The following is a 57155-nucleotide window of genomic DNA, read 5'->3' as shown; positions in this document are numbered from 1 at the left end:
TTCCTCGATAAATCCGGCATCACCCGTTGCCACCCAGCCTTCGGCATCTTTGGTCGATGCCGTGGAATCCGGGTTGTTGTAATATTCGACAAACACGCCGGGCGAGCGGTAGTGGATCTCGCCCTTGTCGTCGATCCTGATCTCGACATCCGGCGCGGGCACGCCAACCGTATCGGCCCGAACCTCGCCATCCGGCTGTACGGTGATGAAAACGGTTGCTTCGGTCTGACCATAAAGCTGTTTCAGGTTGATGCCCAAAGATCGATAGAAATCAAAGATTTCCGGTCCGATCGCTTCACCCGCTGTATAGCCAACCCGGAACCGGCCATAACCCAGCGTATCCTTGAGCGGCCCATAGACCAGCAGGTTACCCAGCGCGTATTTCATCCGGTCGCCAAAGCCGACGGGTTTGCCATCCAGCAACTTGCCACCCACCTTTTTGGCATGCGCCATGAAGTGATGGAACATGCGCTGCTTCAGCTTGCTCGCATCCTCCATCCGGATCATTACATTGGTCAGCTGGCTTTCAAACACGCGCGGCGGGGCGAAGAAATAGGTCGGCCCGATTTCGCGTAGATCGGTCATCATCGTGTCGGCGCTTTCCGGGCAGTTTACGCAGAACCCGCACCAATAGGCCTGACCGATGGAAAAGATGAAATCCCCAACCCATGCCATTGGTAGGTAGGAGAGGATATCTTCATCGCGGGTCAGATGGTCGAAGATCGCTGAATTCTTGGCGCTTTCGATCACGTTGCGGTTCGACAGAACCACCCCCTTGGGCTTGCCCGTTGTGCCCGAGGTATAAAGCATGACGCAGGTGTCGTTATAGGTGATCTCAGAGATGCGCTTGTCCAGCTCTGCATCAAACCGCTGATGTCCTGCCTGACCTTCGGCCATGAGGTCTTCCAGCGCGTTCATCTGGCTGTGGTCGTATTTCCGCATCCCTCGCTTGTCGGTATAGAGGATGTGCTTGATCTGGTGCACTTTTTCCTGAATTTCGATGACCTTGTCGACCTGTTCCTGATCACCGCAGACGACGTATTTCGCGCCGCAATGCTCCATCACATAGGTCATCTCTTCGGCGACTGCGTCCTGATACAGAGGCACCGGAATTGCACCGACCATCTGTGCCGCGACCATGGTCCAGTAATGTGCTGGCCGGTTGCGTCCGACCACGGCAATGTGGTCACCGCGCTCAACGCCAATTTCAAGAAATCCAAGAGCGAGCGCGCGAATTTCCTTGGCCGCTTCAGCCCAGGTCCAGCATTGCCAGATCCCAAATTCTTTTTCCCGATAGGCCGGGGCATCCCCGAACTGGGTCGCGTTGCGGTGTAGAAGCGCCGGAAGGGAATGCAACCCTTCGGCGCCCGACTGCGTCTGAGCCAATCTTTTTCTCCTCCCCATCCGGCCTCCTCAAAGCCGGAAATGGCGGATCCGGGAAAGCCCCCGGATGCCAGTGCCCCGATTTGGGACACCCGCACGATCAGCGTCAACTTTTTCCTGATGTTTTCTCAATTCTTACGAATTGTAACAGGTGCAGAGGGGTGATGTTACGTTTTGTACAAGATGTACAAATGCAGACTGTCACGAGGAACCCGATAGTCCCAAGCTATTGCCATACCAAACAGGTCCCGTGTTCAACAGGGATGGCGTACCGGCAAACAGAATACGACCTTCGGCAGGTTGGCGCGGTTACTGATACTTAGCTTTTAGTGCTGCTTTTTAGAACGACCAACAGATGTTGAGCGCAACGTGTACAGCAACCCTAAAAGTTTCGTGTTCAAGGGCATTGTCTTATCGCGGTAAACTAGACTTGCCTCATAGGGCTTGTTGGCGTCGCAAAGTTCAATGATTTCACCTGCGGCCAAAAGCATCTCTTCCATCAGGGCTTCGGCGGCTTCCGCCTTGCTTGCCTCATCCTCTGAAATTGATTTGTCTCTTTGGGACTTTCGGCGGAAATCCACAATGGCAGCGGGCACGTATTCAGTGACCCAATTTCTGAAGCGCGTCATGTCAGAGCCATTGGCCTGAGTGCCATCCGATTTGGTGTAGGATTTGTAATCACCGTATAGGGCCAGGATCGTACTTGTCTGGTGAAACAAAAGATCCTGCCGCGCAAAATCGAGTTCGACGTAGCGGTCAATTCGGGCCTATTCTTCGATCATGACCGTTATCGAAGCCTTCGCATCATCTGCTTTGGCACTATGAACCGCTGAAATAAGAAAAGCCAAAATCAAAACAATCCTGGGCACCCAAAGCTTTCCAACTCGACTTGCAATCATAACGAGGTACTCCTTCACCGTTGAGAAAGCACTCGAACACTACCACAAATCGGCAAATAAATCCGCCAAGCTGAAATTCGGGCCGTTTGCGCCCGACGCCCCTTGAGCCCTTACAACCAATCCCGAAGAATCGGGATCAATGGCACATCCGCTGCGGGCATGGGGTAATTGCGCAGGTCATTTGCGCGGACCCATTTCAGCGCCTGCCCCTCTTTCGACTGCGGGATACCCTGCCATTTGCGGCAGGCGAACAGCGGCATGAGCAGGTGGAAATCATCATAGCTGTGGCTGGCAAAGGTCAGGGGGGCGAGGCACGAGGCCCAGGTGTCGATGCCCAGCTCCTCGTGCAATTCGCGGATCAGGGCGGCCTCGGGGGTTTCGCCGGGTTCGATCTTGCCGCCGGGAAACTCCCACAGCCCGGCCATGGATTTGCCCTCAGGGCGTTGGGCCAACAGCACCCGGCCCTCGATGTCGATCAGGGCGACAGCTGAAACCAACACGGTTTTCACGAGCGGTAATCCGCGTTGATCTCGATATATCCGTGCGTCAGATCGCAGGTCCAGACGGTGGATTTGCCCGCGCCCAGACCCAGATCTACGGCGATGACCAGATCCTGACCTTTCATATAGGCGGCGGCGGCGTCTTCGCTGTAATCGGGGCTGACCCAGCCCTTTTCGGCCACAAGTATGTCGCCGAAGGAAATGCTCAGCAGGTCGCGATCCGCCGCGGCACCGGATTTGCCGATGGCCATGACGATACGACCCCAGTTCGGGTCTTCGCCCGCGATGGCGGTTTTGACCAGCGGAGAGTTGGCGATGGCAAGGCCATGGGTCTTGGCGTCAGCGTCTGTTGCGGCCCCTGTCACGCGGATTTCGACGAATTTCGTGGCACCTTCGCCATCGCGCACCACTTGCTGGGCCAGATCCAGCATCACAGCCTCCAGCGCCTCGGCGAAGGCCGCATTGCCGGTGGCGTCCACACCCGAAGCGCCGGTGGCGCACAGCAGCAGGCTGTCCGAGGTGGATGTATCGCTGTCCACGGTGATGCAGTTGAACGTCCGGTCTGTCTGCGCCCCCAGCATCGCCTGCAACGCCGATTGTTCGACCTGCGCGTCGGTGAAGATATAGACCAGCATGGTCGCCATATCTGGCGCAATCATGCCGGACCCCTTGGCAATCCCCGCAATAGAGACTGTTTTGCCATCAATTTCGACCTGCGCCACGGCCCCTTTCGGGAAGGTGTCGGTGGTCATGATCGCGCGTGCGGCGTCTTCGATCGCGTGACGGCTGAGATCCGCCTTCAGCGTTTCAAGCTTGGCAATGATGCGGTCATGCGCCAGCGGCTCACCGATGACGCCGGTTGAGGAGGTAAAGACCCGCTCGACCGGAACACCTGTCGCCTTCGAGATGGCCTGCGTCACCTCGGCCACCGAGGTCTGACCATAATGCCCGGTAAAGGCATTGGCATTACCCGAATTCACCAGGATCGCCGCCGGGCCATCGCTGGGCCCGCCGATCTTGTCCTGACAATCCAGAACCGGCGCGGCACGCGTGGCTGAACGGGTAAAGACCCCGGCCACAGATGTGCCCGGGTCCAGCACGGCCAGCATGACATCGGTGCGGCCCTGATATCGCACGCCCGCCGCGACGGTGGCGAACCGCACACCGTCAATTGCAGGCAAATCAGGGAAGGACGCTGGCGCCAGCGGCGACACCTTGGTGATCTTGGCCACGGGGATTACTCCTGAATCAGGTCCAGCTGGCGCAGGACTTCGGGTCCGGCACCTTCCAAAGCGGGGCGGTCGATCTGTGCCTGCTGTGTCAGTTCATCGATGCGCGCCTGAATGGCGTCCTGCTGAACGGTCTGTGCAAGCTCTTCGCGCACGGCATCCAGCGCGGGCGCTTCGGTTTTGCGCTTGTCGTTCAACTTGACCACATGCCAGCCAAACTGCGTCTGAACAGGGTCGGACACCTGCCCTTTTTCAAGCGCGACCACGGCTGTTTCGAATTCCGGTACCATCTGGCCCTTGCCGAACCAGCCCAGCGCGCCGCCATTGGGGCCGGACGGACCGGTGGAATGCGCGCGCGCGAGCTCGGCGAAATCGGCGCCGTCATCAAGCTGCGCCTTGAGGTCGTTGGCCTGTTCTTCGGTCTCGACCAGAATGTGGCTGGCATCGAATTCGTCTTCACCCGCGAAATCGTTGTACTGCGCGTCGTAGGCTGCCTGAATGGCCTCGTCCGTGACAACGGTATCGGTCAGGGCTGTGACGGTCTGAACCGCCAGAAGAGAGCGTTCTTCATTTTTCAGCCGCAGCGTGTTCAGTTTGTTCAGCCCGTCCTGCTGTTGCCCCAGCAATTGCTGCTGGATCAGCTGTTCCAGCACGAAGTCGTACAATACATCATCTTCGGCCTGCTGGTACTGCGGCGGCAGGGCGGCAACGGTAGCGATCACGTGACCCAAAGTGATCTCATCCCCGTTCACACGCGCCACCACAGTGGATGCATCCGGCTGGGTTTCAGCGGCCAGCGGCAAGGCCATCATGGCGGTCAGAGCCAGCGATGGCAGAAAAGTGAGGCCTTTGGGCATTGAATCATCCTATTTCCTTGCCGCGGCAGGGCGCAGCGTTGACACTCTGGAACCTGCCGCTTACATCGCTTTGAAGCCTTGGACAGGGCCGCCTTTCACCCCCCGTATCTATGGGTTGCGCGCAAGGTGGGCAAGCCTGTCAAAAACCAAGACAAGAACAGATCCGCTGGAGTGAACATGCTGGGACTCGGAACGCTCGCCAAAAAGGTGTTCGGAACACCGAACGACCGCAAGATCAAGGCGACCCGCCCCCTGATCGAAAAGATCAACGCGCTGGAACCCGAGTTCGAGAAACTGTCCGATCAGGGCCTGATCGACAAGACAGAAGACCTGCGCAAACGCGCGCTGGATGGCGAAAGCCTTGACGATCTGCTGCCCGAAGCCTTTGCCAACGTGCGCGAAGGCGCCCGCCGCGCGCTGGGGCTGCGCGCCTTTGACGTGCAGCTGATGGGCGGTGTTTTCCTGCATCAGGGTAACATCTCGGAAATGAAGACGGGTGAGGGCAAGACACTGGTCGCGACCCTCCCTGCCTATCTGAACGCGCTGACCGGCAAGGGCGTGCATGTGGTCACGGTGAACGAATACCTGGCCAAGCGCGACGCGGAATGGATGGGCAAGGTGTTTGCTGCCGTAGGCATGACCACAGGCGTGATCTGGTCGGGCCAGCCTGACGCGGAAAAACTGGCCGCCTATTCCTGCGACATCACCTATGCCACCAACAACGAGCTGGGTTTTGACTATCTGCGCGACAACATGAAGGCCGATCTGGAGCAGGTTTACCAGAAGCACCACAATTTCGCGATTGTGGACGAGGTCGATTCGATCCTGATCGACGAGGCGCGGACGCCGCTGATCATCTCGGGTCCGGCACAGGACCGCTCGGACCTGTATACCGCCATCGATGCGCTGATCCCGAGTCTGACCGACGAACACTACACGCTGGACGAAAAGGCCCGCAACGTGACCTTCACGGATGAGGGCAACGAGTTTCTGGAGCAGCAGCTGTTGGCTGCCGGCCTGATTCCCGAAGGCCATTCGCTGTATGACCCGGAAAGCACGACCGTTGTGCATCACGTGAATCAGGGTCTGCGCGCGCACAAGCTGTTCCAGCGCGACAAGGATTACATCGTGCGCGACGGCAATGTTGTTCTGATCGACGAATTCACGGGCCGCATGATGCCGGGCCGCCGCTTGTCCGAGGGCCTGCATCAGGCCATCGAAGCCAAGGAAAACGTGCAGATTCAGCCTGAGAACGTGACGCTGGCCAGTGTGACCTTCCAGAACTATTTCCGCCTTTACGACAAGCTGGGCGGCATGACCGGGACCGCCCTGACCGAAGCAGAGGAATTTGCCGAGATTTACGGCCTGGGCGTGGTCGAGGTTCCGACCAACAAACCGATTGCCCGTGTGGACGAGGATGATCAGGTCTATCGCACCGCCATGGAAAAATATGGCGCGATGATCGAAGAGACCAAGAAAGCCCAGGAAAAGGGCCAGCCGGTTCTGCTGGGGACCACGTCGATCGAGAAATCGGAACTGCTGAGCCAGATGCTGACCAAGGAAGGCATCGCCCATAACGTTCTGAACGCCCGCCAGCACGAGCAGGAGGCGCAGATCGTCGCCGATGCCGGCCGTCTGGGCGCGGTGACCATCGCCACCAACATGGCCGGTCGCGGCACCGACATTCAGCTGGGTGGCAATGTCGAGATGAAGGTGCTGCAAGCGATGGCGGACAAGCCCGAGGCCGATCCGTCGGAGCTGCGCGCAGCTGAAGAGGCGCGCCACGCGGAAGAAAAAGAAAAGGTTCTGGCCGCAGGTGGCCTTTACGTGATGGCGTCCGAACGCCACGAAAGCCGCCGCATCGACAACCAGCTGCGCGGCCGTTCGGGCCGTCAGGGCGATCCGGGTCGTACCGTGTTCTACCTGAGCCTTGAAGACGACCTGATGCGCATCTTTGGCTCGGAAAGGTTGGACAAGGTGCTGACCACGCTGGGCATGAAAGAAGGCGAGGCGATCATTCACCCGTGGGTGAACAAGTCGCTGGAACGCGCGCAGTCCAAGGTCGAGGGCCGCAACTTTGACATGCGCAAGAACGTTCTGAAATTCGACGACGTTATGAACGATCAGCGCAAGGTGATCTTTAGCCAGCGTCGCGAGATCATGTCGGCCAATGACCTGTCCGAGATCGTCTCGGATATGCGCGAGCAGGTGATCGACGATCTGATTGACGAATACATGCCGCCGAAATCCTATGCGGAACAGTGGGATACCGACGGTCTGCATGCGGCGATCAAGGACAAGCTGACCATCGATGCACCGGTTCAGGACTGGGCTGCCGAAGAAGGTGTGGATGACGAGCAGGTGCGCGAGCGCCTGGTCAAGGCCGCAGATGAGATGATGGCCCAGAAGGCGGTTGCCTTTGGTCCCGAAAACATGCGCAACATCGAAAAGCAGGTTCTGTTGCAGACCATCGACAGCAAATGGCGCGAGCATCTGCTGACGTTGGAGCACCTGCGCTCGGTCGTGGGTTTCCGCGGCTATGCCCAGCGCGATCCGCTGAACGAATACAAAAACGAAAGCTTCCAGCTGTTCGAATCCATGCTGGACGGTTTGCGGGAAACCGTGACACAGCAATTGTCGCGCGTGCGTCCACTGACCGAAGAAGAGCAAAAGGAAATGCTGGCGCAGATGGCGGCGCAACAAGCGCAGGCACAGCAGGCCGTGGACAAGGCCGCGAGTCAGGCCGAGGCCAAGGCCGAAGCTGCGGCGTCAGGCGATGCGCTGCCGGGGTTTGACGAGAGTGATCCGTCAACCTGGGGTAACCCGTCGCGAAACGACCCGTGCCCCTGCGGATCCGGCAAGAAGTTCAAACACTGCCACGGCAGATTGACCTAACGTTAACACCCTCTGATCACAATGAGTCCGTCTCGCGGCCACAAATTGGCCGCGATTCGTGGCAAGAGTGCAAGCTGCTCCTTCAACTGGGGAGGGTGTCTTGTTTGTAGTTCGCAACTACGTAACCATGTGCGGAACGGTCGCTTGTGCCTTGGGCATAGGCTATCTGATGCAGAACGGACCAGCTGCGCAGCAGAACCGCGCGCAGGACGGTATTGATGTGGCCTCTGCTGCCGATCAGTCTTCGATTCTGTCGGGGCTAGACAGTATTGTGCTGACATCAGCCACCGCGTCAGATGCCGATCCGGTCAATGTGACACCGGCACCCCGCGCTGTACCCACTGCCCCCAAGACATCGAACTGCCGGATCAGCGCGCACGCAAAAGCAGCGCCCGGTGCCTTGGCGCACCTGTCGCTGAAAGCGCCGTGCCACAAGAATGAGCGGATAGAAATTCACCATAGCGGCCTGACTGTTAGCCAGATGACGGATGCCAGCGGCGCGCTGGACATGGCGATCCCGGCCCTTTCGGAATACGCGATCTTCCTGTTTTCTTTCGAAGATGAAACAGGCACCGTCGCCACCACTCACGTCCCTGAAATCGCCGGTTTTGATCGTGTTGTCTTGCAATGGCAGGGTGATACCGAGTTGCAGATTCATGCGCTGGAATTTGGTGCCAGCTATGGCGCGGATGGCCATGTCTGGGATGACGCATCTGCCGAAGGCGCCGGTAAGGTTATGCGTCTGGGTCAGTCCGGTTCCGGTATGACGCAGAATATCGAAGTGTATTCTTTCCCGGCCAGTACGTCGGATCAATCCGGCACGATTGACCTGACAGTCGAGGCCGAAGTGACCGATGCAAATTGCGGCCACACGCTGAACGTGCAGTCGCTGGAGTTGTTGTCGGACCGCCGCCTGCGGTCGCGCGACATGTCCGTGACTCTGCCGGATTGTTCGCGCGCAGGCGAGTTTCTGGTGTTGAATAATCTGCTCTCAGACCTGACAATCGCGGCAAAGTAATCCGCAGGCAGGCTTGAACCTCTTATGACATTTTTCCGTGTGGCGGTGGCTGCGCTGTTTTCCGTGACGGTGGCGACCGGTGCTTTTGGGCAGGACATCACACTGACCTCGCATGATGGCAAGGTCGAAGTGACCGGCAATCTGCTGAGCTTTGACGGTGAGTTCTATCGCGTCGATACGCAATTCGGGACGTTGACCGTGGATGGCTCGGGCGTCACTTGTGAGGGGCCCGCCTGCCCCAACCTGATCGATTTCGTCGCCGAAGTGCAGTTTTCCGGATCATCGGTTATGGCGGAAACGGTGCTGCCCGCCCTGATCATCGGCTTTGCCCGTCAGGAAGACCTGACCGCGACTCCCGCCCGCGTGGATGAGGACACCTTTGTTTACGAGCTGCATCAGGCAGGTCGGGCGGCGGCGCTGGCACGGTTTTTCTTTGACGTGGGCACCACGGATCGCGGGTTCAGTGATCTGATCGCAGACCGGGCGGATATCGTGATGGCCCTGCGCGAGATGCGCGAGGCTGAGCGGGAGGCTGCCGAGGCTGCGGGGTTGGGCGATCTGAAGCGCGCCCGTCGGTCGCGGGTCATTGCACTGGATGCCATGGTCCCGGTCGTGGCCCCCGACAGCGTGATGCGGCAGGTTTCTCTGGCAGATATGGCTCGTATTCTGTCCGGAGAGATCAGCAACTGGGCACAGCTGGGTGGGCCGGATGCCCCTATTGCACTGCATGTGCCAGAGGCCGGGTCGGGTCTGGCGCAGGCGGTCGAGGATCAGGTTCTGAAAACCGCCGGTGTGGACCTGACCGATACGGCGATCCGCCACAATCGCATACATGACCTGACCGCGGCCGTGGCAAAGGATCCGTTTTCCATCGGGGTCGCCAGCAAGGCATCGGCCCGTGGCACCCGCGCTTTGCCGTTGACCGGCGGGTGCGGGCATCCGCTGGCCGCGACCCGCCAGTCGATCAAGACCGAAGATTACCCGCTGAATATGCCTATGTTCCTGTATCTGCCGGAACGTCGCCTGCCCCGGATTGCGCGGCAGTTTCTGGCCTATAGCCAAAGCCCCGAGGCGCAGATGGCCATACGTGACGCAGGATATGTGGATCAATCGGCTGAAACCCTGCCGGTTGGCGTGCAGGGGGACCGGCTTGCCAATGCGGTCGTCACTGGTGGAACTGAGGTTGGGCTTGAGGAATTGCAACGCATGATCGAGACCTTGCGCCCGCTGTCGCGCCTGTCCCTGTCGGTCCGGTTCGAACCCGGATCGTCCCGCCCGGACGCGCAGTCGCGCGCCAATATTCAGCAACTGGCGCAAATGCTGGACGCGGGTACGTTGCAGGCGCGCAAGGTGGTGTTTGCAGGCTTCAGCGATGGGGACGGGGGTGCCGTTTCAAATGCCCGCATCGCCCTACGGCGCGCGCAAACCGTGCGAAACGCGGTTATCGCCGCGCTTGAAGCCCCGATCCCTGATAGTATCACGGTCACCGCCGAAGGATTTGGTGAAGCGATGCCCATGGCCTGCGATGACACCGAATGGGGCCGCAAGGTCAACCGGCGGGTCGAGATTTGGGTGCAGTAGCCGCTAGAGATACCCTTCGGAACGAAAGCTGAGCTCGGTCGATTTGCCGATGATCAGGTGGTCATGCAGGGTCAGCCCCAGGGCGGAGCAGGCATCCTGAATGCGGTTGGTCATGTCGATATCTGACTGTGACGGCGTTGGGTCGCCCGAAGGATGGTTGTGCACCAATATCAGGGCCGAGGCATTCAGTTCCAACGCCCGTTTCGCCACTTCGCGCGGATAGACCGGCACGTGATCCACGGTGCCTTTGGCCTGTTCCTCATCCGCGATCAGGACATTCTTGCGATCCAGATAGAAAACGCGAAATTGCTCGGTCTCGCGATGCGCCATTGTTGTATGGCAGTAATCCAGCAGCGCGTCCCAGCTGGATATCACGTGCCGTTGCATCACCCGCGCCCGTGCCATCCGATGCGCGCAGGCTTCGAGGATTTTCAGATCGGTGATGACCGTATCACCAACGCCCTTGATCTGGCGCAGCCGTTCTTCGGGCGCTGTCAACACGCGGTTGAAATCGCCAAAGGCATTCATCAATGCGCGTGCCAATGGTTTCACATCCTGCCGCGGGATGGACCGGAACAAAACCAGCTCCAGCAACTCATAATCCGGGATCGCTGCTGACCCGCCCGCCATGAACCGTTCGCGCAGCCGCTTGCGATGGTCTTTGATGTAGGAGGGTAACCGACCATTCGGCAGCGGCTGCGCTGGCGCTTCGTCCGTATCAAACAGCATGGGGGCTTCGGCAAAGGCGTCCTGTGTCATGCGTTTACCCTGTCGCAGAATCACTTTCCGAAAGGTTAACGCGCCTCTCCTGCCATACGCGCGGTGGCGCGGCGGACAATCATGTGCAGAAGGATCGAAAACACGCCCAGCGTCAGCATCGCCGCAAACATCAGGTCCGTCTTGGCGCGGCCATTGGCCAGCAGCATCAGATATCCCAGACCTTGCGATGAACCGACCCATTCGCCGATCACGGCACCGATCGGCGCATACACCGCCGCAAGCCGCATCCCCGAGGCCAAAGACGGCAACGCCGCAGGGATACGGATGTGCCACAACACAGCGCGCTTGCCCGCCTGCATCGTGCGCGCAAGGTCCAGATACCCCTGCGGTGTCCGCATCAAACCGTCAAAAAAGGACGACGTGATCGGGAAATAGATGATCAGCACCGCCATCGCGACCTTGGACAACAGGCCATAGCCCAGCCACAGGGTCAGCAACGGGGCCAGCGCAAACACCGGCAGGGCCTGAGTGAACACCAGCATTGGCTGCACCAGAACCCGTGCGACACGGGAATTGGCCAGCTGCAATGCGGTGACAACGCCAAGCAGCGTGCCGCAGGCAAGACCGATAATGACCTCGATGGCTGTGATCCAGGTGTGTTCTGCAATCAGCCAGCGGTTCTGCCACCAGGTCTCGGCAACCACTGCGGGACCGGGCAGGATGAATTTTGGCAATCCGGTCAGGGTCACGATCCCCTGCCAGATGGCAAGGGCAAACAGGGTTGCTGCCAGAACAGAGAGGGACTTCATACCCCGCCCTCCCGCAACAGCCGCAAAAGCGCGCCTTGTGTTTCCAGCGTCTGCAGATCATCCACGCTGCGCGGGGCTGGAGCAACCGGCGGGTCGCAGGGCGTCAGCCCGTGCTGTGTCATGACGACGATGGATTGCCCCAGACGCGCGGCCTCGCCCGGATCGTGGGTCACCAGAAGGACAGTGCGGCCTCTTAGCGCCTCGGCGGCCAGATCCTGCATATCGGCACGGGTTCGGGCATCAAGGGCGGAAAAGGGTTCATCCAGCAACACAATCGGCCGGTCTTCCATCAGGGTGCGGGCCAGCGCCACGCGCTGACGCTGCCCGCCCGAAAGCTCGGGCGGTTTCTTGGTCATATGGTCCTGCAACCGCATCCGTTCGATCAGGCGGTCACGCCGGTCAACGTCAACTTTCTCGCCCCGCAGCCGCGCGCCCAACGAGACGTTTTGCGCAACACTCGCCCAAGGCAGCAAAAGGTCGTCCTGCGCCATATAGGCAACCCGGTCCGAAACCGGCTGGCCATCGCTGGCGGTGATCCGGCCCGAGAATTCAGCCCCGGTTTCCAGCCCCGCAATCAGCCGCAAGACCGTGGTTTTTCCAACACCCGATCCACCCAGCAGACAGGTCCACGCCCCGGCGTCAAGCGTCAGGGTCAGCGGCGCGAACAAAGTCGCGCCGTCGATCGTGGCTGTACCGCTGATGGTCAGATCGGGCGCCGGGGTCATGGGGTCAGACCCATCTGCCAGAAGTTGACCTCCAATTCCGTCGCCGTACGGAACGTCCGGCACAGACGATCCCAGCGAGGTGACGATTGAAAATCCGCCCCAATCCTTCGTGTTAGAGCCGAATCCAGCAATTCGCCTACGGCGGTGCAGGCGTTCTGATAGCCCTCGTCCGCGTAGGTATCGATCCAGCCACGATAGGATGTGGATGTTGCCTCTGCAGACAGGCGGGTGCCAATCTCACCATATCCCATGACGCAGGGTGCAAGTGCAGCCAGAAGATCCGGCAGATCACCGCTATAGCCCGCCTCGAGAACAAAGCGGGTATAGGCCAGATTCTCGGGCCGTTCAGGCGTTGCAAACAGATCGGACTGCGAAATGCCTTCTGCTTCGCAAATACCGATATGCAGCTTCATCTCTTCGCTGATCAGGCCGTTCACGGTACGCGACGCCGCCAGCATTTCAGCATGTGTTTCCGATTTCACCACGGCCAGCGCCCAGGCGCGCGAGAAGTGGATCAGGAACACGTAATCCTGACGCAGATAGTGCAGGAACGCCGGGCGTGGCAGGGTGCCGTCTTTCAGGGCTTCGACAAAAGCGTGGCGGGTGTAATCCCGCCACGGCCCCTGCGCCGCATCGCGCATCAGCGCAAAGGCTTTGCCATAATCGCTCATTGCGCGGTGACGTCGATGGCTATGTCGCTGACGGGCAGGACAGTGTCGATCATGCCGCTGTCGTTCAGGAACGCCTCGAACCGGGCATAACGGCCAGCGTCAAACCCGGCGGGACGCAGGGCAAAGCGCGGCAGAGTGTCGACCCATGCGCGCGCGTTCAGTTCGTCCCGCAACTCGGGCGAGGTGGCCGAGAAGACCTCCCAGCTTTTTTCCGGGTTGTTGACGATGTACTGAGTCGCTTTTTCGGTCGCGGCCAGGAAACGGGCGATCTTGTCTTTGTCCATCGTATCGGGGTTGGCGACATAGATCAGTTCGTCATAAGACGGCACGCCCTCTTCCTCGATATAGAAACAGGTGCCGGGGCGGCCTTCGATATCCATCTGGTTCAGTTCGAAGTTGCGATAGGCGCCAATCACCGCGTCCACCTGACCGGTCATCAGCGAGGGCGAGAGTGAGAAATTCACGTTGATCATCTCAACATCATCCAGCGCGACGTCGTATTTGCCAAGCACGGTGCTGAGGATGGCCTCTTCCACACCGGCGACGGAAAAGCCGATTTTCTTTCCCTTGAGGTCAGCGGGCGATTTGATCGGGCCGTCCTTCAGAACCAGCAGGCAGTTCAGGGGCGTTGCGACCAGCGTGCCGACCCGTTTCAGCGGCAGCCCTTCGTGAATCTGCAAATGCAGTTGCGGCTGATAGGATACTGCCAAATCCGCTTGACCAGCGGCCACCAGACGTGGCGGTGCGGATGGGTCAGCGGGGGCAACGACTTCGACCTGCAATCCCTGCTCGGCGAAATAGCCGTTTTCCTGTGCCACGATGATGGGCCCGTGGTCGGGGTTGATAAACCAGTCCAGCAGGACGGTCATCTTGTCTTCGGCCCAGGCTGGCGCGGCGGCCAGAAGGGCAAAGGCTGTCATCAGCTTTTTCATATCTCACGTTTCCTTTTCTCAGGAGGTTGAAGCCGCGACGAGGACAATCTCGCCCGGCCAAATCGGTTGGATTTTCTCGGCAGCGCGCCATGCGCGCAGCCCGGTGGCACAGCAAAGGGCGAGGCGTTTCCCCTTGTTTGGGTCTATATCTTGTACTTCTTCGGGTGAAATGCGCGTCGCATCCGGGTGGGCCGGAACCGGAGCTTCGTTCGGGTCACGCAGTTCGACAATCTGGTCCGTGTCTCGCAACTGGCTGGCAGAGAGAAAGCGGAAACAGCTGCTCGGTTCCGGCGCGTCATCAAAACGAAACCCGGCGCTGCGCAGGGTTCGCGCATCATATTGCACCATCTGCCCCAGGGGTGATGGGTCAAGCCGCAAGATCAGGTTCAGCGCCATCTGCGCCTGCATGGACCCGATCACACCGACAACGGGGCCCAGAACACCCGCCGTGGCGCAGCTTGCGCCGCTATCCGGTGCATCGGGGAAAACGGCACGCAGAGAAGGCGCGCCACCGCATAAGCCGCCCACATAACCTGAAAGCCCCAGTACCGAGGCGCTGATCAGCGGCTTGCCTTGTGCCAGACAGGTATCCGACAGCATATAACTGATCGCATAGCTGTCGGCACAATCCAGGATAATATCCGCCTGCGACACCAGATTGGGCGCATTTTCCCCTGTTAGAGCCTGTTTCCTGGCGATCACATCGATTTCGGCATTCAACGCACGGCATCGGTCAGCGGCGCGTTCGGCTTTTGACAGCCCGCAATCTTCTTCTGAAAACAATGTCTGGCGATGCAGGTTCGACAGATCGACGATGTCACCATCGACAATCGTGATATGCCCCACCCCGGCCCCGGCCAATAGCGGCAGCAGCGGCGCGGCCAGACCACCTGCGCCGACCACCAGAACACGGGCCGCAGTCAGGCGGGCCTGTCCTTCAGCCCCAACCTCGGGCAGCAGCGTTTGGCGGGCATAGCGGCTCATCTCGTGACCTCGATCCAAGCACGCACCCGCGCTTCGGGGTCGGCGTTCAGCGTGACGTCCGTGACGGCCGAGACGATGTCGGCCCCGGCTGCCAGCACCCCTGCTGCGCGCTCGACGCTCATGCCGCCAATGCCGACCAGAGGAATGTCGCCAACCCGCGCCTTCCATTCGGTCACGCGGGGCAGGCCCTGCTGATGCCACTTCATCTTTTTCAGGATGGTCGGATAGACCGGACCCAGCGCCACGTAATCGGGATCCATGGCCAGAACCCGTTCAAGCTCATCATCGTCATGAGTAGAAACGCCCAGCTTTAGACCCGCTTTTCGGATGGCTTTCAGGTCAGCATCATCCAGATCCTCTTGCCCCAGATGAACCCAGTCACAACCCAGATCGATGGCCCGCTGCCAGTAATCGTTGATCACCAGAACCGCCCCGTAGTCGCGGCACAGATCACGCGAGGCGGCAATCTGATCGCGCACCACTTCAACCGGCTGATCCTTGATACGCAGCTGCACCAGTTTGACACCCAGGGGCAGCATCTGCCGCAGCCAGTCCGCGTGATCGAAGATCGGATAGAAACGGTCCAGCGTCATGACAGGAAGGCCTTTCCAACAACAGGGGTCGAAGGTTCGGCCATATCGCGTGCCTCGATCGGGTCTGCCTGATGGGCCAGTTGTCCGGCATGGATTGCCTGCGCCATCGCCTTGGCCATCAGAACGGGGTCACCGGCACGGGCCACAGCGGTGTTCAGCAGAACGGCATCATAACCCAGTTCCATCGCATGGGCCGCGTGGCTGGGCAGGCCGATCCCGGCATCCACCACCAGCGGCGTGTCAGGGAACTCGGCCCGCATCGACCGCAGGGCGTATTCGTTGTTCAGCCCGCGCCCGGACCCGATAGGCGCCCCCCACGGCATCAGCACTTCGCACCCCGCTTCGAGCAGGCGTTCGCCCACGATCAGATCATCGGTGGTGTAGGGAAACACCTCAAACCCGTCTTCGGTCAGGATGCGCGCGGCCTCGACCAGCTGGAACACATCCGGCTGCAAACTGTCGGTGTGGCCAATCAGTTCCAGCTTGATCCATTTGGTATCAAACACTTCGCGCGCCATATGGGCTGTGGTCACCGCCTCTTTCACCGTATGACAGCCAGCCGTATTTGGCAGGATCAGTACACCCAGTTCACGGATCATCTGCCAGAATGTCTGCCCCGCGCCGGATTCCCGCCGCAGCGATACCGTTGCAACCGCCGCACCGCTTTCGCGAAAGGCCTGTTCCAGAATGGCGGGGCTGGGATATTGGGCGGTGCCCAGCATCAAGGGGTTCGGCAGTTCGATGCCGTAGAACGTTCGCATCCTCAGCCCCCCTGCATCGGCGCGACAACTTCGATCCGGTCGCCATCGGTCAGTTTGTGCCCAACGCGCAGGCTTGACGGCACGAAATCTTCGTTCACGGCGGTGGCCACACGGCCTGAGAAGCCGCATTCCAGCAACAGATCCGACAGGGTTTCCGCGCGCACATCGCGCGTCTCGCCGTTAAGCACGATCTTCATCGACCATCTCCGAATGTGTGTTGTCCAATGCCAGATCAGCGACACCCCGCGCCAGTGCAGGGGCCAGCAGATAGCCATGGCGATAAAGCCCGTTGGCATAAATTGTCCGGCCCAATCGCCGGATACGCGGCAGGTTGTCCGGGAAAGCGGGGCGCAGGTCGACGCCGATCTCCAGCACCTCAGCCTCGCCAAAGGCCGGGTTCACGGCATAAGCCGCGCTGAGCAGTTCCAGCATCGAACGCGCGGTGATGCGGCTGCTGTCCTCGGATTCGATCATAGTTGCGCCCAGCATGTAGACGCCATCCCCGCGCGGAACGATGTAAAGCGGCATCCGCGGGTGCAACAGCCGCACCGGACGCGAAAGGTTCACATCGGGGCAACGAAGAACCAGCATCTCACCCTTCACGCCGCGCAGGTCGTGCAGATATTCGCGCGCGTGCAAGCCCCGGCAGTCTATGGCGTTGTCCAGTTGCACCGGAGCCAGCTTTCGGTGGAATTCCACGCCTGCGCCTTGCAGGTGACGATGCAGATCGCGCAACGCCTGACGAGGATCAAGGTGAGCTTCGTTTTCAAAATACAGAGCTTTACCGAACTTGCTCAGATCAGGCTCTAATTCGCATATTTTCGCCCGATCAACCTCGCTGTACCCTTCGGTTCGGCGCGCAAACCGGCGCAGGTCGGGCAGGTCACGCGCGTTGGCAACAACAAGGGTTCCACGTCTGTTTACCTGCGTTCTCTGCGCCCACCATTCGATGGCTTCCTGCCCCAGCCTCAGCACCGGTTCTTCGGCATTTTCGTATTCACACCAGGGGGCCAGCATCCCCCCGGCCCACCAGGAACACCCATGCGGGCCGGGCGGGCCGCCCGGATCGAAAACCTGCACCTTTGCCCCGCGTGACACAAGCTCGCTGGCCACGGCCAGACCCGTTACGCCCGCACCTATAACCGACCAGAGTGTCATGCGGGCCAGATCCGGTGGAAATGGTGCACAGGTCCGTGCCCGGCACCAATCTTCAGCTCATCCGCCTGCGCGATGGCCCCTTGAAGGTAGTCATGCGCCTGCGCAACCGCATCTCTCAGCGGCAGGCCCCTGGCCAGACCGGCAGCGATCGACGACGACAGGGTGCAGCCGGTTCCGTGGGTGTTTTTTGTGTTCTGACGCGGGGCCTGAAATGCGGCCACGACGCCTGAGGGGTCGACCAACAGATCGTGGCAGACATCGCCCGACCCATGCCCGCCCTTCATCAAAACCGCGCCCGCGCCCAGATCGCAAAGGGCCTGGCCTTGTGCGGCCATCTCGTCCGGTGATTGCGCCGGTGTCGCATCCAACAAACATGCCGCTTCCGGCAGATTGGGCGTCAGCACAGTCGCTGCTGGCACCATCACTTCGCGCAGCGTCCGAACCGCTTCCTGCGCCAACAGCGCATCCCCGGATTTTGCGATCATGACGGGATCAAGAACAACGGGCCCTTTGAACGTTTCCAGGCCTTGGGCCACTGTGTGAATGATCTCTGGCGTGGCAAGCATACCGATCTTAATGGCCTTCACGTCCAGATCGCTCAGCACAGCATGGATTTGAGCGGCAATGACATCCAGCGGAACCCCATGCACCGCAGTGACGGCTTGCGTGTTCTGCGCCGTAATGGCGGTAATGACGCTTGCGCCGAATACACCCAACGCCGACATCGCTTTCAGATCGGCCTGAATCCCGGCGCCTCCGCCGCTGTCAGACCCCGCAATGGTCAGGGCAATTGCCGCCATGTCGTTGCTCCATCTTCTTTGGGCAACGAGGTAGGGAAAACGTCTGTGTTCATAAGACCGTTCCCTACGCCGGAATTGCCCGGATCAGGTTCGATGGGTTAGCGCGGTTGCGCCTCTCAGCCCTGATACGGGCACCCCAACGGTTGTCGCGGACAATTTCAGGGTCGACGGTCGGAATCAAGACCCAATTTGGCAAATGCGTTGCCACTTTTGCTCATCTGATAAGGCCAATTGAATGTCTTTAGGGAGTGTTTTGCGAGGCTCTGCCTCGCGCTCCGGGATATTTGGAGCCAGATGAATAAAGGATCCCTGCTTCATCTGGCCGGAAATATCCCGGGGGAGGCGCCCGAAGCGGGCGGCGGGGGCAGAGCCCCCGGGTAACCCTGGTTGTCAGCTTTTCATGCCGTCCCAGAAGGATTTGACGGATGAGAAAAAGCTTTTTGATTCCGGGTGGTTGTCTTCGCCCAGATCATCAAACTCGCGCAGCAGTTCTTTTTGGCGGCTGGTCAGGTTGACCGGGGTTTCAACCGCCAGTTCGATGAACATGTCGCCAACACCGCCGCCGCGCAGTGCGGGCATGCCTTTGCCGCGCAGGCGCATTTGCCGGCCCGACTGGCTGCCTGCCGGGATCTGCACCCGCCCACGCCCGCCATCGATTGTCGGAACCTCGATCGATCCGCCCAGCGCAGCCTTGGCCATGCTGACCGGTACACGGCAATAGAGGTTCACGCTGTCGCGTTCGAACAATTTGTGATCAGACACTTCCACAAAGATGTAGAGGTCTCCCGGAGGGCCACCGCGCATTCCGGCCTCGCCTTCACCTGCCAGACGAATACGGGTACCGGTTTCGACACCAGCGGGGATGTTGACCGACAAGGCGCGATCTTTTTCGACGCGGCCTGCACCTTTACAGGATTTGCAGGGGTTCTTGATGATCTGACCCAGACCCGAGCAGGTGGGGCAGGTTCGTTCGACCGTAAAGAAACCCTGTTGCGCCCGTACCTTGCCCATGCCGGAACAGGTGGGGCAGGTTGTCGGCTCGACCCCGCCTTCTGCACCGGTTCCTTCGCAGGAAGAACAGGCCACGGCTGTCGGTACATTGATGGTTTTCTGCTGGCCCGAGAACGCCTCTTCCAGCGATACGCGCAGGTTATAGCGCAGGTCCGAGCCGCGCGCGGCGCGTCGACCGCCACCGCCACGTTGCCCACCCATGAAATCGCCGAACAGGTCATCGAACACATCCGAGAACGCGCTGGAGAAATCGCCCTGTCCAAAGCCGCCGCCAGGTCGGCCACCACCGCCCATGCCGTTTTCGAAGGCGGCGTGGCCAAAGCGGTCATAGGCCGCCTTTTTGTCGGCATCGCGCAGCACGTCATAAGCCTCGTTGGCTTCCTTGAACTGCGCCTCGGCATCCGGGTTGTCCTTGTTGCGGTCCGGATGCAGCTCTTTGGCTTTCGTGCGAAAGCCTTTCTTGATCTCATCCGCCGAAGCGCCCTTGGACACGCCGAGCACTTCGTAATAGTCGCGTTTTGACATCAGTATTTCCTTCTGCCTCAACGTAAATAGGCCGGCCCGGCATCCGGACCGGCCTACATTGGCCCGGTTACCCGTTAGTTACGCTTGTCGTCGTCCAGATCTTCGAACTCGGCATCGACGATATCGTCATCACCATGTGCGGCATCTGCCGCGGCAGGCTCGTCCTCGGCCTCTTCGGACTGCGCCTTGTAGATGGCCTCACCCAGCTTCATCGCTGCTTCGGTGACGTTCTGGATGCCAGACTTGATCTTGTCGGCATTGTTGGTTTCCAGCTCGTCCTTGAGTGCCGCGATCGCCAGTTCGATAGCTTCGATCGTGGTCGGGTCGACCTTGTCGGCATGCTCTTCCATCGACTTTTCGGTCGAGTGGATGAGGCTTTCCGCCTGGTTCTTGGCGTCGACCAGCTCGCGGCGTTCCTTGTCGGCTTCCGCGTTCTCTTCGGCGTCCTTGACCATCTTTTCGATGTCTTCGTCGGACAGACCGCCCGATGCCTGGATTGTGATCTTCTGTTCCTTGCCGGTGCCTTTGTCCTTGGCCGAAACCGAGACAATGCCGTTGGCGTCGATGTCAAAAGTCACCTCGATCTGGGGCATGCCACGCGGTGCGGGCGGGATGTCTTCGAGGTTGAACTGACCGAGGATCTTGTTGTCCGCAGCCATTTCACGCTCGCCCTGGAACACGCGGATGGTCACGGCGTTCTGGTTGTCCTCGGCGGTCGAGAAGACCTGAGACTTTTTCGTCGGGATCGTGGTGTTGCGGTCGATCAGGCGGGTGAACACGCCACCCAGCGTCTCGATGCCCAGCGACAGCGGGGTCACGTCCAGCAGAACCACGTCCTTGACGTCGCCCTGAAGAACACCGGCCTGAATGGCGGCACCCATGGCAACCACTTCGTCCGGGTTCACACCCTTGTGCGGCTCTTTGCCAAAGAACTTCGTGACCTCTTCGATCACTTTCGGCATCCGGGTCATACCACCGACCAGAACAACCTCGTCCACGTCAGCAGCCGACAGACCGGCGTCTTTCAGAGCAGCCTGGCACGGCTTCATCGACTTCTTGATCAGATCACCGACCAGGGATTCCAGCTTGGCACGGGTCAGTTTCATGACCATGTGCAGCGGCTGACCGTTCGAACCCATCGAGATGAACGGCTGGTTGATCTCGGTCTGCGAGGTCGAGCTGAGTTCGATCTTGGCTTTTTCGGCGGCTTCTTTCAGACGCTGCAAGGCCATCTTGTCAGCAGACAGATCGACACCGTGTTCCTTTTTGAACTCATCCGCCAGGTAGTTGACGATGCGCATGTCAAAGTCTTCACCACCCAGGAAGGTGTCGCCGTTGGTCGATTTGACCTCGAACAGGCCGTCGTCAATTTCCAGAATGGTCACGTCGAAGGTACCGCCACCAAGGTCATAGACTGCGATGGTTTGGGTTTCCTGCTTGTCCAGACCATAGGCCAGAGCGGCAGCTGTCGGTTCATTGATGATCCGCAGCACTTCCAGACCGGCGATTTTACCGGCGTCTTTGGTGGCCTGACGCTGTGCGTCGTTGAAGTATGCGGGAACGGTGATGACCGCCTGCGTGACTTCCTCACCCAGATAGCTTTCCGCGGTTTCCTTCATCTTACCCAGAGTGAAGGCCGAAATCTGGCTTGGGGAGTATTTTTCACCGCGGGCCTGAACCCATGCGTCGCCATTGCCACCATCAACGATGGTATAGGGCACCATTTTCTTGTCTTTTTCGACTTCGGCATCATCCACACGACGACCGATCAGGCGCTTGACGCCAAAGATCGTGTTGTCGGGGTTGGTGACCGCCTGACGCTTTGCAGGCTGACCGACCAGTCGCTCATCTTCAGTGAAGGCGACGATCGAGGGCGTGGTCCGCGCCCCTTCGGCGTTTTCGATAACCTTCGGCTGCGAACCGTCCATGATGGCCACGCACGAGTTTGTGGTCCCGAGGTCAATCCCGATTACTTTTCCCATTTTTGCAATCCCTTTCTCTTCAAGGCGATGTCTCGACGACAGGACCCGTTTCGGCATCCCGCCCCCGATCTGATGTGCGCGACAGCACTACCATCGCGCGTCCCGGCGTATATAAGGGCGAGACCTGAGGCCTGCAAGCACCGTAGAACGCAGGTTTTAGGGATTCTGATGCCTTTTTTGGCAAGGAATTGGAAAGGATTGGGGTTTCCGGAATGGCGCGATTGGTTTTGCGGGGGTTCGATATCAGGAAAGGTTATCTTGATCCTGCGGCCCAGTCGCGGGTGATCGCGGATTTGCGCCCGATTCTGAAAGCCGCGCCCCTGTTCCGGCCTGTTACCACCTCGGGCAAGGAGATGTCAGTTCGGATGACCTCGGCAGGCGATCTGGGTTGGGTGACCGACAAGGCGGGGTACCGGTATCAGGATCAGCACCCCAAAGGTGGTGACTGGCCGGAAATCCCCGCCGCCATTCTGGATATCTGGCGCGATCTGGTCAGCACCGAGCGAGCGCCCGATTGCTGTTTGATCAACTACTACGGGGAAGGCGCAAAAATGGGCCTGCACCAGGACAAGGACGAGGCAGATTTTTCATGGCCCGTCCTGTCGGTTTCGCTGGGCGACGATGCCTTGTTTCGGATTGGCAGCACGACGCGCGGCGGCAAGACCGAGTCGATCTGGCTGAGCTCGGGGGATGTGGTCGTCATGGGCGGTCCGGCGCGGCTTGCCTATCACGGTGTGGATCGGATCAGGTTCGGATCCTCGCGCCTGCTGCCCAAAGGCGGGCGCATAAATCTTACGCTGCGGGTGGCGCGTTAGCGGCGCGCATTCCAGCTTTTCGAGACGTGCTGACGGGTAAAGAATTCACCCATAAGACCGATCATCAACAGGGCGATTCCAACCCAGGCCGCGTATTCCCAGCTGGTGTTTCTTGGATAATAGTTGCGGAACACGAACCCGCGGGTCTGGTCGATGATGTGAAACAGCGGGTTCCAGGCAAACATCATCAACAGCCCGCCACCCAATGCGTTCGCAATGAACATCTTGCCGGAAAACACCATGTTCAGACGGCGATATATATTGGTTAGCATCGAAACGGTCGTCGGGGCCCACGGTTTCAACGCCATGAACACAAGCCCCACCGCGCAGCCGGTAAACCAGGCCAGCACCAGCATTGCGAAGGCGCCGCCGGGGTTCTGCACCTCAAGCGGAGCAACCGCGACACTGTAGACGAACAGGATGATGAACATGGCCAGCAGGAACTTATAGAAAGTGCTGAAGGCCGCCGCGAGAATCGTGACCATTACGTTCATCGGCGAATGCAGCATCATCGGGTTATTGGAGGATCCAACCCCGGAAATCGCGCCGATCGATTGTATGTGCAACATGAACGGGAACACACCCGACAGGACATACAGCAGAAATTCGCCCCTGATCCTGGCGACCCCGCCCCGGCCCATCAGCGACATAAGCAGATAGAAGGTGACCATCATCACCAGCAATTGCACAACGTTAAGCAGGATCGCGATCACCGCATTCGGATGCTGCGCGCGCACGTTCCGCACCACCGCGTGGAACACCAGTTCCGCAGTCGTCAGTGCACCGCCCAGCAGCGTTTGATTGCGCTTGTAATAGAACACTTAAAGGGTCTTTCCTGCCTCGTCGTCCCTAACCTGGCATGAATATCTTGCCGTTCGGTAACCGTCGCATCATAAGTCGGTCACGAGTTTGGATCAACAAACCACAGGAACGGAGCATTTTTGTGACCTACGACGCGCTTATTCCCGTCATCCGGCGTCTGGCCCTTGAGGCAGGCGACAGGATCATGGAAATCTATGAGGCAGACGATTTCGACGTCAAAGTCAAATCAGACTCCAGCCCTGTGACCGAAGCGGATGAGGCAGCCGATGCGCTGATTTCAGCCGGGTTGCGTCAGGCCTTCCCCGATATCCTGCTGATCACCGAAGAACAGGCCGCCTCGCATTCCGAAAAGGGGGATACCTTTTTGATTGTCGATCCGCTGGATGGCACCAAGGAATTCATCAACCGCCGTGGCGATTTCACCGTCAACATCGCACTGGTCGAGAACGGAACGCCGACACGGGGCGTGGTCTATGCGCCAGCGCGGGGTCGCATGTTCTATACGCAGCCCGATGGTCAGGCGGTCGAGGAAACGGGCGCGTTTGACAAGGATGCACCCGGCACCCCGACCCCAATATCAGTCTCTAACCCGGACAATTCCGCGCTTTTGGTCGTGGCGTCAAAGTCGCACCGGGATCAGGCCACCGAGGATTACATCAACAAGTATCAGGTCAGGGACAGCAAAAGCGCGGGATCGTCTCTCAAGTTCTGTTTGGTTGCGACGGGCGAGGCGGATCTTTATCCGCGGGTCGGGCGCACGATGGAGTGGGACACGGCGGCAGGGCACGCGGTACTGGCCGGGGCCGGAGGCCAGGTTGTGCGATTTGACGATCACGCGCCGCTTCTCTATGGCAAAGAGGGCTATGCGAACCCGTTTTTTATCGCGTACGCTCCGGGTGTTAAGTTGAAGGAGGCCTGATGTCAGTTCTGATCGCCATCCCCGCCCGCTATGCCTCGACCCGCTATCCGGGCAAGCCATTGGTGCCGCTGACCGGCGCGACCGGCGTTTCGATGACACTGATCGAACGGTCCTGGCGGGCGGCCACTTCTGTCGCGGGCGTGGACCGGGTTGTGGTCGCAACCGATGACGACCGCATCCGCGAGCTGTCCGAAGGCTTTGGCGCCGAGGTGGTGATGACCTCGGAAAACTGCCAGAACGGCACCGAACGCTGTGCTGAGGCGCACAAGGTTCTGGGCAGCGGATATGACATCGTGGTCAACCTTCAGGGCGATGCACCCCTGACACCGCACTGGTTTGTCGAGGACCTGATCACAGGGCTGCGCGCGGCACCCGATGCTGGCGTGGCCACACCCGTCCTGCGTTGCGACGGGGACGCTTTGAACAGCCTGCTGAATGACCGCAAACATGGCCGTGTTGGCGGAACAACCGCCGTGTTCGGGCGCGACAACAGCGCGATGTATTTCTCGAAAGAGGTCGTGCCTTTCACCTCAGAAACCTATGGCGGGGATGAACCCACGCCGGTGTTTCACCACGTCGGCGTCTATGCCTATCGGCCTGATGCGTTGGCGGCCTATCCGGGCTGGCCAACGGGCCCTCTGGAAAAGCTGGAAGGTCTTGAACAGCTCAGGTTCATGGAAAATGGCCGCAAGGTTCTGTGCGTCGAGGTTGACGCCAAGGGCCGTCAGTTCTGGGAGCTGAACAACCCGCAGGACGTGCCCAAGATCGAAGAGATGATGGCCGCGATGGGGCTGGAATAGCCGGTTTTGCCCATGACGCCCCGCGATTTCCATATCTCGATAACAGGCAATCTGGTTCCAAAGGACGCTTCATGAAACCAATCCTCGTGACCGGTGGTGCCGGATATATCGGGTCGCATGCCTGCAAGGCGCTTGCGCAGGTGGGCTATGTTCCCGTGACCTACGACAATCTGGTCACCGGTTGGCAGGATGCGGTGAAATACGGGCCGTTTGAACAGGGCGACCTGTTGGACCGGGCACGTCTGGACGAGGTATTTGCCAAACACAAGCCGGTTGCGGTGATGCATTTTGCGGCGCTCAGCCAAGTGGGCGACGCGATGCGGCAGCCCGGTTTGTACTGGTCGAACAATGTGACCGGATCGCTGACGCTGGTCGAGGCTGCGGTTGCGGCAGGCTGTCTGGATTTCGTGTTCTCGTCCACATGCGCCACCTATGGCGAACATGACAATGTGGTGCTGGACGAGGCCACCGCCCAACACCCGCTGAATGCCTATGGTGCATCAAAGCGCGCGATCGAGGACATCCTGAGGGATTTCGAAGCGGCCCATGGGCTGCGCCATGTCATTTTTCGGTATTTCAACGTTGCTGGTGCCGATCCCGAAGGCGAAGTGGGCGAGTTTCACCGGCCTGAAACCCATCTGATCCCCCTGATGCTGGATGCGATTGATGGCAAGCGCGAGGGTTTGACCGTTTTTGGCACCGATTACGATACGCCGGACGGCACATGTATTCGCGATTATGTCCATGTCTGTGATCTGGTCGACGCACATGTTCTGGGGCTGGGCTGGTTGGAACAGGGTAAAGAAAGCAGTGTTTTCAATCTGGGCACCGGCTCGGGGTTTTCCGTGCTTGAAGTGATCGAGCATTCCAAATCCGTCACCAACCGCCCGGTGCCGTATTCGGTTGGTGCCCGACGGGCGGGCGATTGCACCAAGCTGGTGTCCGGCTCTGTCCGCGCCCAAACCGAACTGGGGTGGAAGCCGAAAAGATCAACGTTAGAGACGATGATTGCGGATGCCTGGCGCTGGCATCAGAACGGCCACTACGAGAAATGAGGCCCCGGTGACGTCCAATACGGTTCAGACACTTCCTGATATCGGTTGGCGACAGGGATACCGGTTGCGCTGGAAACGGCGACGCCTTCTTTGGCGCTCGATGCGCAGCCGCCATCAACTGACCTGCCTGAAAGATCAGACAAGCAGTATACGGGGAAACGACATTCTGGCCTTTACCACCTTGCGCAATGAAATCGCCCGCCTGCCCTGGTTCTTCCACCACTATCGCCAGCTGGGCGTGAGCCATTTTCTGATCGTCGACAACGGCAGCGATGACGGATCGGCTGAATTTCTGCAGGATCAACCGGATGTTTCCCTTTGGCAGACCCGGTCCAGCTATCGCGGATCACGCTTTGGGCTGGACTGGCTCAGCTGGCTACAGATGCGATACGGCCATGGCCATTGGTGCCTGATGGTCGACGCGGATGAGCTGCTGGTTTATGCCCGGCACGACCACCATTCCTTGCATGAGCTCACAGAATGGCTGGACCGGCAGGGGCGGGCCGGGTTTGGCGCATTGATGTTGGATCTGTATCCAAAGGGGCCGTTGGGCGGCCAAACCTATGACCCGGACACGGACCCGACCAAGGTGCTGAACTGGTTTGACGCGGGACCGTATCGCGCACAGCGGCAAAGCCCGATGGGAAACCTGTGGGTTCAGGGCGGCGCACGCGAGCGGGTGTTTTTTGCCCAGATACAGCAACGATCCCCGACGCTGAACAAGATCCCGCTGATGCGCTGGTCGCGGCGATATGCCTATGTAAACTCGTGCCATTCCGCCCTGCCCCGCCGCCTGAACGCAGTGTATGACGGGCCAGCCGGCGACACCCCGTCCGGCGTTCTGCTGCACACGAAATTTCTGCCGGACATTATTGAAAAATCCAAAACTGAAAAGCTGCGCCGCCAGCATTTTCATGACCCGAACCAGTTCGGCGCGTATTACGATCAGATACTCAATCAACCAGACATGTGGACCCCGCAATCGGTGCGCTATGCCGGCTGGTCGCAGTTGCTGGAGCTGGGGCTGATGCGTGACGGCGGCTGGTGTTGAAAACAAATCCAAAGGGATCAACGGCACCTTTACCACTTCCGGGGTTTAAAAAAGTTGCCTCAGAAGAGGTAGAAGTGGCATAAACCGACAATGTCCTGTCGCACCAGCGGTCGCGGCGGGTTCGGGGAAAGCTCGCGTCATAATAAAGGTTGGGCAGTCGCGTGAGCCTGTTTGATTCATACAAGATGAGATTGCGGCGCAAGCGCCGTATTCTGCGCTGCCTCAGACGTCGGCACGAACTTAAGCCCGCCAGCAACAACACGTCTGCCATCCGCCGTGACGATATCCTGTTGATGAGCGTTGTGCGTAACGAGAAAATTCGGCTGCCCTATTTTCTGGAATATTACCGCAAACTGGGCATCGACCATTTTCTGTTCATCGACAATGACAGCAATGACGGCAGTTTCGGGTTCCTGAAAGAGCAAGCCGATGTATCGGTCTGGCGGACGACAACCAGCTACAAACGTGCAAGCTATGGTCTGGACTGGTCCAATTACATTCTGCGCAAATACGCGCATGGACACTGGGTTCTGAGCGTCGACCCGGATGAGTTTTTTATCTACCCCTTTTGCGACACCCGCCCGATCCGCGCCCTGACAGACTGGCTGGACGGAAGTGCCGTACGCAGCTTCGGCACCATGCTGATCGACATGTACCCCGAAGGACCCGTGGATGCCGAAACCTATCGCGAGGGGCAGGATCCCTTTGAGATTGCGCGGTGGTTCGATCCGGGGAATTACACGATCACCAAGAACCCGGATTACAAGAACCTGTGGATTCAGGGGGGCGCGCGGGCGCGTGTGTTCTTTCGCGACAAGCCATCCAAAGCTCCGGCACTGAACAAGATCCCGCTGGTCAAATGGGATCGGCGGTATGTCTATGTCAGCTCGACCCACTCGCTTTTGCCGCGCGGGCTGAATCAGGTGTACGACGAATGGGGTGGGGAAAAGGCCAGCGGTTCGTTGCTTCATGCCAAGCTGATCGACACCCTTGGCGACAAGGCGCGCGAAGAATTGAAACGCGGCCAGCACTATGGCGGTTCGGGTGAATACGAGGCCTATGCCAAACAGCTTGAAGACAAACCCGTATTCTGGTGCGAGTGGTCCGAGGCCTATATCAACTGGCGGCAGCTTGAGATTCTGGGACTGATGTCAAAAGGAAACTGGGCATGAGCGGTCTGGGCATCGTCATGCTGGTTCATACCTCGCTGGACCGGGCCGAACAGGTGGCGCGCCATTGGACCGCTGCCGGATGCCCGGTTGTGATCCATGTGGATCGCAAAGTACCGAGTGAAGAATACGCGCGATGTGTTGCATCCTGTTCGGACAATCCCCGGATCGCATTTTCCGACCGGCATCAATGCGACTGGGGTGGGTGGGGCATCGTTGCCGCCTCACAAACCGCGTCCGAACTGATGCTGGAGCAATTTCCGGAAACGCGCCACGTCTTCCTGTCGTCGGGGGCCTGCCTGCCGCTGCGCCCGGTTCAGGAGTTGATTGACTACCTGGCCGACCGGCCCCGTGTCGATTTCATCGAAAGCGCGACAACATCTGATGTCAGCTGGACAATCGGCGGGTTGGATCATGAACGGTTTACGCTGCGGTTCCCGTTTTCCTGGCGAAAACAGCGCGGATTGTTCGACGCATATGTAAAGCTTCAGCGCGCGGTCGGGTTTCGCCGGAAAATCCCCGACGGTTTGGTCCCGCATATGGGCAGCCAGTGGTGGTGCCTGACCCGTCAAACACTGTCTGCCATTTTGCAGGACCCCAAGCGCAAACAATATGACAGCTACTTCCGCCATGTTTGGATTCCGGATGAAAGCTATTTCCAGACATTGGCGCGGCTGTATTCCACGCATATCGAGAGCCGATCCCTGACCCTGTCCAAGTTCGACTATCAGGGCCGCCCGCACATCTTCTACGACGACCATCTGCAATTGCTGCGGCGGTCAGACTGTTTTGTTGCCCGCAAGATCTGGCCCCGTGCGGAACGGCTGTATCAGGCGTTTCTGACCGATCAGGCAAGTGCGATGAAACCGGCCGAACCCAATCCCGGCAAGATTGACCGGGTGTTTTCCAAGGCGGTCGAGCGGCGGACGCGGGGGCGTGACGGGCTGTACATGCAAAGCCGGTTTCCCCGGCACGGCAGTGAAAACGGCCTTACCTCGTCTCCCTATTCCGTATTTCAGGGCTTTTCCGAACTGTTTGAAGACTTCGAAGATTGGCTGGCCGCGGCCACTGGCACACGCGTGCACGGGCACCTGTTCGGACCCGAGCGTGCGGAATTTGCAAAGGGTGAAACCATCACAAACGGTGCGCTCAGCGATTGTGCTTTGCTGCGGGATTACAATCCAACGGCCTTTCTGTCGAACCTGATCTGGAACACACGGGGCGAGCGCCAGTGTTTCCAGTTCAGCCCCCGCGACACGCAGGACATCAACTGGTTTCTGGCGCGGGACAAGAATGCGCAAATCTCGGTCATCACAGGGGCCTGGGCAATTCCGCTGTTCCGGTCAAACCTGAACTTCTCGGACATCCGGAGCGAGGCCGCGCGTCTGCAACAGATCGAAACCAAACAGCTTGAGGTTTTGACCTCGGTCTGGACCAAGGCGCGGATGCGCAGCTGGTCTCTGGCCGATTTCATTGAAGCGCCGATGGAGCCCTTGCAGGCGATCTTGGATGAGATTGGCGCGCATCAAGCCAGTCACCTGACAGAAGCGCCCACAATGGTCGATCTGTCCGGCTTCGGGAAGTTCCTGCAAAACCTCAAGAATCAGGGTATGCACCCTTACCTGATGGGCGATTTCCCTTCGGACGATGTGTTCGGCCATCAGACGAAACCCTATCGCAAACCCTATCTGGTGCAGTAATTACCCATGCCAGCCAATTTTGATTACTTCGTTGTTCTGGCTGCCATGCGCACAGGGTCGAACCTTCTTGAGGCCAATCTGAACGCGCTGGACGGGGTTTCCTGTCATGGCGAAGCCTTTAACCCGCATTTTGCCGGCAACCTGAAGTCCGATACCCTTCTGGGTCTGTCGCTGGAAGACCGCGATGCAGATCCGATGCGACTGTTGAAGGCAATCCGGTCGGCACCGGGTGGCTTGAACGGTTTTCGGTATTTCCAGGACCACGATCCGCGCATTCTGAAGCCTGTGCTGAATGATCCGCGCTGCGCAAAGATCATTCTAACACGCAATCCGCTGGACAGTTTTCTGTCCCTGAAAATCGCGCGCACCACGCAGCAATGGCTGCTGAAGAACGTGAAGCGTCGCGTCGATGCACAGGTCGCTTTCGACGGGGTTGAGTTTTCTGAGTATCTCGATCAGGTCCACGGCCACCAACACATGTTGCAGCGGCATTTACAGAAGACCGGGCAAACCGCTTTTTTCATCACCTATGACGACCTGGCCGAGTTGGACGTTCTGAACGGTCTGGCCGCATGGCTGGGGGTCGAGGCGCGGCTGAGCAAGCTGGACGATACTCTGAAACCGCAAAACCCGGCACCTGCCGTATCGAAGGTCACCAACCCCGATGAGATGCAAGACGCCCTGTCCAAACTGGACAGGTTCGGATTGCACCAGCCTTCCCGTTTCGAACCAAACCGGGGGGCGGCAGTACCGCAATACATCGCCGCAGCCGGATCAGCATTGATGTATTTGCCCATTCGCGGCGGAATAGAGCCTGTTATTGCGCAATGGATGGCCGACATGGATGGCTGTTCTACGGACGATCTGGTCACAAACCGGAACCGCAAGGAAATCCGCGTCTGGATGCAAGATCACCCCGGACACCGGAAGTTTACCGTGTTGCGCCACCCGTTGGCACGGGCGCATTCGGCGTTTTGCCAGTACATTCTGGATACCGGGCCGGGCAGTTACAAGATGGTCCGCAATTACCTGCGCAACCGCCTTGACCTGCCGATCCCCGGGCAGGTGCGCGACACCAATTACTCGGTCGAACAGCATCGGGATGCGTTTCTGGCGTTCCTCGGGTTCCTGCGCATGAACCTCAACGGTCAGACGCCGATCCGCGTTGACGGGACGTGGTGCAGCCAGTCCCGCACGCTGGATGGTATTGCCAGCTTTTTGATGCCGGACCTGATTCTGCGGGAAGAAGAGCTGACCACGGCTCTGCCGGATCTGGCCCGCTCAACAGGCCACCCCAATCCGCCGGTTCCCGGCCCGTGCGCGCAAGATGTTCCGTTTACGCTGGATCAGATCTATGACGAACAGCTTGAAGCGCTGGCATCCGAGGTCTACCAGCACGACTATGAAACATTCGGGATTGCAGCGTGGGCGCCTGTGCCCCCTAAGGGCGCAGGGTGATCAGCGTCCCTCGGTTGACCATCGCATAGATTTCTTCGATCTCGTCATTCTTGACCGCGATGCATCCCGCGGTCCAATCCGGAGTTTTCTTGGCGCGTTTGAACTCGGATCGTAGATTTGGCTGCCCGTGAATGAAGATGTCCCCACCGGGATCAACTCCCGCAGCCTTAGCCTTGGCGATGTCCTGAGAGTTGGGATACGATATCCCGATAGACAGGTGATACCGGCTGTTGGGGTTGTGCCGATCGATCAGGTAACTTCCTTCGGGCGTGCGGCCGTCTCCGCGTTTGGTTTTTGTGCCCTGCGGCGCAAATCCCAGATCCACATCATATTCCTTGAGGACTTTTTCGTGGTGCAACAAATAAAGTTTGCGCGCGCCCTTGTTGACCACCAGCGAGGTGACCTCGGGCCCATCATAAGTCAGAAAATTTGGTCGGGCTGATGCACAAGCCGATAGGCCCAGCGTTGCTACCGCCCCCAATCCGAATGCTCGACGATCCATGTTTCACTGCCTGCTTTGTTTTTTTGGGGCTTATTATGCCAAAAAACGCGAAAACTGAAATCACTTTTTGATGTTCAAGTTTTCGGTCAGATGCCGCTCGATGCTCTCCAAGCGTTCCAGAACCTCATCACGATACGCATCAGTTTTGACCTCATCCTCTGCATGGTGCGCGTCCTGCATGGAATTTACGATCAGACCCACCAATAGGTTCACCACCGCAAAGGTTGTGACCATAATGAAGGGGACGAAGAACAGCCAGGCATAGGGATAAACCTCCATCACCGGGCGGACGATCCCCATCGACCAGCTTTCAAGCGTCATGATCTGAAACAGTGTATAGGCCGACAGGCCAAGATCGCCGAACCAATCCGGGAAGGTTGCCGAGAACAGCTTGGTCGAGATCACGGCACCGATATAGAACAGAATTGCCATCAGCAGGAAAACACTGGCCATTCCCGGTAGGGCCGAGATGAACCCTTCAACCACCCGGCGCAGTCTTGGCGCAACGGAAATCACGCGCAATACCCGCAGGATTCGCAGGGCTCGCAGAACGGAAAGACCTCCGGCGCTGGGAACAAGCGCAATGCCGACGATCAGGAAATCGAAATTGTTCCAGCCGTTTGTGAAAAACCTGCGTCCGGTCGCGGTCAGCTTCATGGCGATTTCCGCCACAAAGATCGCAAGGCACAGCTTGTCCAGCATCACGATCAGCGGCCCGGCGGCTTCCATCAGGGTCGGCGACGTCTCCATCCCCAAAAGCACTGCGTTAAAGATGATGACAGCCGTTATGAATTGCCCGAATGCAGGCGCTTCGATGATGTTCAGCAGACGCTGTCTGAAACCCATGGGTCGCTTTCTCCTGTCTGATCAAGATGCGGCGTTCAGGGTAAACCGCGCAGCAAGTTCCGTATGTGACGACCATCGAAACTGGTCAACGACCTGCACCCATTCAAGGGTATAGCCAGCGTTAACCAATATTTTTGCATCGCGCGCGAAGGTGACGGGGTTGCACGAGACATAGGCAATCACCGGGCGTCTGGCCTGTACCAGCTCGGCCACCTGTGCCTCGGCACCAGCGCGGGGCGGGTCCAGAACGACTGCGTCAAACGATTTCAGTTCATCCGGCATCAATGGACGACGGAACAGGTCGCGGGCCTCGGTCGTCACGCGTTTCAGACCTTGCGCCCTGCGCCAGCCCTGATCCAGCGCCTGCACCATGTCCGCGGCACCTTCGACCGCGTGAACCTCGGCTTTTTCTGCCAGAGGCAATGAGAATGTGCCGCTGCCCGCAAACAGGTCAACAATCCGTTTCGCACCCCGTGTTGCCTCGGAAACGGCCTGTAATAGAGCCTGTTCTCCGTCCTTGGTCGCCTGAAGGAAGGCACCGGGCGGCGGCGTGACGGCAGCGGCCTCAAAGCGCTGAACCGGAGCGTGGCGCATGGCGATCACTTCACCATCCCAGCTGAGCCGCGCCAGACCGTGATTTTCGGTCGCTTGCGCGAGTGCCGGTTCCAGCGGCCCATCCAAGGGCTTGCCGCCCTTGACGGCCACATCCATCCCGCCTTCGGACAGGGTGAGCGTGACGGCCAAGACGCCCTTGCGGCTGCCGCCCAGAACCGCCAGCGCCTCGGCTACGGGAATGGCGGCGATCAGGGCCGGGTCAAGCAATAGGCAATCCGGGATTTCGGTGATCGTATCCGATGCACGTCCATGGAACCCGGCCAATGTGCCTTTCTTGGTCCGCCTGACGGCAATCGTGGCGCGTCGGCGTGAGTGTTCGGGAGATGTGTGTATCGGACGCATCGGCGCCTCAACCCCCTGCGCGGACAGGGCGTTGCGGACAATGCTCAGCTTCCAGTCGGCGACAAACGCGTCGGAGGCGTGTTGCAGCTGACAGCCACCGCAGGCTTTGTAATGGCGGCACGGGGCTTTCACCCGGACATCAGACGGTACTTCGACGCGGATATCGGTCAGCACCTGATCAACAAGGGTGCCGCTGACAACCTCACCCGGAAGGGTGCGCGGAGCGTAAACGGGCCCATCAGCGATGCCGTCGCCCTGATGGCCGAGCCGGGTGATTGTGTATTTCTGCGTCATGAGGGGCCTGATAGCCGGGCTTTGGGTTCAACAAAACCCTTATTCGGCAGCTTCCGCCTGAATGAAACCACCAGATTGCCGATGCCAGAACCGGGCATAAAGCCCGCCCTGATCCAAAAGATCCTCGTGACTTCCGGTTTCCACGATTTGCCCCTGATCCAGCACGATGATCCGGTCCATCTCGCTGAGCGTCGACAATCTGTGTGCGATGGCCAGAACGGTTTTGCCCTGCATCACCCGATGAAGCGCCGATTGAATCGACGCCTCGACCTCGGAATCAAGGGCCGAGGTTGCTTCGTCCAGAACCAGAATGGGCGCATCTTTGAGAATGGCGCGTGCAAGGGCGATCCGTTGCCTTTGGCCACCGCTGAGCTTTACACCACGCTCGCCCAGATGAGCGTCATAGCCGGTGCGGCCATGGCCGTCCTTGAGGCTCAGGATGAAGTCATGCGCTTCGGCCTTGATTGCTGCTTCGATCAACTCGGCCTCGGACGCGTCCGGGCGACCATAGAGGATGTTTTCGCGGGCAGACCGGTTGAACATCGCCGTTTCCTGCGTGACCATGCCGATCTGGCGGCGCAAACTGTCCTGCGTGACCTGCGACACGTCCTGCCCGTCGATGCAAATAGCACCGTTTTCCCTGTCATAGAGCCGAAGAAGCAGCGAAACGAGCGTTGATTTACCCGCCCCTGAGGCCCCGACAATTCCCAGCTTCTCGCCCGGTTTCACAGTCAGCGTCAGGTCCGTAACACCGCCCACATCCCGGCCGTATGCAAAACTGACATCTTCGAACGTGATGGACCCTTCGGTCACATCAAGATCCTTCGCGCTGCGCGCATCTTCGACCCTGTCCCGTTTGGCCAGCGTCTTCATCCCGTTTTCAATCTCGCCCACATTGGCGTAGAGGCCCATCAGAGTGAAGCTGACCCATCCGGTCATCTGCGAAATCCGGACCGACACCGCACCAGCGGCAACGATGTCACCGGCGGTCGCCGTTCCGAACTGCCATAACCACAGCGTCGCCCCCAGCAGAAGAACAGGCAGAATACCGGCAAGCGCCATCAGGACGAACCGGAAACTGGCCGACAGTTTGCCGAATGCCAGCGATTTTTTCCGCAACTCGACCATTGAATGCCGCGCGGCCTGATCTTCGAAATCCGAGTGTGCAAATAGCTTGACGGTTTTGATGTTGGTGATCGTGTCGACCACCTGCCCCGAAACCATCGCCCGCGCCCCGGCGCGTGCGGCCGAGCGCATGCGAATACGCGGAAGGTACCAGCGCACAAGCAGGAAATAGACCACCAACCAGGCCGCAAAAGGCAGCATCACCAAAGGATGAATAGACCCTAACAAAAGCAAAGAGCCCACCAGCGACGCCAATGCAAACACTATCGCACTGATCGTTTCGGACACGACCGAGGCCATGGCGTTCGACGTTTGCATCTGTTTCTGGGCGATGCGCCCGGCGAAATCATCGTCGAAATAGGTGACAGACTGGCCCAGCGTCCAGCGGTTCAGCTTGGCCAGCACCAAAGGCGTGATGTTGGGCATCACGATATAGTTGTTCGAAATTGAAGACAGCCCAAACAGGATCGGGCGCAGCAGCATGAAGAACACCACCGCCCCAAAGATCATCCACATATTCCCGGCGGTCATGAAATGCTCGGGCCCGCTGGATGTTGCCACATCGATCACACGCCCCAGAATCCATGCTGTTCCAGCCTCCATCGCGCCAGCCAGCGCCGAAAAGAACGCGGCGACAAACAGCATGGGCCAGGCGCCCGAAAGGCTCCAGCGAATGAACGCCCCCAATGTCTGCGGCGGGGGCGTTTCAGTGGTCCTGAACGGATAGATGAGATCGGCAATCTTCATTCAGCGGCCTCCGGGTTCATGAAGCCGCCAGATTGCCGCGCCCAGAACTGCGCGTAAAGGCCACCCTGCGCCAACAGATCAGAATGCGCGCCCTCTTCGACGATGCGGCCCCCGTCCATCACCAGAATGCGATCCATCTGCGCAATGGTGCTGAGCCGGTGGGCGATGGCGATCACGGTTTTGCCCTGCATCATGCCGTAGAGCGTTTCCTGAATTGACGCTTCGACCTCGGAATCCAACGCCGATGTCGCCTCGTCCAGCAAAAGGATTGGTGCGTCTTTCAGGATCACCCGGGCCAGCGTTACCCGCTGCCGCTGACCACCAGACAGCTTTACGCCCCGCTCACCCACATGCGCATCATACCCGGTGCGCCCCTGCGGGTCTTGCAGGTCAAGGATGAACGCGTGCGCTTCGGCCTGTTTGGCTGCGGCAATCATCTGCGCCTCGGTCGCGTCCGGACGACCGTAAAGGATGTTGTCACGCACAGAGCGATGCAGCAACGCACTATCTTGCTGGACCATGCCGATATGGCTGCGCAGACTGTCCTGTGTGACATCCGCTATGTTCTGATCATCAATCAGAATGGCACCGCGTTCGACGTCATAAAACCGCAAAAGCAGCTTTACCAGAGTCGATTTCCCGGCACCCGACCGCCCAATGAGGCCGATCTTTTCGCCGGGCTGAATGGTCAGGTTGATGTGGTCAAGCCCACCGGCCTCGCGCCCGTAATGGTGCGAGAGATCCCGGATCTGAATTTCTCCTCTGGTCAACCGCAGGGGTTTGGCTTCGCGCGCGTCAAGCAGGTCGATGGGTTGCGCGATGGTCTCCATCCCCTCGGCCACGATACCAAGTTGGCGGAAGAAGCTGGTCAGCGCCCACATGATCCATCCGGTCATGGCGTTCAGGCGCAGGGTCAGTGCGGTTGCTGCCGCGACGACACCAACCGAAGCGGAACCCTGCATCCACAAGGCAATTGCCCAGCCCACGACACCCACGATCAGCACCCCGTTCAGGGTGACCAGAACCGCATCCATGATGGTGAAAATCCGCATCTCGATCTGGAATGTCCGGCGGGTTTCCTCGATCGCTTCGCGGGCATAGTCCAGCTCTTGCGGGCCGTGCGCGAACATCTTGACGGAATGAATGTTTGTATAGCTGTCCACGACGCGGCCCGTAACGGTTGACCGCGCATCGGATGCCGCCTTGGACGCCGGCCCGACACGGTGAACCGTCCAGCGCACCAGCATCGCGTAGAACGCAAACCAGATCAGCAGCGGGATCAGCAGACGCGCATCCGCCGCATAAAGCAGGATTGCCGCCCCGATCAGGTAAGCCAGTGAAAAGGAAATCGCGTCAAAGACCTGAAAGATCACCTCACCCGCTGCGGGCGGTGTCTGCATGATCCGGTTGGCAATCCGCCCGGCAAAATCATTCTCGAACCAGCCAACCGACTGACGCAGAACGTGCTTATGGGCGCGCCAGCGGATCAGAGTGCCAAAGTTAGGCAGAATCGTGTTGTTCAGGATCAGTACGTCGACCAGATGCAACAAAGGGCGCAGAAACAGGACAAAGGCCGCGATCAACAGCAGCTCGGTCCCGTGGTTCTGCCACACCTCGGTTGGTGTGCCGCCCAACAGGTCAACGACACGACCCATATAATAGATCAACCCAATCTCGACACCGGCGACGATAATGGAAATCAGCGCAGCCCAGACAAACACCCGATAGAACGGGCGCGAATAGTCCAGCAGAAACGGCCACAGCCGGGTCGGCGGCGCGTCAGCCTCATGATAGGCGACAAAAGGGTCAACAAGGTTTTCGAAATAGCGAAACATGGAGTGTGCTCCGATTGAGCAGAGATAAAGACGTGCGAAGACAGATGGCGCCTGAACACCACCCTTTACGGGGCAAGTGTCCCGGCTTTAGCCGAACCAGATCCCGTAATACATTCGCATTCCTCCATCCATGTGACGGGCGCACCTAACCACAATGGACCAAAGTTGTCATCCCCTTTTGAGACTAAACATTAACTTGCAAGCAAGTCCTCGCGCGACAGCGCAAAACCCGACGCGATCCACCGGCTTTCAAGCTCGGCCAGCTTTTGGCCCAGCGCCGGTCCGGTAAACCCGGGGATCAGGTCTTTGGCTTGTATCGGGAAACGCGCGGCTGCGCCTGCGTGCAGGTCCTGTCTGAAGCTTTCGGACCAGGGCTGTTCAAAAAAAGCGCACCGCAAAAGGGTTTTGTTCAAACCGCCTTCGTCACCATACCGATAGCCCAGTTCAGCCACGCTGGTGGTTGACTGCGCTTCGCTCCGCATTCCGGTCAGGCGTTGCATTTGCGAACGGCTCAGGCGCAGGGTTGCGGCGTCTTCGGGTGTCGCGATGGCCGCCAGACGGCGCACGGGGTTCGGTTCGGCACCTGCCGCATGTTCCAAAGCGACCAGAGGAGCCAGTGACCGGTCATCCGCGCCTGGCAGCAATTGCGCCAATACGCCTGTGCTGCGCATCGTCGCAATGGCCGGGGCCGGATCAGGCGCGCCCAGCAGTTTCAGCAGTTCCGCCCCGACGCGTTCCCGCGACAACGAGGTCAGCCCGTCAAGATTGGCACCAATGGCAGCCAGCGCGTCCGGGTCGAAACCGGCATCCGGGTCGCCATACCATGCGTGAAACCGGAAATAGCGCAGTGACCGCAGATAGTCTTCGCGAATGCGGTCCTCTGCTTCACCGATGAACCGCACCCGCCGGGCCCGAAGGTCGGGAAGCCCGCCAAGCGGGTCTAACACAGTGCCATCGGGCCTTGCATAAAGTGCATTCATGGTAAAATCGCGCCGCGCAGCATCTTCTTCGACGTGATCGGAAAAGGCGATGACAGCGCGGCGACCATCGGTTTCGACGTCACGCCGGAAAGTGGTGATCTCGTGCGGGATACCGGCGCTGACCACTGTAATCGTGCCATGGTCGATACCGGTGGGGATGGCCTTGAGGCCGGCAGCCTGCGCCATCTCGACAACCTGTTCAGGCCGGGCATCAGTGGCAATGTCGATATCCGACACCGGCGCGCCCAGCAGCGCATTGCGCACGCACCCACCCACAAAAAGCGCCTGCGCCCCGGATGAGGTCAGGGCGGCGCATACCTTTTGGGTCGCCGGTTCGCTGACCCAAAGCTCCTCAATCTGCATCATTCATTCACCCGCGCTGCAAGCCCGCGCAATATGCGGGCCGTCGCACCCCATATGTAATAAGGGCCGTACGGAACTGTGTAATATCTGCGTTTTTGTCCGCGCCAACGGCGCGATTCCACCAGATAATTCTTGGGATTCAAGAGATGCGCAAGGGGGGTCGAAAAAACTTCGTCGACTTCGCCGGGTTCCGGAACAGGTTGAAATCCCTTTCGAAGAACGGCCACCACGGGTGTGACCGTGAATGAAGTGACAGTTTCATGCGTCGGCAGGTAACCCAGAATTTCGGGAAGGTCCGCGGGAAGGCCGATCTCTTCCTGTGCTTCGCGCAGGGCCGTTGCCGTGACATCCGCATCCCCTTCGTCCTGTTTGCCACCGGGAAACGCGATCTGACCCGGATGATGCTTGAGGGCCGAGGACCGTTTCGTCAGGATCACCCGAGGGGTGTCATCCGCAAGCGAGATTGCAACCAGAACCCCCGCCGGGCGCAGGCGACGCCCGGGCGGCAGGGAAGTGTCCGGGTTCAGGTCAAAGTCGCTGGACCCGTGACCGGGACGGCGCAGCGCCGTCCGGATCTGTTCAATCGGGTCAAGCACCCTTGCGGTCTTCGGCTTCAAAGCCAACTGTTGACGGATCGAGCACGTAATGTGCGCCGCAGAACTGGCAATCGGCAGTGACCTGACCTTCGGGCGTCGTCATCTTTTCGAGGTCCTTTGCCGAATAGATCGACAGGCTCTGCCGCACCCGGTCTTCGGAGCAGGTGCAGCCAAACTGCACGGACTGCGCATCATAGACCCGTGGCTGTTCTTCGTGGAATAGCCGGACCAACAATTCAGTCGGCGCAATTGAAGGACCGATCAACTCAAGATCCTCGACTGTGTCCAGCAGGATATTGACCCGGCCCCAGTTTTCGCCCTCTTCGCCGTCGACCAGATCGCTGGCGGTCAGAATCTCGCCATTGCCTTCCCCCGAGGCGGCGAATGGCGAGGCTTTGGGCATATGCTGCAACATGATACCACCGGCACGCCAGTGTTCATTCACGCCGGGCTCGGTCGATTTGCCAAAGCTCAGTGAGAACCGGGTTGGCAGCTGTTCGGACTGCGCAAAATAGGCCTCGGCGCAGGCGCTGAGAGAGGCCCCGGTCAGCGGCGTGATACCCTGATAGGGCTGCGTGCCTTTGCCCTGATCTATCATGATGGCAAAGTACCCCTCGCCCACTTGGTCGAAGGGTGCTGAATTGGTTAGACGTTCACGGTCAAAGCTGGCATAGGCCCGGATCTGCGCAGGGTGGCCTTCGGTCTTGGGTGCGTAATAGTCGGTCGCAATCATGCGCACCGGCCCCTTGGACTGCACCTGCAACGACAGCTTCCAGCGCAGCGCAACCGTCTGCCCGATCAATGCGGTCAGCAGGGCCATCTCGGCCACCAGCGCCTCGACCTGTTCGGGGTAGTCATGCTGCTTCAGGATGCCATCCAGCACACCATCCAGACGAGCCACACGGCCACGCATATCCGATACATCGAGTTGAAAGGGCAGGACGGTATCGTCCCACGCGATTTTCGTTCCAAGAGACATGGGGTTTCCTTACGCGCCACAGGTTGGCATACCGGCACCATATAGGTCGAACAGATTAGGTTTTAAGGGGCCATACATGATCAGGCGGTTCGGTGAAACCCCAGAGCCGGGGCGGAAATACACGCGACGGGTCGGTGTTTACGCACTTTTGCCCCGCAGAAGTCACCTTTTGCTGACCTGCCAGACAGAACCCGGACCCGACCTGCAATTGCCCGGCGGGGGTATTGATCCGGGCGAATCACCTGTTACCGCCCTGCATCGTGAAGTCTTTGAAGAAACCGGGTGGCTTATTGCTGCACCCCGACGGATTGGCGCCTTTCGACGCTTCACCTATATGCCGGAATACGACCTGTGGGCCGAGAAGGTCTGCCTAATCTATCGCGCCCGCCCCGTACGCCGCATAGGCCCGCCGACCGAGGCGTTTCACGAAGCGTTGTGGATGGAAACCGCCGACGCCGTCGGTTTACTGGGAAATGACGGTGACCGGCATTTTGCCGAAATACACCTCGGCTCGCTTTAAGGTCCGTTATATTCAAAGAAGACGGCCGAGACGTCGTCTCCGATACCGTCTTTCGGTGACATCACTTGCGTCAAACGCCAGAACAAGTCGTCCAGAAACTCTGACCCGCCCCTTTCCGAGATGCTCTGTTGGGCCATCTGACGCAAACCGTCTTCGTCCAACAAACCGCCACCAGCCAGTTGGCATTCGGTAAACCCGTCCGAGTACAAAAGCAGCTTGTCGCCGGGCTGCATCTGCGTTTCGATTTGTCGAAAGCTCGCATCTTCGATCAATCCTATGGGCAAGCCTCCGTCACCAAGAAACTCAGCGCGACCACCCTGCCGCAGCAGCAGGGGATGCGGATGCCCGGCTTGCACCATCTTCAGATGCCCGTTGCGCAGGTCGACGATGGCGTAGACCATCGTAAAATACTCTTCGATACCTTCATCGGCCATCAGCCGGGAATTGAGCGTTTCAGCCACATGTTCTGGTGGCAGAAGTGCGTAAAACTTGTCGAACCTCCGCTCCATCGCGACGTTCTGATCGAAATGCTTGCTGGACAGATATCCCCCCAATCGCGCCGTCATCATGGCCGAGGTGATACCATGCCCGGATACGTCGATGCTGTAGAACCCAAGCCGGTTCACCCCGGGCGAGAACATCCCCACCAGATCACCGCCGATATGACCACAAGGTTTCAGCAACAAACTGACCCGCGATTTGCCGAATGTCCGGGTCAGTTCGGGAACCAGCGATTCCTGAATTTTCCGCGCCTGCATCAGGTCCTTGTCGATCGCGTCATGCGCAAGCCTGAGTTCCTTGAGCGCGGATTCAATCAGGCGGTTTTTCTGGGAGAGCTCGCGCTGCATGTCCAGAATGCGCGCACCAGCTGAAATCCGGGCGCGCAGTTCGTCCGCCTCAAGCGGCTTGATCAGAAAATCGTCGGCCCCGGCATCCAGACCGCGCGCGACCTCCTGCTTTTCGCTTTTGGATGTCAGAAGGATGAAATAGCTGTATTGATCCGTTTCCAAAGCCCGAAAGGCACAGCAGAATTCAAGCCCGCTCATCCCCGGCATGACCCAATCGCTCAGCACAAGATCGGGCGGATTATCGACGCAAAGCGCCAAAGCGGCATGGCCTGTCTCGGCCTCGATCACCTCGAACCCCCATTTCCTGAGCGAGGCCACCAGAATGCGCCGTTGCAGGCGGCTGTCATCCACGACCAGCACCGTGCGGATCGCGCCGAAATCCAGATCAGGTCTGGTTTCCTCAAGACTCGCCCCCGGCACCATTTACCCTTTGCTCTGATGAGTTTCGTCACATTTGACGACCCTATCGCCGACAGATTTAACATCCGGTGAAGAGTGGCAATTGCCGAAGAGTGGCCCCGTTAACCTGCTTTTTACCGGGCGCGTCTATTCAGAACCATGACCATTCATTAGCTGGTGTACATCATGATCCACTGGGCCAGAGTCAGACAATTGCGGGATGAAGTCGGCCCCGAGGAATTCGATGAGGTGGTCGAGATATTTCTGGAAGAAGTGCAGGACGTGATCACCCGCCTGCGCCGCGACACCAACCGGGCCGAACTGGAGCAGAACCTGCATTTCCTGAAAGGCAGCGCATTGAGCCTGGGGTTCGATCAATTCTCGAAACTCTGCCAGGATGGGGAACGGCAGGCCGCAGCAGGGCAAGGGGCCGAGGTTGATCTGCCAGCGCTTTTGGCTGCTTTCGACAGCTCGAAAACCATGTTTGAAGCCGAGCTGAATGAGAACCTGAACTAGATCACGAACTGTGCCAGCGTCTCGTCCTCGGTGATGTCGGTATAGGTGAACCCGGCATCGTCCAGATGGGCAAACAGGCGCATGAAGTTTTCGGGCTTGCGGGTTTCGATCCCGATCAGAACCGAACCGAAATTGCGCGCCGATTTCTTCATGTATTCGAACCGCGCGATATCATCCTCGGGGCCGAGAATATTCAGGAATTCCTTCAGGGCGCCGGGTCGCTGCGGCAGGCGCAGGATGAAGTACTTTTTCACACCGGAATACCGCTGCGCACGTTCCTTGACCTCGGGAAGGCGTTCGAAATCGAAATTGCCGCCGGATGTCAGGCAGACCACGGTCTTTCCGCGCACAAAGCTTTGGATATCACCTACTGCCTCGATCGCCAGCGCCCCCGCAGGTTCCAGCACGATGCCTTCGACATTCAGCATCTCGATCATGGTGGCGCAGATACGATCCTCGGACAGGACCAGAACGTCCGACAGGTGGCGTGATTTCAACAACTCGAACGGCTTTTCACCGATCCGCCCGACCGCCGCGCCATCGACAAAGGTATCCACATAATCCAGCGAAACAGGATGCCCCGCCGCCAGGGCTGCGCGCAGACAGGCCCCTCCGGCCGGTTCGACGAACAGGCAATGGGTGCGGTCCCCGAACCATGTAGCGACACCGGCGGACATGCCGCCTCCACCCACGGGAAGCACAACGTGATCGGGCGCACCGCCCATCTGCCTTTCGATTTCAACCGCCAGCGAGGCTTGCCCTTCGATCACATCGGCATCGTCAAAAGGTGACAGGAAATATCCGCCCTGCTGCGTGCACCATGCCTGAGCGGCAGCAAGTGTGTCATCGAAATAGTCACCGATCAGATGAATCTCGACGTTGTCCCCGCCAAAGATACGCGTTTTCTGGATCTTCTGCTGAGGCGTCGTGACCGGCATGAAGATCACGCCCCGGACCCCCATATGCTGGCACATATAGGCCACGCCCTGCGCGTGGTTGCCCGCACTGGCGCAAACAAACAGCTCCTGCCCTTGCTGCTTGCGCATGGCGTTGAACGCGCCCCTGATCTTGTAGGACCGCACCGGGCTGAGGTCCTCGCGCTTGAGCCAGATGTCAGCCCCATAGCGATCAGACAGATGGGCATTCCGCTGCAACGGCGTTGCCGGAAACACAGAGCGCATCGCCTGTTCGGCGGCGCGGGCGCGGGTCATGAAATCTCTCATGGGCGCCTCACTGCCGCATCACCGCTGAAAGGGCAAGGAATACATATGTGTACGTCGGTTAGCGCAGTTCGCGTTTTTCGACAAACAAACCGTACATAGTCGTTAGAATGCTGACATTGACCATCGGCAGGATCAGCGTCCCGAAAAACACCGACAACAGAACACCCAGGACGGGGATTACCGCAAGCATAGTGAACGCAAGCTGTACCAACAGCTGAAACAAAACCGCCACAATGACCAGCACAATGATGTCAGCGGCTGCACCCACTGTTTGATTCCATGCCTCGCCCAAAGTGATCGGTTCCCCAATTGCCGCAGCCGGTAGAATGATCGACAGGCGGTAAAAGCTGATCAGAAGAAAGACACCATAGACCAGCGAAACAATGACGGACACAGCCACAAAACTTTGCCCCAACGCCACAAAGACAACTGCGATTGGGATATATCCAATGAGTAGGATCAAAACCAACATCAATGCCCGGCCAAGATAGGCAAGTATCCGATCAGTGCGAAAGGGTGGGAAAATACCGCTAGGATATTCCTCAAGTAGGATAAACCGGTGCCACGATACGGCGATCCAGAACATTATAATGGACATGACCACAACCATCAGCAGGATGAATGTAAAAAAGGCGCCAAACGAGAAATCCGGTGGCACATCGCCCGAGCTTTCATCGAAGACGTCCAAGGGGACGCCCAGCACAAAAAACAGACTGACAATCACTGCTGTAGCGATCAACGCGGGTCCGACCGTGATCTGAAGAACTTGAGTGATATTTCCAAAAACCATCCGCAACGAATGCGCGAAAATCTTCCAGCCCAACATCCTGAAACCTGCCCCTTCAACCAATCCTTGTTCTCTATCCGCCCGTTTCACCTCAATTCCCACCCTGCGTCAATCCTGTGAACTTGCCCCCGCGTTCAAAACCCGTTAGGGGCCAATCGTTCTACGCATAAAGGGAAGTCAGATGTCCGCGCCCAAGAAAGTTGTTCTGGCCTATTCCGGTGGCCTTGATACCTCGATCATTCTGAAATGGCTGCAGACCGAGTATGGCTGTGAGGTCGTGACCTTCACCGCCGATCTGGGTCAGGGCGAGGAGCTGGAGCCTGCCCGTAAGAAGGCCGAGCTGCTGGGGATCAAGCCCGAGAACATCTATATCGAGGATATTCGCGAGGAATTTGTCCGCGATTTCGTCTTCCCAATGTTCCGCGCCAATGCGCAGTACGAAGGGCTGTATCTGCTGGGGACGTCCATCGCGCGCCCGCTGATCTCAAAACGTCTGGTCGAGATTGCCGAGGCGACCGGTGCTGACGCCGTGGCCCATGGCGCGACCGGCAAGGGCAACGATCAGGTTCGCTTTGAACTGGCGGCATACGCGCTGAACCCCGACATCAAGGTCATTGCGCCGTGGCGTGAATGGGATCTGACCAGCCGCACCAAGCTGCTGGAGTTTGCCGAACAGAACCAGATCCCGATTGCCAAGGACAAGCGCGGCGAGGCGCCCTTCTCGGTCGATGCCAACCTGCTGCACACCTCCTCCGAGGGCAAGGTTCTGGAAGACCCCGCCGATATGGCGCCTGACTATGTCTATCAGCGCACAGTCCACCCCGAGGACGCACCGAACGAGCCGGAATTCATCGAAATCGGCTTTGAAAAAGGCGACGCGGTCAGCATCAATGGCGAGGCGATGAGCCCGGCCACCATCCTGACCAAGCTGAACGAATATGGCGGCAAGCACGGCATCGGGCGTCTCGATCTGGTCGAAGGCCGGTTCGTGGGCATGAAATCGCGCGGCATCTATGAGACCCCGGGCGGCACCATCCTGCTGGAAGCGCACCGCGGCATTGAATCGATCACCATGGATCGCAGCGCGATGCACCTGAAAGACCAGCTGATGCCGCAATATGCGGAACTCATCTATAACGGTTTCTGGTACAGCCCCGAGCGCGAGATGCTGCAAGCCGCCATCGACAGATCGCAAGAGCATGTTACCGGCACCGTTCGTGTGAAACTGTACAAAGGTCTGGCCTCGACCGTGGGCCGCTGGTCGGATCATTCGCTGTACTCTGAGGCACATGTGACCTTCGAAGAGGATGCAGGTGCGTACGATCAGAAAGATGCGGCGGGCTTTATCCAGTTGAATGCGCTGCGTCTGAAACTGCTGGCTGCGCGCAACAAGCGCCTGTCCAAGTGATCGACGAAGACGATACCGACGACGAACTCGACATGTTCATCGAGGCGCAGGACACGGTTTGGGCCGATGTCCTGCGCGAACTTGAACAGGGGCAGAAAACCAGCCACTGGATGTGGTTCGTGTTTCCCCAACTGGCCGAGCTGGGCCAGTCCCATATGGCGCAGCTTTACGGCATTGAAGGTCTGGACGAGGCGACACGCTATCTGAACCACCCGGAACTGCGCGACCGGCTTAGGCAGGCGGCCTCGCTGATGCTGCTGCACACGGGGCGCGATGCCCGCGACATTCTGGGCGGAATTGACGCGAAAAAGCTGCGGTCTTCGATGACATTGTTTTCATCTGTGGCAGATGCTCCGCCCGAGTTTCGTGCTGTATTGGACGCCTTCTATGGCGGTAAGCCTTGTGACCGGACGGTTCAGATCCTCGGCGCATCGTGATCAGAAGTTCCAGTTGGGTCAGCCTTGCCTGTTCGGCACCTGACGCATTACGCATTCGGAAACCGTGAAAGGATCCCGAATGCTTCAGGACATCGCCGATGGAATTCAAAAAGGGCTGAACGGCAAAAGCTTTGACGGTTCGCTCAAATTCGATTGCGGCGCGGACGGTGTGATTGTTCTGGCGGACAATCAGGCATCGACGCAGGACCGGGACACGGATTGCACAATCCGCATCTCGCAGGAAAACCTGACCAAGCTGCTGACCGGAAAGCTGAACCCGATGACCGGCGTTGCTTTGGGCAAGCTCAAGATCTCGGGCAATATGGGTGTTGCGATGAAGCTGGGGCAACTGCTGGGCTGAATTTGCCGCAAAGCTGGCCTTTGGTCCGAGTCCAGCCAGACTGGCGGTTCCACCCGCGGTGTATCGCAGTTCCGCATCGGGATACCTGTCGCGCATGATCTGTTGCAAATGAGCGGAGGTTTCGCCCACCCATCAAATGAGCCGTATACAGGTGATCGCAGACGATAAACTCGTCTCACCAGCGCGTGACATTGCATGACAGGCAATTGCAAGGCGGTCGAACCCGCGTCAATCTCATCTTAAAAGGAGACCTGACATGATGCGGACTGCTTATTTCGAAACCGTCAGACCAGCCCTTCTGTTTACACTGATTGCATTGGCTGCCCTGTTGCGCGCGCTGCCTGCCCCGGCTGCAGGAACCGAAACGCTGACGGTGGCCGGAGGGTGTTTCTGGTGCGTGGAATCCGATTTCGAATCCGTGCCCGGCGTTATCGATGCGGTGTCGGGATACACCGGCGGGACATCTGCGGACCCGACATATGATCAGGTTTCAAAAGGGGGGACCGGCCATTACGAGGCGGTTCAGATCACGTTCGATCCGGCGCGGGTTTCTCGCGCATCGTTGCTGAGCATGTTTTTCCGGTCGGTTGACCCGACAGACGCCGGTGGCCAGTTCTGCGACCGGGGCGAAAGCTATCGAACTGCGATATTCGTCTCTAACACAGGAGAAAAGGCGCTGGCGGAACAAGCCAAAACAGACGCGCAGCAAGCGCTGGGGCAGACCATTGTCACCCCGGTTCTGAGCGCAGGACCCTTTTACCCCGCCGAGGCGTATCATCAGAATTATTACAAAGGCAACAAACTGGTCCTTACCCGCTTTGGACCAAAGCGTCAGCACAACGCCTACAAAGCGTATCGCAAAGCCTGTGGTCGTGACGCGCGCGTCAAGCAGCTTTGGGGCGGGGAAGCGCCATTTGCAGGGTCCTAGTCAAAGGATGCGTCACGCACTTCTTTCAGATCGGGAATGACATCCGCCGTTCCGTGCCGCATGACCATCAGAGCTGCGGCGCGGTTTGCCTGCAATATGGCCTGTTCCATTGGCATTCCGCGATCCATGCCTGCCAGCACATAGCCGGTGAAGGTGTCGCCTGCCCCTGTGGTATCCACCGCCCGCACCTTATGCGCGGGAAACTCGACCGGATCGTTGCCCTGCTGCAAGTACCTCGCGCCTTTTGAGCCGAGGGTAACGATGACATGCCGAACAGGCAGATCGGCGATGCTCAGACCGGTTTCCTGACGCAGTTGCTCGGCCTCCACCTCATTCAGGATCAGAAAATCCAGAAAAGGCAGAACGCCCTGAACGGCCTGTGCCTGAAACGGGGCTGCGGCATAACAGACGGTCAAGCCAAGCTTGCGCCCCAGCTGCGCCGCTTCGACCTGGGCATTGGTTTCATTCTGCAAGATCAGCAGATCACCGGTGTTTGCCGAGGCCAGCGCCTGCCCCAGATGGGCGGGTTCCAATGCGTGATTGGCGCCGGGATACAGGATAATCAGGTTTTCACCCTCGGCATCCACCGCAATGATGGCGTGGCCCGTGGGAACATCCACCTCAGAGATATGGCGTGTATCCACACCATATTCTGTCAGTCGATCCTTGGCCCAGCGCCCATCGGGCCCCACGGCACCTATATGGCTGACGCGTGATCCCGCACGCGCAGCGGCCACCGACATGTTGGCCCCCTTGCCGCCCAGGAACCGATCCAGCCCGCGGGCGGCCAGAGTTTCCCCCGGCGCAGGCAAATGCGGCAGGTCATAGACCATATCCGCGTTGATCGAGCCGAGATTCCAGATCGTCATGACTTATCCGATGTCGCAAGAGGCCAGAATGGCCATGTTCAGAATATCGTTCGCAGTCGAGACGGTCGAGCAGATCTGGATCGGCTTGTCGATGCCTGACAGGATCGGGCCGATCACGGTCGCTCCGCCCATTTCCTGCATCAGCTTGGTCGAGATTGATGCCGAATGCCGGGCCGGAACGATCAGGATATTCGCCGGACCGGTCAGGCGCGAGAACGGATAGGCCGCTTGCTGTTCGATGTTCAGGGCGACGTCCACCGTCATTTCACCCTCGTATTCAAAGTCGACGCCGCGCCGATCCAGAACAGCCGGGGCACGGTGCATCTTTTCAGCACGTTCTGACACCGGATAGCCAAAGGTTGAGAAGCTGACAAAAGCCACGCGCGGCTCCAGCCCCATATGCCGGGCAACTGCGGCCGAACGCTCGGCAATATTCGCCAGATCGTTTTCGTCGGGCCATTCATGTACCAAAGTGTCGCCAATCAGGACAATCCGGCCCTTATGCAGCAAAGCTGTCACACCGGCAGCACCGTTGGCCGCATCTGCATCAAACACATGGTTGATCCGGTCGAGCACATGCGCGGACTTGCGGGTTGCGCCAGTGACCAGACCATCACCATGCCCGTGGGCCAGCATCAGCGAAGAAAACACATGGCGGTCCCGTGCAGCCAAACGGTGAATGTCTTTGCGGTCAAACCCCTTACGCTGCAGGCGCTGATACAGGAAGTTCGAATAGGTTTCGAGATGCGTGGTATTGGCCGCATTCACGACCTCGATTTCACGCACAGCGTCGCCCAGGCCCGTTGCTTCCAGTTTGGTCTTCACATCGTCCGGCCGACCCACCACAAGCGCCTTGCCGAAACCAGACCGCTGATACATGACCGCTGCGCGCAATACCCGGGGATCGTCGCCCTCGGCGAAAATCATGCGGCTTTGCGCCTGACGCGCTCGGGCGTTCAGACCGCGCAGGATGCTGGCGGTCGGGTCCATCCGGGATTTCAGACTCAGCTCATACGCGTCCATGTCGATGATCGGACGGCGCGCGGCACCGGTGTCCATCCCCGCCCTGGCAACAGCCGGTGGGATACGGTGGATCAAACGCGGGTCGAACGGCGTGGGGATGATATAATCACGCCCAAAGGTCAGCGACTTGCCATAGGCCATTGCGACCTCATCCGGCACATCCTCGCGCGCCAGATTGGCAAGTGCGTGGGCACAGGCGATCTTCATCTGATCATTAATGGCGCGGGCGTGAATGTCCAACGCACCGCGGAACAGGTAGGGGAAGCCCAGAACGTTATTCACCTGGTTTGGATAATCGCTGCGCCCGGTGGCAACGATCGCATCCACGCGAACCTCGTGCGCTTCTTCCGGAGTGATCTCGGGGTCGGGATTGGCCATTGCAAAGATGACAGGATTGTCGGCCATGCTGGCGACCATATCCTGCGTGACCGCGCCTTTCACCGAAACGCCCAGGAACACATCCGCCCCCTTCATCGCGTCTTCCAATGTGCGCAAGTCGGTTGTGATCGCGTGGGCCGATTTCCACTGGTTCATGCCCTCGGTCCGGCCTTGATAGATCACGCCCTTGGTATCGCAGACAATGCAGTTTTCATGCCGCGCGCCCATTGCCTTGAGCAGTTCGATACAGGCAATCCCAGCCGCACCTGCGCCATTCAGAACGATTTTCACGTCCTCGATCTTCTTGCCCGAGATATGCAGCGCGTTCAGCAGGCCCGCAGCACAGATCACGGCTGTGCCGTGCTGGTCATCGTGAAAGACGGGGATGTCCATCTCTTCTTTCAGGCGCTGTTCGATGATGAAACACTCGGGCGCCTTGATGTCTTCCAGATTGATGCCGCCAAAGGTCGGCCCCATCAGGCGCACCGCACGGCAGAATTCATCCGGGTCTTCGGTGTCCAGCTCGATATCGATCGAGTTCACGTCGGCGAACCGTTTGAACAGGACCGATTTGCCTTCCATCACCGGCTTCGAGCCCAGCGCACCAAGGTTACCAAGGCCCAGCACTGCCGTTCCGTTCGAGATTACGGCCACGAGGTTGCCCTTGTTGGTATAGTCATAAGCCGTTTCCGGGTTTTCCGCGATGGCCTCGCAGGGAACGGCCACACCCGGACTGTAGGCCAGCGACAGATCACGCTGCGTTGTCATGGGGACGGTGGCCTGCACCTCCCACTTGCCGGGGGTGGGGTCCAGGTGAAAGGCCAATGCCTCTTCTTTGGTGATCTTCGCTTTGGGCATCTTAAATGTCGGTTCCATGACTTCAGGGCTGACGCCTCATAGCGCAGGCGAGCGCGCGCCTCAACGGGAATACTTTTCGCCTTTCGCTGCAGGGGCCGGGTTTGTAAGGTCACGACCGGAAAACGCCAGAAGGGGGCCGCTTTTGTCCACAGTCACGCCAATGATGGCGCAATACCTCGAAATCAAAGAGGCCCACGCGGATGCCCTGCTGTTTTATCGCATGGGTGATTTCTATGAGATGTTCTTCGAGGATGCCGTCAACGCTGCCGAGGCGTTGGACATCGCCCTGACCAAGCGCGGCAAGCACAATGACGAAGACATCCCGATGTGCGGCGTGCCGGTGCATTCGGCCGAAGGATACCTTCTGACCCTGATCCGCAAGGGTTTTCGCGTTGCGGTCTGCGAACAGATGGAAAGCCCGGCTGAAGCAAAGAAACGAGGCTCTAAATCGGTCGTAAAGCGCGATGTCGTGCGACTGGTCACGCCCGGAACACTGACCGAGGACGCATTGCTTGAGGCGCGCCGGCACAACTTTCTGGCTGCCTATGCCGAGGTCCGGGACGAGGCCGCGCTTGCCTGGGCTGATATTTCGACGGGCGCGTTTCACGTGATGCCCCTGACCTCGGTCCGGCTCAGCCCTGAGCTAGCCCGTCTTGCGCCCTCCGAACTGATCGTGGCCGATGGGGCGCAGGAAAAGCTGAACGAAACGCTGCTTGATCTGGGGATTTCACTGACCCCGGTCGGGCGCGCCAGCTTCGACAGCACGGCGGCGGAAAAGCGCATCTGTGGGCTGTTTCACGTAGGTGCTTTGGACGCGTTCGGTAATTTCGGCCGCGCCGAAGTGTCCGCGATGGGCGCGCTGATCGACTATCTGGAGATTACGCAAAAGGGCAAACTGCCCCTGCTGCAAACGCCGCTGAAAGAATCTGAGGATCGGGTCGTTCAGATCGACGCCGCCACACGTCGCAATCTGGAGCTGACCCGCTCGCTGTCCGGCGGGCGCGCAGGGTCGCTTCTTTCTGTCGTTGACCGAACCGTTACCCCCGGTGGCGCGCGATTGCTGGAACAGCGGCTTTCAAGCCCTTCTCGTAATCTGGATGTGATCCATGCCCGGCTTGACGCAGTCAGTTTCGCCGCTGGTGACAGCCTGATCGCGTCTGATCTGCGCGAAGCCTTGCGCAAAACCCCGGATCTGGACCGCGCCCTGTCGCGTTTGTCGCTCGAGCGCGGCGGACCTCGTGATCTGACAGCCATTCGCAATGGTTTGACACAGGCAGTCACGATTGCCGAAATCTGCGCGGATCAGGATTTGCCGGTGTTGCTGGCAACCGCGCTTCAGAACCTCGTTGGCTTCGATGACTTGCTGACTTTACTGGACGAGGCGCTGGTGGCCGAACCCCCGCTTCTGACCCGCGACGGAGGCTTTATCGCGCCAGGTTTTGACGCTGAACTGGACGAGGCCCGCACCCTGCGCGACGAAGGTCGCTCGGTCATTGCCGGGTTTCAGCAGAAATACATCGAACACACCGGCATCACCTCGCTGAAAATCAAGCATAACAACGTGCTGGGCTATTTCATCGAAGTCACGGCAACCCATGCTGAAAAGATGCTGAACCCACCCTTTAGCGAAACCTATATCCATCGCCAGACGACAGCCAATCAGGTGCGGTTTACAACCGTTGAACTGTCCGAGATCGAAACTCGTATCCTGAACGCAGGGAATCTGGCGCTGGAGATTGAAAAGCGGCTCTATCAAAGGCTTTCTGGCGCGATACTGGACCTTGCTGCCCGATTGAATCAAGCCGCCCGCGGGCTTGCCGAACTGGACCTGTCGACCGCTTTAGCTGATCTTGCACGGGGTGAAAACTGGTGCCATCCAAGGGTTGACGCCTCTCGCGCATTCAATGTGCAGGGCGGTCGACACCCAGTTGTGGAACACGCCCTCCGACAGCAAAGCAGCGATGCGTTCATTTCCAATGATTGCGACCTGAGTGTCCAAGACGGCGCGGCGATATGGTTATTGACCGGTCCGAACATGGCCGGTAAATCAACCTTTCTGCGCCAGAACGCCCTGATTGCACTGCTTGCCCAAATGGGCAGCTACGTTCCGGCCGAAGAGGCGCATATTGGCGTCGTCAGCCAGCTGTTCAGCCGCGTCGGAGCCTCGGACGATCTGGCGCGGGGGCGGTCGACCTTTATGGTCGAGATGGTCGAAACCGCCGCCATTCTGAATCAGGCCGATGACCGTGCATTGGTGATCCTGGACGAAATCGGTCGCGGTACCGCCACCTATGACGGCCTGTCCATCGCCTGGGCCACATTGGAACACCTGCACGTGGCCAACAAATGTCGCGCATTGTTTGCCACGCATTATCATGAGCTTACGGCTTTGGCCGGCAAACTCGAAGGTGTCGATAACGCCACCGTAGCGGTCAAAGAGTGGGAAGGCGAAGTCATCTTCCTGCACGAGGTTCACAAGGGCGCAGCTGACCGGTCATATGGGGTGCAGGTTGCGCAACTGGCCGGTTTGCCGGCTTCTGTCGTTGAACGTGCCCGGGTGGTTCTGGACCAGCTTGAAAAAACCGAACGCGAAGGCGGCAAGCAAAAAGCGCTGATTGACGACCTGCCGCTGTTCTCGGCAGCCGCGCCGCCACCCCCGCCCGCACCAAAAACCTCGCCGGTAACCCAGATGCTTGAGGGTGTCCTGCCCGACGAACTGACCCCGCGTGAGGCGCTGGATCTCATCTACAAACTGAAAGAGGCGGCCAGATCCTGACCGCCCTTCATCTTTTCAAAAATACTCTCGCCGAAGGCTTGGCTTTGAAAAGCCAATCAGCTTGCTGGCGTTGAAGAGACCCCGACCTGAGCCGGACGCAACAGGCGGTCGTGCAGCATGAATCCTTCGGCGGATACCTGAATAATGTCCCCTGCCCGTGTGCCCGGCACCGGGGCCTCGAACATTGCCTCATGCACATTCGGATCAAACCGGTCGCCAACCTCGGGTGTAATCACTTCGATCCCGTGCTTCTGGAAGACGTCCTTCAGGGCACGCATGGTCAGTTCGACGCCTTCCAGCAGTCCGGCGGCAACTTCTTTCTGCTCGTCGGTCGCGGCCTCAAGCGCGCGCTTCATGTTGTCGTATACAGGCAGCATATCGCGGGCCAGCTTAGAGCCGCCATACTGTTCGGCATCGCGGCGCGCTTTGTCGCCGCGTTTGCGCGCGTTCTCGGCGTCGGCAAGCGCGCGCATGAATTTGTCTTTATACGCATCCCGCTCAGCGCGCAGCTCGTCCAGCTCCAACGCCTCGTCGCTGATCTCAGCAAACTCCTCGGCCAGCTCTTCCGCTTCTGCCGCCATGATATCGTCCAGAAAATCTTCGTTCTTGGGCTCTGCCATCTCTTACCCTCTAGCTCCGGTCGGATATCAGCTTGCCGACCAGTTGCGCCGTATAATCCACGATCGGCACGATCCGTCCATAATTCAGACGCGTGGGCCCGATGACCCCGACCGCACCGATTATCTTTCGATCAGCGTTCATATATGGAGACACCACCAAAGAGGAACCCGAAAGTGAGAAAAGTTTGTTCTCAGACCCAATAAAAATGCGCACACCCTCGCCACCTTCCGTCAATTCGAGGAAATCCGCGATGTCGCGCTTGCGCTCCAGATCATCAAACAGGCTGCGAATACGCTCCAACTCTCCGGCCTGACCGGGTTCGTTCAACAGATTCGCCCGCCCCCGCACGATCAAACGGGCCGAGTCGGCTCCGTCTCCGTCCCAGGCCGCCAGCCCGCTTTCGACCAGCTCGCGCGCCAGCGCATCTATTTCCTGCTTGCGTGCCTGAATCTGTTTCTGCATCTGACGGCGCACTTCTCTGAGTGTGCGCCCCTCAATCAGCGCATTCAGAAAATTCGCAGCCTCGCGCATCGAACTGGGCGTCTGGCCGGGCGGTGGTGTGAACAGGCGGTTTTCGACATGGCCGTCAGAAAAAACCAGCACCACCAAAGCCTTGTCATGCCCCAAAGAGACAAATTCGATATGTTTTATTTCGGCTTCATGCTTAGGCGTAAGAACCAGCGACGCACCTTGTGTCACGTGTGACAGAGCTGACCCGACCCGATCCAACATTCCGCCAACATCACCCGTGTTAGAGCCTAAAGTCTCTTCCAGTTTTTGCTTGTCGTCGACGCCCAGATCGCCAACCTCAAGCAAACCGTCCACGAACATCCGCAAACCTTGCTGCGTCGGTACCCGGCCCGCGCTGATATGCGGGCTGTCCAGAAGGCCCAGAAACTCCAGGTCCTGCATCACGTTGCGCACGGTTGCGGCACTGACTTTTTCAGACAGGGTACGTGTCAGGGTGCGGCTTCCAACCGGCTCTCCGCTTTCCAGATAACTTTCGACGATCAACCGGAACACCTCGCGTGACCGGTCGTTCATCTCGTCCAGAATTTTGCTCGCTTCACTCATGCGTTTTCCCCTGCTGGTTCATCATTAAATAGCAGGCAAATGAAAGGTCAATCGGGGTTGCATCGTAACGCTGCGGGGCGGTATCCCCAACCCAGCAAACAAAGGATTTCCCATGCGACCCTCTGGAAGAGACTTAAGTGAAATGCGCGCCGTTTCAATTGAAACGGGATTCACCAAACATGCCGAAGGCTCCTGCCTGATCAAGTTGGGCGACACCCATGTGCTGTGCACCGCCACGATCGAAGATCGGGTACCCCCTTTCATCAAGGGTTCGGGGCTAGGCTGGGTCACCGCCGAATACGGTATGCTGCCCCGCGCCACCAATACCCGGATGCGGCGAGAAGCGGCGTCGGGCAAGCAGGGTGGCCGTACGGTGGAAATTCAGCGCCTGATCGGTCGCGCCTTGCGGGCCGGCGTCGACCGGGTTGCACTGGGCGAACGGCAGATCACCGTTGATTGCGATGTGATCCAGGCCGATGGCGGCACCCGCTGTGCCTCGATCACCGGCGGCTGGGTTGCGCTGCGACTGGCCGTCAACAAGCTGATGAAGGCAGGTGACGTGATTTCAGATCCGCTGGTTGATCCGGTCGCCGCCGTGTCCTGCGGGATCTATGCGGGCCAGCCTGTGCTGGACCTTGACTATCCGGAAGACAGCGAGGCCGGTGTCGACGGCAACTTTATCATGACCGGGTCAGGCAAACTGATCGAGGTTCAGATGAGTGCCGAAGGTTCTGTATTCAGCCGCGCCCAGATGGAACAGCTGATGGATCTGGCGGAAAAAGGCGTTGCCGAGCTGGCCGCAGCCCAGAAAGCTGCCACCGCATGACCCGTAAGTTTGACAGCGACAGGCTGTTGGTCGCGACCCACAACAAAGGCAAGCTTGAGGAGATGGCGCATCTCCTCGAACCTTTTGGCGTGACGGTTGTGGGTGCGGCGGACATGGACCTGCCCGAACCGGAAGAGACCGAGGACACCTTTGTCGGCAACGCCCGGATCAAGGCCCACGCCGCCGCAAAAGCCACCGGGCTGCCTGCCCTGTCAGACGATTCCGGAATCACCATCGACGCGCTGGACGGCGCGCCG

General features: G+C 59.0%; 54 protein-coding genes and 1 riboswitch (2 of these 55 cut by a window edge). Of the genes, 20 read left to right on the top strand and 34 right to left on the bottom strand.

Annotated elements, in window-relative coordinates; all coding sequences use genetic code 11:
* From ACR0AP_RS11820 to ACR0AP_RS11800, 5 genes are all read right to left on the bottom strand, one after another.
* Positions 1-1404: the 5' portion of an AMP-binding protein gene (locus tag ACR0AP_RS11820; RefSeq protein ID WP_480506896.1), read on the bottom strand. It extends 588 nt beyond the left edge of the window; 1404 of the gene's 1992 nt are visible here — the first part of the coding sequence; the start codon lies at positions 1402-1404; its stop codon lies off the left edge, out of view.
* A gap of 305 nt (positions 1405-1709) precedes the next feature.
* On the bottom strand, positions 1710-2102 hold the full coding sequence (locus ACR0AP_RS11815; RefSeq protein WP_480506895.1) for a hypothetical protein: 393 nt from the start codon (positions 2100-2102) through the stop codon (positions 1710-1712).
* 290 nt (positions 2103-2392) lie between these two features.
* Positions 2393-2791 carry an 8-oxo-dGTP diphosphatase MutT gene (mutT, locus tag ACR0AP_RS11810; protein WP_267363933.1) on the bottom strand — a complete coding sequence of 133 codons (399 nt, stop codon included), beginning with the start codon at positions 2789-2791 and terminating at the stop codon, positions 2393-2395.
* The gene (gene argJ, locus ACR0AP_RS11805) at positions 2788-4014 is read right to left on the bottom strand and encodes a bifunctional glutamate N-acetyltransferase/amino-acid acetyltransferase ArgJ (protein ID WP_480506894.1); all 1227 of its coding nucleotides are present in this window, start codon (positions 4012-4014) and stop codon (positions 2788-2790) included. Before argJ ends, mutT begins: the two co-directional genes overlap by 4 nt.
* A gap of 5 nt (positions 4015-4019) precedes the next feature.
* Positions 4020-4868 carry a peptidylprolyl isomerase gene (locus tag ACR0AP_RS11800; protein ID WP_480482443.1) on the bottom strand — a complete coding sequence of 283 codons (849 nt, stop codon included), beginning with the start codon at positions 4866-4868 and terminating at the stop codon, positions 4020-4022.
* A gap of 177 nt (positions 4869-5045) precedes the next feature.
* Here ACR0AP_RS11800 and secA point away from each other — a divergent pair, with 177 nt between their 5' ends.
* The 3 genes from secA to ACR0AP_RS11785 all read left to right on the top strand — a co-directional run bounded on the left by secA (position 5046) and on the right by ACR0AP_RS11785 (position 10362).
* A complete protein-coding gene (gene secA, locus ACR0AP_RS11795; RefSeq protein ID WP_480506893.1) occupies positions 5046-7763 on the top strand; it encodes a preprotein translocase subunit SecA in 2718 nt (905 codons plus the stop codon).
* Positions 7764-7863: 100 nt separating this feature from the next.
* Positions 7864-8781 carry a hypothetical protein gene (locus ACR0AP_RS11790; RefSeq protein ID WP_480506892.1) on the top strand — a complete coding sequence of 306 codons (918 nt, stop codon included), beginning with the start codon at positions 7864-7866 and terminating at the stop codon, positions 8779-8781.
* Between the two features lie 24 nt (positions 8782-8805).
* Positions 8806-10362 carry a phosphate ABC transporter substrate-binding/OmpA family protein gene (locus ACR0AP_RS11785; RefSeq protein ID WP_480506891.1) on the top strand — a complete coding sequence of 519 codons (1557 nt, stop codon included), beginning with the start codon at positions 8806-8808 and terminating at the stop codon, positions 10360-10362.
* 3 nt (positions 10363-10365) lie between these two features.
* Here ACR0AP_RS11785 and radC read toward each other — a convergent pair whose 3' ends face one another.
* The 13 genes from radC to dnaK form a co-directional block, all read right to left on the bottom strand.
* Positions 10366-11121: a RadC family protein gene (gene radC / locus ACR0AP_RS11780; RefSeq protein WP_209506928.1), complete on the bottom strand. Its 756-nt coding sequence runs from the start codon at positions 11119-11121 to the stop codon at positions 10366-10368.
* A 35-nt stretch (positions 11122-11156) separates the two neighbouring features.
* Positions 11157-11891 carry an ABC transporter permease gene (locus ACR0AP_RS11775; protein ID WP_480486978.1) on the bottom strand — a complete coding sequence of 245 codons (735 nt, stop codon included), beginning with the start codon at positions 11889-11891 and terminating at the stop codon, positions 11157-11159.
* The gene (locus tag ACR0AP_RS11770; RefSeq protein WP_480506890.1) at positions 11888-12616 is read right to left on the bottom strand and encodes an ABC transporter ATP-binding protein; all 729 of its coding nucleotides are present in this window, start codon (positions 12614-12616) and stop codon (positions 11888-11890) included. Before ACR0AP_RS11770 ends, ACR0AP_RS11775 begins: the two co-directional genes overlap by 4 nt.
* Positions 12613-13287: a thiaminase II gene (gene tenA / locus ACR0AP_RS11765; protein WP_480506889.1), complete on the bottom strand. Its 675-nt coding sequence runs from the start codon at positions 13285-13287 to the stop codon at positions 12613-12615. Before tenA ends, ACR0AP_RS11770 begins: the two co-directional genes overlap by 4 nt.
* Entirely contained in the window at positions 13284-14219 is a 936-nt protein-coding gene (locus ACR0AP_RS11760) for an ABC transporter substrate-binding protein (protein WP_480506888.1), read from the bottom strand. Before ACR0AP_RS11760 ends, tenA begins: the two co-directional genes overlap by 4 nt.
* Positions 14220-14237: 18 nt before the next feature.
* Positions 14238-15203, bottom strand: coding sequence for a HesA/MoeB/ThiF family protein (locus ACR0AP_RS11755; protein ID WP_480506887.1), 966 nt, complete (start codon positions 15201-15203; stop codon positions 14238-14240).
* Positions 15200-15796, bottom strand: coding sequence for a thiamine phosphate synthase (locus ACR0AP_RS11750; protein ID WP_480506886.1), 597 nt, complete (start codon positions 15794-15796; stop codon positions 15200-15202). Before ACR0AP_RS11750 ends, ACR0AP_RS11755 begins: the two co-directional genes overlap by 4 nt.
* Positions 15793-16557: a thiazole synthase gene (locus ACR0AP_RS11745; RefSeq protein WP_480474355.1), complete on the bottom strand. Its 765-nt coding sequence runs from the start codon at positions 16555-16557 to the stop codon at positions 15793-15795. The genes ACR0AP_RS11750 and ACR0AP_RS11745 overlap by 4 nt, the downstream gene beginning before the upstream one ends.
* 2 nt (positions 16558-16559) lie before the next feature.
* Positions 16560-16754, bottom strand: coding sequence for a sulfur carrier protein ThiS (gene thiS / locus ACR0AP_RS11740; protein WP_480506885.1), 195 nt, complete (start codon positions 16752-16754; stop codon positions 16560-16562).
* On the bottom strand, positions 16738-17715 hold the full coding sequence (thiO, locus tag ACR0AP_RS11735; RefSeq protein ID WP_480506884.1) for a glycine oxidase ThiO: 978 nt from the start codon (positions 17713-17715) through the stop codon (positions 16738-16740). The genes thiS and thiO overlap by 17 nt, the downstream gene beginning before the upstream one ends.
* Positions 17712-18515 (bottom strand): bifunctional hydroxymethylpyrimidine kinase/phosphomethylpyrimidine kinase, encoded by an 804-nt coding sequence (gene thiD, locus ACR0AP_RS11730; RefSeq protein WP_480506883.1) that lies wholly within the window; start codon positions 18513-18515, stop codon positions 17712-17714. The genes thiO and thiD overlap by 4 nt, the downstream gene beginning before the upstream one ends.
* A 44-nt stretch (positions 18516-18559) precedes the next feature.
* Positions 18560-18664: riboswitch (TPP riboswitch) on the bottom strand.
* A gap of 241 nt (positions 18665-18905) precedes the next feature.
* On the bottom strand, positions 18906-20051 hold the full coding sequence (gene dnaJ, locus ACR0AP_RS11725; protein WP_209598968.1) for a molecular chaperone DnaJ: 1146 nt from the start codon (positions 20049-20051) through the stop codon (positions 18906-18908).
* Between the two features lie 74 nt (positions 20052-20125).
* Positions 20126-22033, bottom strand: coding sequence for a molecular chaperone DnaK (gene dnaK, locus ACR0AP_RS11720; RefSeq protein ID WP_480506882.1), 1908 nt, complete (start codon positions 22031-22033; stop codon positions 20126-20128).
* Positions 22034-22245: 212 nt separating this feature from the next.
* On the opposite strand from dnaK, the gene ACR0AP_RS11715 reads away from it, so the two are divergent.
* Positions 22246-22848, top strand: coding sequence for an alpha-ketoglutarate-dependent dioxygenase AlkB family protein (locus ACR0AP_RS11715; RefSeq protein ID WP_480506881.1), 603 nt, complete (start codon positions 22246-22248; stop codon positions 22846-22848).
* Here the strand turns inward: ACR0AP_RS11715 and ACR0AP_RS11710 are convergent.
* Positions 22845-23669 (bottom strand): ABC transporter permease, encoded by an 825-nt coding sequence (locus ACR0AP_RS11710; RefSeq protein ID WP_267364436.1) that lies wholly within the window; start codon positions 23667-23669, stop codon positions 22845-22847. The two genes, ACR0AP_RS11715 and ACR0AP_RS11710, sit on opposite strands and share 4 nt — an antisense overlap.
* Before the next feature lie 122 nt (positions 23670-23791).
* Between ACR0AP_RS11710 and cysQ the strand changes: the two genes are divergently transcribed.
* From cysQ to ACR0AP_RS11675, 7 genes are all read left to right on the top strand, one after another.
* Positions 23792-24589 (top strand): 3'(2'),5'-bisphosphate nucleotidase CysQ, encoded by a 798-nt coding sequence (gene cysQ, locus ACR0AP_RS11705; protein WP_480506880.1) that lies wholly within the window; start codon positions 23792-23794, stop codon positions 24587-24589.
* Complete coding sequence (locus ACR0AP_RS11700) at positions 24589-25389, top strand: 3-deoxy-manno-octulosonate cytidylyltransferase family protein (protein WP_267364430.1); 801 nt, start codon at positions 24589-24591, stop codon at positions 25387-25389. Before cysQ ends, ACR0AP_RS11700 begins: the two co-directional genes overlap by 1 nt.
* A 71-nt stretch (positions 25390-25460) precedes the next feature.
* Complete coding sequence (galE, locus tag ACR0AP_RS11695; RefSeq protein WP_480506879.1) at positions 25461-26444, top strand: UDP-glucose 4-epimerase GalE; 984 nt, start codon at positions 25461-25463, stop codon at positions 26442-26444.
* A 7-nt stretch (positions 26445-26451) separates the two neighbouring features.
* Positions 26452-27495: a glycosyltransferase family 2 protein gene (locus ACR0AP_RS11690; RefSeq protein WP_480506878.1), complete on the top strand. Its 1044-nt coding sequence runs from the start codon at positions 26452-26454 to the stop codon at positions 27493-27495.
* Positions 27496-27680: 185 nt separating this feature from the next.
* Positions 27681-28667, top strand: coding sequence for a glycosyltransferase family 2 protein (locus tag ACR0AP_RS11685; protein WP_480506948.1), 987 nt, complete (start codon positions 27681-27683; stop codon positions 28665-28667).
* A complete protein-coding gene (locus tag ACR0AP_RS11680) occupies positions 28664-30364 on the top strand; it encodes a DUF5927 domain-containing protein (RefSeq protein WP_480506877.1) in 1701 nt (566 codons plus the stop codon). The genes ACR0AP_RS11685 and ACR0AP_RS11680 overlap by 4 nt, the downstream gene beginning before the upstream one ends.
* A gap of 6 nt (positions 30365-30370) precedes the next feature.
* Entirely contained in the window at positions 30371-31822 is a 1452-nt protein-coding gene (locus tag ACR0AP_RS11675) for a nodulation protein NodH (protein WP_480506876.1), read from the top strand.
* Here ACR0AP_RS11675 and ACR0AP_RS11670 read toward each other — a convergent pair.
* The 8 genes from ACR0AP_RS11670 to hslO form a co-directional block, all read right to left on the bottom strand.
* On the bottom strand, positions 31806-32324 hold the full coding sequence (locus tag ACR0AP_RS11670) for a L,D-transpeptidase family protein (protein WP_480486947.1): 519 nt from the start codon (positions 32322-32324) through the stop codon (positions 31806-31808). The two genes, ACR0AP_RS11675 and ACR0AP_RS11670, sit on opposite strands and share 17 nt — an antisense overlap.
* 60 nt (positions 32325-32384) lie before the next feature.
* Positions 32385-33170, bottom strand: a complete 786-nt coding sequence (locus ACR0AP_RS11665) for an ion transporter (RefSeq protein WP_480486945.1) — start codon at positions 33168-33170, stop codon at positions 32385-32387.
* A gap of 21 nt (positions 33171-33191) precedes the next feature.
* Positions 33192-34421: a class I SAM-dependent RNA methyltransferase gene (locus tag ACR0AP_RS11660; RefSeq protein WP_480506875.1), complete on the bottom strand. Its 1230-nt coding sequence runs from the start codon at positions 34419-34421 to the stop codon at positions 33192-33194.
* A 39-nt stretch (positions 34422-34460) separates the two neighbouring features.
* The gene (locus tag ACR0AP_RS11655; RefSeq protein WP_480506874.1) at positions 34461-36293 is read right to left on the bottom strand and encodes an ABC transporter ATP-binding protein; all 1833 of its coding nucleotides are present in this window, start codon (positions 36291-36293) and stop codon (positions 34461-34463) included.
* Complete coding sequence (locus tag ACR0AP_RS11650; RefSeq protein ID WP_480506873.1) at positions 36290-38128, bottom strand: ABC transporter ATP-binding protein; 1839 nt, start codon at positions 38126-38128, stop codon at positions 36290-36292. The genes ACR0AP_RS11655 and ACR0AP_RS11650 overlap by 4 nt, the downstream gene beginning before the upstream one ends.
* Before the next feature lie 191 nt (positions 38129-38319).
* Complete coding sequence (locus ACR0AP_RS11645; protein WP_480506872.1) at positions 38320-39474, bottom strand: CCA tRNA nucleotidyltransferase; 1155 nt, start codon at positions 39472-39474, stop codon at positions 38320-38322.
* Positions 39471-40067: a CoA pyrophosphatase gene (locus ACR0AP_RS11640; protein ID WP_480474374.1), complete on the bottom strand. Its 597-nt coding sequence runs from the start codon at positions 40065-40067 to the stop codon at positions 39471-39473. The genes ACR0AP_RS11645 and ACR0AP_RS11640 overlap by 4 nt, the downstream gene beginning before the upstream one ends.
* Entirely contained in the window at positions 40060-41046 is a 987-nt protein-coding gene (gene hslO, locus ACR0AP_RS11635) for an Hsp33 family molecular chaperone HslO (RefSeq protein ID WP_480506871.1), read from the bottom strand. The genes ACR0AP_RS11640 and hslO overlap by 8 nt, the downstream gene beginning before the upstream one ends.
* 76 nt (positions 41047-41122) lie before the next feature.
* Between hslO and ACR0AP_RS11630 the strand changes: the two genes are divergently transcribed.
* Positions 41123-41566, top strand: a complete 444-nt coding sequence (locus ACR0AP_RS11630; protein ID WP_480494015.1) for an NUDIX hydrolase — start codon at positions 41123-41125, stop codon at positions 41564-41566.
* Here the strand turns inward: ACR0AP_RS11630 and ACR0AP_RS11625 are convergent.
* The gene (locus ACR0AP_RS11625) at positions 41563-42837 is read right to left on the bottom strand and encodes a PP2C family protein-serine/threonine phosphatase (RefSeq protein WP_480506870.1); all 1275 of its coding nucleotides are present in this window, start codon (positions 42835-42837) and stop codon (positions 41563-41565) included. The genes ACR0AP_RS11630 and ACR0AP_RS11625 overlap by 4 nt on opposite strands.
* A gap of 162 nt (positions 42838-42999) precedes the next feature.
* Here ACR0AP_RS11625 and ACR0AP_RS11620 point away from each other — a divergent pair, with 162 nt between their 5' ends.
* Positions 43000-43329, top strand: coding sequence for an Hpt domain-containing protein (locus tag ACR0AP_RS11620; protein WP_209506897.1), 330 nt, complete (start codon positions 43000-43002; stop codon positions 43327-43329).
* Here the strand turns inward: ACR0AP_RS11620 and ilvA are convergent.
* Together ilvA and ACR0AP_RS11610 are read right to left on the bottom strand one after the other, a co-directional pair.
* Positions 43326-44552, bottom strand: a complete 1227-nt coding sequence (ilvA, locus tag ACR0AP_RS11615; protein ID WP_480506869.1) for a threonine ammonia-lyase IlvA — start codon at positions 44550-44552, stop codon at positions 43326-43328. The two genes, ACR0AP_RS11620 and ilvA, sit on opposite strands and share 4 nt — an antisense overlap.
* Positions 44553-44610: 58 nt before the next feature.
* The gene (locus ACR0AP_RS11610; RefSeq protein WP_480506868.1) at positions 44611-45378 is read right to left on the bottom strand and encodes a hypothetical protein; all 768 of its coding nucleotides are present in this window, start codon (positions 45376-45378) and stop codon (positions 44611-44613) included.
* Between the two features lie 142 nt (positions 45379-45520).
* Here ACR0AP_RS11610 and ACR0AP_RS11605 point away from each other — a divergent pair, with 142 nt between their 5' ends.
* From ACR0AP_RS11605 to msrA, 4 genes are all read left to right on the top strand, one after another.
* Complete coding sequence (locus tag ACR0AP_RS11605; RefSeq protein ID WP_480506867.1) at positions 45521-46747, top strand: argininosuccinate synthase; 1227 nt, start codon at positions 45521-45523, stop codon at positions 46745-46747.
* Positions 46748-46779: 32 nt separating this feature from the next.
* A complete protein-coding gene (locus tag ACR0AP_RS11600) occupies positions 46780-47184 on the top strand; it encodes a DUF1810 domain-containing protein (protein WP_480506947.1) in 405 nt (134 codons plus the stop codon).
* Between the two features lie 79 nt (positions 47185-47263).
* Positions 47264-47545: an SCP2 sterol-binding domain-containing protein gene (locus ACR0AP_RS11595; RefSeq protein ID WP_267363740.1), complete on the top strand. Its 282-nt coding sequence runs from the start codon at positions 47264-47266 to the stop codon at positions 47543-47545.
* A gap of 256 nt (positions 47546-47801) precedes the next feature.
* Positions 47802-48473, top strand: a complete 672-nt coding sequence (msrA, locus tag ACR0AP_RS11590) for a peptide-methionine (S)-S-oxide reductase MsrA (RefSeq protein WP_480474382.1) — start codon at positions 47802-47804, stop codon at positions 48471-48473.
* Here the strand turns inward: msrA and ACR0AP_RS11585 are convergent.
* Both ACR0AP_RS11585 and ACR0AP_RS11580 read right to left on the bottom strand, forming a co-directional pair.
* A complete protein-coding gene (locus tag ACR0AP_RS11585) occupies positions 48470-49342 on the bottom strand; it encodes a ribokinase (RefSeq protein WP_480506866.1) in 873 nt (290 codons plus the stop codon). The two genes, msrA and ACR0AP_RS11585, sit on opposite strands and share 4 nt — an antisense overlap.
* 3 nt (positions 49343-49345) lie before the next feature.
* Entirely contained in the window at positions 49346-51601 is a 2256-nt protein-coding gene (locus tag ACR0AP_RS11580) for an NADP-dependent malic enzyme (RefSeq protein ID WP_480506865.1), read from the bottom strand.
* A 160-nt stretch (positions 51602-51761) separates the two neighbouring features.
* On the opposite strand from ACR0AP_RS11580, the gene mutS reads away from it, so the two are divergent.
* Entirely contained in the window at positions 51762-54377 is a 2616-nt protein-coding gene (mutS, locus tag ACR0AP_RS11575) for a DNA mismatch repair protein MutS (RefSeq protein WP_480506946.1), read from the top strand.
* Between the two features lie 56 nt (positions 54378-54433).
* Here the strand turns inward: mutS and ACR0AP_RS11570 are convergent, their stop codons facing one another.
* On the bottom strand, positions 54434-54997 hold the full coding sequence (locus ACR0AP_RS11570) for a nucleotide exchange factor GrpE (RefSeq protein ID WP_209506889.1): 564 nt from the start codon (positions 54995-54997) through the stop codon (positions 54434-54436).
* A 10-nt stretch (positions 54998-55007) separates the two neighbouring features.
* Entirely contained in the window at positions 55008-56072 is a 1065-nt protein-coding gene (gene hrcA, locus ACR0AP_RS11565) for a heat-inducible transcriptional repressor HrcA (RefSeq protein WP_480506864.1), read from the bottom strand.
* A 112-nt stretch (positions 56073-56184) separates the two neighbouring features.
* On the opposite strand from hrcA, the gene rph reads away from it, so the two are divergent.
* Both rph and rdgB read left to right on the top strand, forming a co-directional pair.
* A complete protein-coding gene (rph, locus tag ACR0AP_RS11560) occupies positions 56185-56898 on the top strand; it encodes a ribonuclease PH (RefSeq protein ID WP_480506863.1) in 714 nt (237 codons plus the stop codon).
* Positions 56895-57155 carry the 5' portion of an RdgB/HAM1 family non-canonical purine NTP pyrophosphatase gene (gene rdgB / locus ACR0AP_RS11555; RefSeq protein WP_480482522.1) on the top strand. The gene runs 354 nt beyond the window's last position, so the window shows 261 of its 615 coding nt (coding positions 1-261); it begins with the start codon at positions 56895-56897; its stop codon lies off the right edge, out of view. Before rph ends, rdgB begins: the two co-directional genes overlap by 4 nt.

The sequence above is a fragment of the Ruegeria sp. AF7 genome, from assembly GCF_056541885.1.
The sequence above is the reverse complement of the archived record's forward strand: the minus strand, read 5'-3'. Positions and strand labels throughout refer to the sequence as shown.

Excerpts from the sequence above, each read along its gene's own strand:
- ACR0AP_RS11800 (WP_480482443.1), bottom strand. The coding sequence starts at position 4,868 with ATGCCCAAAGGCCTCACTTTTCTGCCATCGCTGGCTCTGACCGCCATG.
- secA (WP_480506893.1), top strand. The coding sequence starts at position 5,046 with ATGCTGGGACTCGGAACGCTCGCCAAAAAGGTGTTCGGAACACCGAAC.
- ACR0AP_RS11785 (WP_480506891.1), top strand. The coding sequence starts at position 8,806 with ATGACATTTTTCCGTGTGGCGGTGGCTGCGCTGTTTTCCGTGACGGTG.
- radC (WP_209506928.1), bottom strand. The coding sequence starts at position 11,121 with ATGACACAGGACGCCTTTGCCGAAGCCCCCATGCTGTTTGATACGGAC.
- ACR0AP_RS11775 (WP_480486978.1), bottom strand. The coding sequence starts at position 11,891 with ATGAAGTCCCTCTCTGTTCTGGCAGCAACCCTGTTTGCCCTTGCCATC.
- ACR0AP_RS11770 (WP_480506890.1), bottom strand. The coding sequence starts at position 12,616 with ATGACCCCGGCGCCCGATCTGACCATCAGCGGTACAGCCACGATCGAC.
- tenA (WP_480506889.1), bottom strand. The coding sequence starts at position 13,287 with ATGAGCGATTATGGCAAAGCCTTTGCGCTGATGCGCGATGCGGCGCAG.
- ACR0AP_RS11760 (WP_480506888.1), bottom strand. The coding sequence starts at position 14,219 with ATGAAAAAGCTGATGACAGCCTTTGCCCTTCTGGCCGCCGCGCCAGCC.
- ACR0AP_RS11755 (WP_480506887.1), bottom strand. The coding sequence starts at position 15,203 with ATGAGCCGCTATGCCCGCCAAACGCTGCTGCCCGAGGTTGGGGCTGAA.
- ACR0AP_RS11750 (WP_480506886.1), bottom strand. The coding sequence starts at position 15,796 with ATGACGCTGGACCGTTTCTATCCGATCTTCGATCACGCGGACTGGCTG.
- ACR0AP_RS11745 (WP_480474355.1), bottom strand. The coding sequence starts at position 16,557 with ATGCGAACGTTCTACGGCATCGAACTGCCGAACCCCTTGATGCTGGGC.
- thiS (WP_480506885.1), bottom strand. The coding sequence starts at position 16,754 with ATGAAGATCGTGCTTAACGGCGAGACGCGCGATGTGCGCGCGGAAACC.
- thiO (WP_480506884.1), bottom strand. The coding sequence starts at position 17,715 with ATGACACTCTGGTCGGTTATAGGTGCGGGCGTAACGGGTCTGGCCGTG.
- thiD (WP_480506883.1), bottom strand. The coding sequence starts at position 18,515 with ATGGCGGCAATTGCCCTGACCATTGCGGGGTCTGACAGCGGCGGAGGC.
- dnaJ (WP_209598968.1), bottom strand. The coding sequence starts at position 20,051 with ATGTCAAAACGCGACTATTACGAAGTGCTCGGCGTGTCCAAGGGCGCT.
- dnaK (WP_480506882.1), bottom strand. The coding sequence starts at position 22,033 with ATGGGAAAAGTAATCGGGATTGACCTCGGGACCACAAACTCGTGCGTG.
- ACR0AP_RS11715 (WP_480506881.1), top strand. The coding sequence starts at position 22,246 with ATGGCGCGATTGGTTTTGCGGGGGTTCGATATCAGGAAAGGTTATCTT.
- ACR0AP_RS11700 (WP_267364430.1), top strand. The coding sequence starts at position 24,589 with ATGTCAGTTCTGATCGCCATCCCCGCCCGCTATGCCTCGACCCGCTAT.
- galE (WP_480506879.1), top strand. The coding sequence starts at position 25,461 with ATGAAACCAATCCTCGTGACCGGTGGTGCCGGATATATCGGGTCGCAT.
- ACR0AP_RS11685 (WP_480506948.1), top strand. The coding sequence starts at position 27,681 with ATGAGATTGCGGCGCAAGCGCCGTATTCTGCGCTGCCTCAGACGTCGG.
- ACR0AP_RS11680 (WP_480506877.1), top strand. The coding sequence starts at position 28,664 with ATGAGCGGTCTGGGCATCGTCATGCTGGTTCATACCTCGCTGGACCGG.
- ACR0AP_RS11675 (WP_480506876.1), top strand. The coding sequence starts at position 30,371 with ATGCCAGCCAATTTTGATTACTTCGTTGTTCTGGCTGCCATGCGCACA.
- ACR0AP_RS11670 (WP_480486947.1), bottom strand. The coding sequence starts at position 32,324 with ATGGATCGTCGAGCATTCGGATTGGGGGCGGTAGCAACGCTGGGCCTA.
- ACR0AP_RS11665 (WP_480486945.1), bottom strand. The coding sequence starts at position 33,170 with ATGGGTTTCAGACAGCGTCTGCTGAACATCATCGAAGCGCCTGCATTC.
- ACR0AP_RS11660 (WP_480506875.1), bottom strand. The coding sequence starts at position 34,421 with ATGACGCAGAAATACACAATCACCCGGCTCGGCCATCAGGGCGACGGC.
- ACR0AP_RS11655 (WP_480506874.1), bottom strand. The coding sequence starts at position 36,293 with ATGAAGATTGCCGATCTCATCTATCCGTTCAGGACCACTGAAACGCCC.
- ACR0AP_RS11650 (WP_480506873.1), bottom strand. The coding sequence starts at position 38,128 with ATGTTTCGCTATTTCGAAAACCTTGTTGACCCTTTTGTCGCCTATCAT.
- ACR0AP_RS11645 (WP_480506872.1), bottom strand. The coding sequence starts at position 39,474 with ATGATGCAGATTGAGGAGCTTTGGGTCAGCGAACCGGCGACCCAAAAG.
- hslO (WP_480506871.1), bottom strand. The coding sequence starts at position 41,046 with ATGTCTCTTGGAACGAAAATCGCGTGGGACGATACCGTCCTGCCCTTT.
- ACR0AP_RS11630 (WP_480494015.1), top strand. The coding sequence starts at position 41,123 with ATGATCAGGCGGTTCGGTGAAACCCCAGAGCCGGGGCGGAAATACACG.
- ACR0AP_RS11625 (WP_480506870.1), bottom strand. The coding sequence starts at position 42,837 with ATGGTGCCGGGGGCGAGTCTTGAGGAAACCAGACCTGATCTGGATTTC.
- ACR0AP_RS11620 (WP_209506897.1), top strand. The coding sequence starts at position 43,000 with ATGATCCACTGGGCCAGAGTCAGACAATTGCGGGATGAAGTCGGCCCC.
- ilvA (WP_480506869.1), bottom strand. The coding sequence starts at position 44,552 with ATGAGAGATTTCATGACCCGCGCCCGCGCCGCCGAACAGGCGATGCGC.
- ACR0AP_RS11610 (WP_480506868.1), bottom strand. The coding sequence starts at position 45,378 with ATGTTGGGCTGGAAGATTTTCGCGCATTCGTTGCGGATGGTTTTTGGA.
- ACR0AP_RS11605 (WP_480506867.1), top strand. The coding sequence starts at position 45,521 with ATGTCCGCGCCCAAGAAAGTTGTTCTGGCCTATTCCGGTGGCCTTGAT.
- ACR0AP_RS11600 (WP_480506947.1), top strand. The coding sequence starts at position 46,780 with ATGTTCATCGAGGCGCAGGACACGGTTTGGGCCGATGTCCTGCGCGAA.
- ACR0AP_RS11595 (WP_267363740.1), top strand. The coding sequence starts at position 47,264 with ATGCTTCAGGACATCGCCGATGGAATTCAAAAAGGGCTGAACGGCAAA.
- msrA (WP_480474382.1), top strand. The coding sequence starts at position 47,802 with ATGATGCGGACTGCTTATTTCGAAACCGTCAGACCAGCCCTTCTGTTT.
- ACR0AP_RS11585 (WP_480506866.1), bottom strand. The coding sequence starts at position 49,342 with ATGACGATCTGGAATCTCGGCTCGATCAACGCGGATATGGTCTATGAC.
- ACR0AP_RS11580 (WP_480506865.1), bottom strand. The coding sequence starts at position 51,601 with ATGCCCAAAGCGAAGATCACCAAAGAAGAGGCATTGGCCTTTCACCTG.
- mutS (WP_480506946.1), top strand. The coding sequence starts at position 51,762 with ATGATGGCGCAATACCTCGAAATCAAAGAGGCCCACGCGGATGCCCTG.
- ACR0AP_RS11570 (WP_209506889.1), bottom strand. The coding sequence starts at position 54,997 with ATGGCAGAGCCCAAGAACGAAGATTTTCTGGACGATATCATGGCGGCA.
- hrcA (WP_480506864.1), bottom strand. The coding sequence starts at position 56,072 with ATGAGTGAAGCGAGCAAAATTCTGGACGAGATGAACGACCGGTCACGC.
- rph (WP_480506863.1), top strand. The coding sequence starts at position 56,185 with ATGCGACCCTCTGGAAGAGACTTAAGTGAAATGCGCGCCGTTTCAATT.